We start from the raw sequence: 46,370 nt of genomic DNA, 5'->3' as shown, positions 1-46,370 counted from the left end.
TCTTTCGGGTCCGGTTCGATACCGCGGCGATGAGCTGTTCACGCCACTTACCGGCTGCGCGCTTGACGAGTTTCGCTTCCTTCAACTCGCTCGAGGGCTTCGATGCGCTCTCTCAGTAGCTCTTCCACAGACGCCTCCCGCTTCTCGCGCTTCTTGTCTGACCGGCCGATGAGGTAACGGATGCCGCCACCGAGGACGGCCAGCAGTGCACCCACTGCGGTGAGTGTCGGTCCCCAGGACTCACACGCTCCTACTCCCTCTCTGATGGTTGTCGGTGGGGAGGGTCACGGGACCTCCTGGATGCCGACGAGCAGTGCGGTGATCTGCTTGACGATGCTGGTGGCGATGTCGTCAGGGATGTCGCCGTTGAGGTCGATGCGCTTGCCTTCGAGAGTGATGGAGACCATTGCTTGGGCCATGATGTGGATCCTTAGCGTTTGTAGGTGTACGAGATGGTGAACAGTGCGCCGGATGCGAGGGTGAAGTTCGCCCGACTGCGCGGATAGAAGCGGCCCCGGTAGCTAGGTTCACGAACGCGATGGCCTGGTTGTTCAAGCCGGCCCCGACGACTGAGTGAGAAGTAGGGGGAGTCCGCGGTAGAGCTCATCGCGCCGATGGCAGCACGGTTCCCATCGACGTGTACGCGGTGGTGGTGATGGTTACGTTCGCGCCCGTGTACTTCGGCACCAGCGCGATCGTGATCTTCGTTTCGCCAGCGAGTGGCTCGACGAAAATGGACCGCCAACGTTCCATCCCGCAGGCTGAGCGCGCTAACGATCGACTCGGTGCCGAGCCGTTGAGTTTCGCCTTGTCCGCCGCTGACATCGCACCCGGCGCGCTCGTGGTCGCTGCCGGGATGTCCGTGCCGGCGAGCACGACGTCACCGGTCCTACCGGCCACATCGTCACGGCCCGCCACGGGTGAGCCGTTGACAGTGAAGGTCCCACCACGTGACGCTGTTGCTGCCCTTCAGGGTCAGCACGCCGTCACCAGTGTGGATGACGTCTACCTTGTTGGCACCCTTCTCACTGTGGAGGGTCATCAGGCCGTCTTTGTCGAACTTGAACAGGCCCTTGTTGATGTAGGTGCCGTTGTAGTCGCTCTGCTCGTACCGGATCTGGAGACCGTCCGGTGGGCCCATCTGCCGCCCCAGGGGCGCATGCTGAGCGCTGTGTTGGTGTGGATGACCGCTGGGTCGTCCGGTGCTGCGTTGCGCACGTAGGTTGCCACGGACAGTGCAGAATCCAGGCTGACCGACAGGCCTCCGGATTGGGACGTTCCCCGGTGGAGGGGCTTGCCGGGTCGCCGTCTTGACGGCTCCAGTACAGGCTCGCTCCTGCCGGGTCGATGTTCGCCGCTGAACGCCAACGCCTACCTTCGCTGTCGGTGTAGTTCAGGGACTGGATTTCGATGTTGTCGCCGTAGCGTGACGTCAAAGATGCCATGTTGGCGGGGTCGGTCTGGTAGGAAGTATTCGCTAGCCAGATCCGGGCCGCAGCACCGGCAGGCCGTCCAGGGTTCGATCACTTCCCGGTTGCCCAGACTGGTGCTGACCTTGATTGGCTGGTTGGTATAGCGGTCGATGCCGTCGGCGGTGGTGGAGATGTTGCCGCCCCCGGTCACGCTGATCTGCCCGCCGGGGACGAGGACGCCGCCTTCGACGCGGAGTGTGCCACCTGGCGGGATGGTGGATGAGCTGTTCCGGTTGGCCCCGTCAAGGGCCTGCTGCTTCCGTGCCAGCTCATCGACCCGGTTCCGCGCATCGGTGACACCGAAGGGCGGGGATGAAGCTGTTATCCACTGGCACCAATGTCACCTCCTGTCAGGTCGGCAAGGGTCGGCTTCCAGGTCTTCATGTCCTGGTCAGGGAGTACCCGATGACAGGCCAGACAGCATCAAGCTCGATGGCGAACTCGTCCAGGTCGACGGGGTCTTGCCCGACGCGGACGTTGACTGTGCGGTATCGCCCAGGTCAGGTCCGCCGGCCCGGTGTAGTAGTCCCGTCGCCGGGGATCTTCGCTTCAAGAGTCACGAGGGTCTGGCCGCCGAAGAACGCTTGCTTCATGCGGGCCATGTGGGCGGCGATGGTTTCTTCGCTGTCCACGCCGGAGAAGTTGCGGCGTTCTTCCAGGCGTGGCCATCCAGCGGCTTCCCGGATGGTGTCGATCCCGGGTGCGGAGATCAGCCGGATTCGCCTTCACCGTCGCCGACTGCGGTGACGAGGGTCGCGGCGTCTCCCTGGCCCACCGGGTCTCTGGGGTGGCGTCGGTGATGTTCACCCGGAGATGAACGCGTGCTCCGGGTGGTGGTGCGGTTGCCCATGGTGGGCGCATCCGTGCGATCTTCCGCACCCGCGACTGGGCGGCGTCGGCCCATTGGATATCAATCATCCAGTCGAAGCCGGGGAAGCGTTGGACAGTTCCGTGAGACGGTCCCGATCCTGGTGTTCTCCGCGTCCTGATAGAGGCGTTCCAAGATCACCCCGTCAGTGGGCGTCCACCTCGAGGCCGATGCCGTTGACGTTCGCGGCGTTGATCATGGCGGCGAAGATGTTGGCCTGGTCGACGTCAAGGAACTCGGCGGTGGGCATGTACCGGCGCAGAAGGTATTCCTCCACGGTCCTGCAGGGGATTTCCTGACCGTTGATACCTGGTGTGGCGGTGCTGTTGGGGATCCCGTGCCAGATGATCCGGCCATCCTCGTCGGTGACGAGGATGAGGGACTTCCACGGAACGATCAGCTTCTCCCAGTACCGGTTCTTGTAGAGGCGGCCTTCCCCGTCGAAGAACGGGGCGAAGAACTTGCCCTCGCCCACGCCCTTGAGCTGGCGGGTCAGGTCCTCCGCGATGACCAGGGGCGCTTCGTCTAGGACGGTGCCGGTGATCAGGTCACAGATGATGAACCTCACGGCACCTCCTAGGCTTCGTCAGCGGGGCATTCCTCAACCCAGAACTTCGTGATCTTCGGATCCACGGACACGCCCGTGAAGACGTTGCCGGTGACCTTGTCCACCCAGAAGCGCGGGATGGGCAGGGAGTTTGCCGGGACGATGATCTCTTCGGTTTCGATGTAGCTGCTCATCAGGTAGTTGCCGGGGGCTGTCCAGCACAGCGGGGAGCGGGTCTGGGCGTTGGATGCCTGGGACTGCATGAGGGATGCGCACACATCCCACCGGCTGATCCCGGAGGCGATGGCACCCGAGTTCACGCTGGTCTGGACGAAGACCTTCATGCGCCGGTCGTAGGCTTCCGCGTTCATCGACATGGTCGCCACGGCACGGGAGCCGGTGCCATCACTGGCCGAGGTGGGGATGTTCGTGGAATTGACGGTGAAGGTGGTGCGCTTCCACGGTCCGACATGGGTCCAGACGGTGCCGTTGTAGACCTGCGTGGGGAACCCGGGAAGGTCCATGCGGAGCCTCTGCAGGCCGCGCACCTTGGGCAGGGCGCGGGCCTCGGCCAGGCTGTTGACCGGGATCGGTGCTCCCGCTGCTGCGGTGATTGGCCGCTGATCGGTTACCACGGGGGAGCCGCTTCCGGCCTTGGGGACGTCGATGAACGCCAGAGTCAGGGCCAGACCTGGTTCGGGCTTCACCCCGCCGCCCGTGGTGGCGAGCGGGTCCGGGTCCCCGGTGAGTATCCGGACGACACCCTTACGGTTCGTCCCGCCGCTGGTGCCGTCATTCTGCGGGTTGCTGGGGTCCCAGACCTGAAGGATCACCCGGTCACGGCGGGGGTTGTTCGCATCCGCTGCGACCAGGGGGTCAACGGTGGCTGAAGTGGCCAGTCCGGTGAGGTACGCTCCCGTACTGGACGCGACCGCTGCCGGCCCTGCCGTTGCCAGGACATTGTTGCCCGAGAGGGTGATCGCCAGGGCGCGGGCGTCAAGGACACCGCTGCGGCTGGTCCCCACCGCGGCACCGGGGGCCAGGAGCCCGCCGATGTCACGGCGCAGGGACTCTCCCGTGTAGAGGGGAGGGCCAGCGGGGGAGGGCGCGTTGATGAAGCTGGGGTCGATTGCGTCAAGAGGCACAGTAGGCCCTCCTAATTCCAGGTGTCAGTCCAGGCCACGGTGGCGGTGGCCTGGTTGGTGGAGAGGAACCCCTCAGCGTTGAAGGTGAGGGTCATGCCCGGGCGGGGGTTGATCCACGATCCTCGTAGGGCGGTGCGCCGTGAGGCGGTGCCGTTCAGCAGGATCGTTTTCTTGTCCAGGTCGATCACGAGGAACTGCCCCACGGTCAGGACGAGGTTGAACGTCATGCGGTTGCCGAGGTCATCGGTGATCTGAGGGTTGGTCAGATGCGTGTTCACGGCGGCGATGGTCACCACGACCCGGGGAGTCCCGGTGCCGGAGGATCCGACCGTGACGGCGTTGTTCGTCACGGTCGCGGTGATCGCGAACGGCACGGTCAAACCGGCGAGCTGAACCTTCTCCGAGGTGCTCTTTCCCGCTGTGGACGTGTACCGGAACGTGTACCCGCCGGAGGGTGCGGAGCCGCCATCGAAGTAGTCCCCGGCAAAGGCGACCGCAGCGGACTGGGTAGCAGCGGCGCTGATCTTGACGGCGTCGAAGTCCAGCTTCACGCCGGAGGGGATGACGGTTCCGCCGTTGTACAGGTAGGGCACTGGCTGGGCGTAGATTGTGCCTGCCGGGGCCTGTGCCGAGTGGGTGACCCTGCCCCCGGTGTTGTTGGTGGGGGCGCTCATGGACTCGCTGATTCGGGTGTTGGTGGAGTCGTAGAAGCGGATCCCGATCTGGCTGGTGTAGCCGGAGTCGTTGGCCATCAGCATCGACACCGCTGCCCAGTCTCCGGGGGAGAGGTTCACTCGCTGGTCCGTGGATGAGGCGGCCAGGACGCCGGGCCGGGTTGCCCCGGAACCGGTGGTGAGCCTGCCCCAGGCCGTGCCGACGATCCACGCCGGAGGGGACGCGGTCTCTCGCGTCAGGGCTCCGCCGACACCGACCCAGCCAGAGGTGTCTACCTCGAAGGACGGGTTGTTGGACCAGTTGGTGTCCGCGACAGTGGTGGGCGGGATGACCAGGCCCCCATCGGTGATGGGGAGCTTGGCGACCCCGGAGCCGCTGATGTCGTTCGGGCCGGTACCGGCGAATCGCCGGTGGTCCGTGGCGACGAACTGCACGTTCACGCTGATCGTCTCAACCCCGTCCCACACCACCTCCGGCGTTCCCACGACCCGGACCATCGCGTACCGGGTCAGTTCCGCTTCAGCGACGATCAGAGGCTTGAAAACCTTCATGGGCAGGGCGGCGACGAACTGGTCCCGAACGAGCGCCCCACGGGCGAACGACGGGACCACGAGGACACCCCGGAGGACGTAGTTCGCACCGTCGTAGTAGGCAGGGTCAGACCAGGCCCCGTCCCGGTCGGGCCACGGGTTCACGTCCCCGCGCGTTCCCGGGTTGCCCCATCCTTCGATGGGTGCTGTGAGGACGCCGCCGACGGTGTCCGCCGGGTCAAGGTAGAGCCCTGACCCGGCGAACGTTCGCCCGCCGATGGTGGCCGTTACGATGTCGGTCACTGGCCCTCCAATCGACGCGCCACCGCCATAGCGGTAGCGCTCGGGTTTACTGCTTCGTGGACATGAATCTGGATTGGCGGCTTGCCGTCTGCCCACCGTCCGTGACTGCCGGGGGCGGGCACGTAGGAGGCTGGCCGGTAGGGCTGGGAAGCGACGGCGTTGGGGATCTGCACCAGGGAGTCCACGGCACGGGAAACCAGCCCCGTACCGTCCCGGACACCAAGCGCCAGGCCAGCAGGGACCTGCCGCCCGACCTCATACCGGAACACCCGAGAGGGTGAGTGGATCCCGAGGTTCTTCTTCACCTGCGAGGTCATCCGGTCGGTGACCTTCTTGATCGCCGCGTCCACGGCCTTGAGGTTCCCGGACAGCCCGTTCACAAGACCCTGCTGCGCGGCGATCCCCGCCCCGTACATCCCGTTTGCCAGGGACATGCCCGCAGACTGGGACACCGAACCAAGCTGCTTCCACTGCCCGTTGAGCTGCCCGACAAGGCCCTTGCCCCCGGCGATGAGGGACTTAGCGATGGAGCCACCCTTACCGGTGCCAAGCTCACCGATCTGCGCCAGCAGGCCAGCATCAAGACCCATGGAGCGCAGCTTGTCGAGCTGCCCCTTGAACCCTTGGACGTTGCCCACGGTCTTCTTCGCAGCCGCCACAATGCCCTGAGCGCTACGCCCGGCAAGATCGCCCAGGTTGAACTCGTCCCGGAACTTCTCAGCCGCGTCACTGGCCGCCTTGTCCCGAGTCTTGACCGCATCCGAAAGGCTCTTCTGCGCTGTCTTCAGACGGGACGCGATGCTGGCACGCTGGGTGGTGAGTTTGGAGATCTGCGCGTTGCTGGCGCTGATCATCCGCGACGTCGCATCCAACGTCCGCCCCAGAGACGTTTCCCGGTTGGCCTCGGCAAGCTTCTGCCGGCCCTGAGCGATCAGGCTCGCGACCTGCTTGTTCCGCTTGGCGATGGCCGCGTAGTAGGCGGTCATCTTTTTCGCGTTGGCCTTCGCGTCCTTCCCCAGGGCCGGGGCCTTCACCCCCGACACCTGAGCGGCACGGCTCATCAAAGATGACGCGGCCTTGCGGAGCTGGTCAGCCTTCGTGAAGTGCTTCGTGGCCTCAGAGGTGACCTTCCGAGCCACAGCGGTAATGGCTGCCGTGGCCTGCGGCCCAGCCTTCTTCACCCCACCGGCGAGGCCCTGAACGATGAACTCACCGAACTGCCGGAACACTCGCGACGGGCTGTGGATCCCGAGAGCTGCTTTGAACGGTCCGACGATCCAGCCGGGGAGCTGGTTGAGGAAGAAGCTGCCAATGCTAGACAGGAGGCTTCCTGCCCCGTTGAGAAGACCCTGGATCATGTCTCGACCGATCTGGACGAGGGAGCCCGTCAGACCGGAGAGCGCGCCGAGGATCTTGCCCGGGAGGTCCCGGAAGAACGAGACCACATTGTTGATCCCGGACGAGATCGCACCCGTGATGTTCGACCAGAGACCGGTGAAGAACGACTTGATGCCGTTCCACGCCGAAGACCACAACGAACCAATCAACGAGAGCGCTCCGCTGATTGTGGAGGACACTACCGCGATAGCGCCTGAAACAATGGCCTTGATCGCGTTCCAGATCCCACCGAAGATGTTCTGTATGCCTTCCCACACCTGGGACCAGTTGCCGGAGATGACGCCGGTCACGACTTGAATCACGCCCTGCACGATCTGCATCACCGACTTGATGATGTCTGCAACAGCGTTGAATACTGTGGTGACCACAGGTAGAAGTGCCTGAATCGCGGGTACCAGAATCGCCAAAATGATGTCAACGAGCGGACCAATCGCCGAGATGATTCCAGTGAAAATTGTGACCACCGGTGGAAGAATCGTGGTTACCAGGTTCACGATGATCGGCACAAGTGAACTAACAATTGCCGTGATCAGCGGCGCGATTGCTCCCACGACCTTCGCGAAAACAGGGGCTAGGTCTTGCAATGCTCCACCGATTGCGCCGGCCGCGCTGGCCAGAACAGGAGCGATCTCTTTGAAGGCTCCTGAGATGACTCCGGAGATCGTGCCAACGGTGTCACTAATGGTGGGAAGGACGCCGGCTATGGCTCCTGCAAATGCGCCGATGACACCCGCTACGGTACCGATGAGATCGGGCATCACGTCCGCCAGGCCGCTAAAGATTGTTGCAATTGGTGAGGCGGCTGTGACAATCCCAGCTATTTGTCCAATGATGGACCCGAAGATCGGCATCAGCGGCCCGAATGAATCCCCAATCGCGTCAAAGATCCCTTTGATCTTTGATCCGAAATCACTCATGAATCCGGCAAATCCGGATTTGCTGAAGTCCTGTGTGCCAGTTTGAAATGCCTTGAAGAATGCGTCTACGCCATCTTTCCCGGCACGGAGACTAATCCCAATACGTTCAAGGACTCCTGCGAAACCGGAACTGGTGACATCGGAGCCGCCGTCTTCGTAAGCGGCCTTCATGGCCTTGATCCCGCCCTTGACTTCTCGGGAGGCTTTCCCCGCTGCTGCGCCTACTGCCGCGAAGGTGGTGAGAATTGGGTTGGCGAACTTCGGGGCTTCACCATCGTCGAAGGACTTTTTCATCTCCTGGTAGCCCTTGCCGATGTCCTGAAAGATCGGCTTTAGCTTCTTGTTGAGCCCGTCGATAACCGGGATGAGGCCGTTTGCCCCGTCCTTCATTGCGGCGAGGAAAGGGAGCATGACGGTTTCGCCGACGCGTCCGAGGGCTGCCTTGAGGTTAGCCATCGAGCCCCGGAACGTTTCGCCGGACTTCAGCGCTGCACCGCCGAGGCCCTTTTCCATGGCGTTCTGGAAGGTCGCGAAGTCGATCTTGCCTTTGGACGCGAGGTCGTAGACCTCGTCGGAGGTCTTACCCAGTTCCTTGCCCAAGAGCTGGACAATCGGAATGCCAGCGTCGTTCAGCTGGGCGATGACATCGCCCTGGATCTTGTTCGACGCGGCGACCTTGTTGAAGATCGCTCCCATCTCACCCATGCCGACACCCGCAATGGTGGCCGAGTCGCCCACGAGCTTCAGGGTCCGTTCAAGGTCTTGGCCGGGTTTCACCCCAGCAGCGACCACGCCAGCAGCCACGGTGGCCGCGTCACCCATGCCGAACGCCGTGCCCTTCACTGCGGCCATGGCATTGTTCATGATCTTCGTTACCGACTGGGTGGAGTGGCCCAGCCCGGTGAGTTTGGCCTGTGCGTCCTCGATGTTCAGTGCTCGAGAGATCCCGCCTTTGACTGCCAGCCCTGCAACCATTGCAGGTCCAGCGACGGCGAGGACCTTGCCGGCGATACCGGCGAATGCAGCGCCGAACGAGCTTCCGCCGCGCTTGCCAGCGGCCGCGCTGCCCGCGTCTGCTGCCCCAGTTAGGTCGTTGACGATGCTCTTGCCAAGGCCCTTGGAGGAGGCGACGATGTTGACATACGCGGTCGCCAGTTCAGACATGGGGCCTCCTGGAATGCGGCTAGCCCCCGCACCAGGACGGTGCAGGGGCTAGCGGTTTCTGTTGTAATAGGCGACTTGTCGTTCGGTGACGAACTTGACCACGCCGGCCTTGGTGGTGTGAGCAACCTTCCCCGGTGGGGGTTGCGGTGCACGCCGAGCCTGTTTCCACTTCTCGGCCTGTTCGAGGCTCATGGGTTTGCCCTTGAACGTCGTGGTGGTCTTGTCCTCGAACCCTGGGCGCGGAATGGGCTTGGGTGGGCGTTTGCCCTTCTGCCCGTCAGCGGTCTTCTGCCATGCCAGGACTGCCAAGCGGTCTGCTATCAAGGCAGTAAGTTGTTCGAGAAGCGTCCAGCCTTGTCCGAGCGCCCGCTTGGTCGCCGAATCGTCAGGGAGATGTTCAGCGAAATCGGCAACCTCCCAGAGGTGGAAGCCGGGAACCCTGCCGGTGCGGGTGAGACGGAGCCCGTAGTATCGCAAGAAGTCGGCCCGCAACTGCCCGCCGAACTCCCGAAGGAGAGCGGCGAGCGTTAGGAGTTTGGGGCCAGTTCCTTGATGAGGTCCTGGACCAGTTCACTGCCAGCTTCCACGGAGACCCGCCCCGTCTCGGGGTCCCTAACCGATTCGAGCGCCGTTTTGAATGACTCCTTGCCAAGCAGCCGGCGCAGGATCCGGGGGAGCCGCTGCACCTCACCCTCATCGAGGGAGTCCAGGTCGTCGAGAAGTTCGAAGTCATCGAGTGCGTCGGCCGCGATGGTGTACTCCTGACCATGCACAGTGACGGTCTTTGTGCCGTCCTTGTTGACCCTGGGCTTGCGATCCTGGGGCTTCTTGACACCTTCCGGGATGGTGGTGGTGTCGTCGGTGATCTTGATTTCAGACATGGGTGCCTCCTGCGGGCAGAGAACTTGGTAGGGGTTGCGGGACTGGTGGTGACCTGTGGGGCGCGGTCCCGCAACACGCGCCCCACAGGGGTTGGGATCAGGCCATGTAGATGTAGGCCTTGGTGCCGGTGGAGTCCGGGTAGGCGGTCAGGGTGACGTCGTAGCCGATGGCCTCGTCACCCTTGAGGGAGACGTCGCCGCGTTCGGTGACCTGTGCGTCCGGGAGGCAGATGCGGATGGTCTTGGCACCATCACGGACCTCGATGACCCAGACCAGGTGATCGGTCTGAGTGCCCTTGATCTTGATCGCCGAAGCGGTGGCCGTGGGGTCCGCGTAGTAGACCTTCAGGACCTCTGCGGACGTCTCGATCATGGTGAACTGGTAGGTCAGGTCGTGGCTGGTCTGGATCTTCCGGACCACGTCACCGTTCTGCCAGGCCTTGATGTCGGTCTGGTCGGTGCTGATCGCCTGGGTGATGCCGTCCTCGGAGGCATAGCCGAGATCCTTGAGGGCGGCGTTCAGGGCGGTCGTGGTGTCAGTGGGGAGTGCGGTTCCGAGCGGGCCGGACGAGATCGTTCCGGTGACCGCGACGCGCACATTGCCGGCAGTGAGTGCCATGTTGTCCCTCCTGGGGGCATGAAAAAAGCCCCGCCAGGTGGCAGGGCTTGCAAGGGTTGGATGGGGTTAGATCGGCGTCCCACGAACAGCGAGTTCGAAGTTCTGCCGGTAGCGCGGGATCTTGGCGTCCGGGTCAGGAATATCCACGAGCCCACCCATGGGGTGGGCCCAGTAGATGACGACATCCATTGCTTGGGAATCGGCACTGGCCGGGACAGTGATGGTGTCATTGCTCAGGGCCGACAGGTGCGCCCGGACGAGCTGCGCCTTGGCCTTAGCAACGTTCTTCGTCGGCCCCCACGTATCGACCATGAGGAACGCCTTCTCATGGATCGGCGAGAACTGCCGGCCACCAGCATCACTGATGAGAACGAACTGGTCCGGACGAGGATTCGGTTCAGTACCGACGACGGTCAGGCCAGGGATCCTCGCGATCAGCCATAGCCGGGCCGCTGCCATGGCATTGCCGAACAGGACAACTTGGTTAGCCACTACCCACCGCCTTCGACAGCGCACCGTACTTCGCCTCAGCCCGGTACGCCTCTTCGGTGTCGGGGTAGATGGCAACACGAGCACGGGCACCACCTGTATGGGTGTCGGTCTCGAACCCTGGGCCGGCTGCATTCGCGACGCGTTCCGCCTGGGACTCGAGGAAAGCGACTACAGGTGGTGCGTTGCGAAGTTCGCGGAACCCTCGCTGGTTGAGCTTCACCCTGATTGCCATCAGCCCTCCACCCGCTTGAGGTTGATCCGGTAACCCGGTGCCCATCGCCAAGGCCCGTGGTTGTAGTCCTCGGGCCACCCGACAGCGAAGAACTCAACGCCGTCGATGATGACCTTGTCCTGGGGCTTCGTGAACCCGGTGGGGCTATAGAGGTCCAGATCCCGGTCGACTCCGGAGCCTGTGGGGCGGATCTCCACGTCTGAACCGGGTGTTGCCCAGCCCATGACCTTCTGATCAGGGCGGTCCTCCCAGTGCTCCGGGAGCGGATCACCCATAGGATCCTCGCCCCCCGCAATGCGCTCCTGGTGACCGACCGTGTAGGGGGAGGGGAATTTCATGGTGTCCCGCCTTCGTAGATCGGTTCCCCGGCGATGTCTGTCCCGCAGGAGCAGTACATTGCCCCGAAGTTCAGACTGCACCAGGGCAGATGGCGTCCTTCCGGGCGGAATGCGATCTGCACCCCGAAAGCCTTGGACTTCCCGCAGCCGAGCGCGATCTTCTCCTGCTTGTTCAGGTAGTAGTTACCGTCAGGGTTCGAGATCTTCCAGGTCTGCTGGAATGGCCCTGCCCCCTGAGTCATAGACTCCATGCCCTCGCCGCCGTCGGGGGTGCCCATTGCGCGGCGAACGACGGAGCAGACGACCCGGCGACGGGTCGAAGCGCTGGCGTTGGCGGCCCCTGAGCAGACGTCCAAGATGAATTGGGACGCATCCTCAAGGGCAACCGTCGCCGCTGCTTCACCCCCGGTAGGGAAGTCGGGCCACCGCTGCTTCAGTTCCTCCACAGTGGCGAACGGAAACGGTGTCACATCAGCCATGGCCCGACCTCCTTACTCGTCCTCGGACTTCTCGCCCTCGCCATGGCCTTCGGGTTCCTTGGCCTTGGCGGCTCGCCCGGTCGCAGCCTTCCGGGCTGCCGGCTTGCGCCCCGCCGGGGCCTCGTACTCGTCCTCCGGGACGTACTGGGAACCCAGGGACTCGGCCAGCTCGTCGTCAACGACGACGGTGGATCCGGTGTAGGTGTCGATCATCCGGCGGCTCACGGGGTCACCTTGTCTTCCACGACGGCGAAGCGGTCCGTGAAGACGTACCAGCCGTAGACGATCTCGAGGCGGAGAGCGATCTGGTTGTTTCGCATGAGGTCGCCCTGGCCGTCCGGGTCGCCGTAACGGATCAGCTCGACCGGGAGTTCACGCTGAACGCCCCAGCGGATGCCGTTCTGGAAGTCGCCAACGATGGCGCGCAGCTTCGTGTCGGCCGCTTCCGGGGTGCCGGAGACGGTGTTGCCCGTCGCTGCCGGGACGCCGAGGAAGTCGGTGACGTTGGTGCCGAAGCCGAGGTTCGGGTAACGCTGCACACCTGAGGGGGAGCCGTCGGCGTTCTTGCTCTGCAAGTTCGCCAGGGCCCAGGCCATCTTCGGGTCGAGGGCGATGCCGTTGACACCCCAGTTAGTCGGGGAGTTCACCAGCAGACCGACAGCGGCACGAATGTCCTGATCTGCCTCCGAGGACGCGGTGATCTCCACGCGCTTCGTGGTGGCGTTCAGGTAGTTCGACCAGCTCGAGATCACGGTGCCCGTGAGCGGGTTGATGCGGTGGTACAGGCCCAGATCAAGACCTCGGGACAGTGCCTTACTGCCCGCAGTGGCCAGCTCGGACAGGATGCCAAGCTGGTAATCCTCGTCTGCCCACTGGACTTCCTGATTGAAACGGAGAGTGACCTGCGCCTTCTTCGGGGTGGATTTCACGGAGGTGAAGCCGCCCGTGGTGGAACCCTTCTGGGCTCCCTCCTCCACGAACTCCGCCTTCGGGAAGTCGTTGAAGATGATGTACTCCGTCTCGCCGAACCGCTGAGGTTCGCGGGCGGAGAGCTGGCCAACGGTCGAGCCCGTACGGGCTTCCGTGACAATGCCGTCAGCGATGTTCTTGGGGAGCATCACCTTGGCGTCGGTGGTCGTGAAAACGGCCATGATTTACCTCCAGGTGGGGTTAGTTGTTGCCGAAGAGCTTCCGAGCCGTCTCCCGGGTCGGGTCGTCGGTGATCTTGGATGGGGTCTTCCCCTGGGCGGGGACGACAGGTGCGGTCTGCTTGGTCCCACGGAAGGCCAGAAGCGCGTCAGCGGCGGCTTCAATCTCTTCCCTGGTTCCACCGCTCAGAAGGTTCTCCGGGACGCCCTTAGCGGCTGCCACAGAGGCGCGCAGTGCGGTCGCCTGAAGAGTGGCGTTCTCCTTGGCGAGCTGTTCAGCCCGCTCGGTAGCCTTCTGCAGTTCGGTCTTGTTCGCTTCCTCGAGCTTCGTGAACTGTTCAGCCTTGGCCTTCAGTTCCTCGTAGTCCGCGTACTTGTCGCGTTCACGAGCCAGACGCTGGCCCACGATCCGGTCAAGGTCCTCCTGCGTGGCAGGCGGGACGAATGCCTTCGGCTCGGGCTGGGGCAGGGGCTCGGTGGATTCTCCCGCTGGTGCGGTGTTGTTCGTGTCGCCCAAGGCGGCACCTCACTTTCCGTTTAGGCCCCGTACGGGCATAGAGGGTGAAAACCGCGCAGACGGGCGCGTACCGCTTCACGGGAGAACCGTGGAAGTCACTTCACGCCGAGTTCGGCGCGCATGTACTGAAGGACCTGGCTGGTCCGGTCCTTGGGAGAGGACTTCTCACCAATGGGGGTTTCCCAGTGGCCGGTGCCGGAACGGGAGCCGTCCTGTGTACGTTGGGCAGGGACCCAGATCTTGCCGTCCTGGGCCTGCTCGTAGCCCTTGCGGTAGGTATCCAGGTAGCGGTCCGCGTCGGCCTGCATCTGCACCGCGTTCTGAGGTGTGACCGCGACGACGGCGCAGCGGCAGTGGTCGTGGAAGGACTCGCCCAGGCGACGGGAGCCCCGGGGGTTGATGCCCCTGCCCTGCCCGCCACGGCGGCCCTTGGTCTTCTCCAACGGCACGCCACGGCCCACCACAGTCCCGGCAGAGTCCCGGGAGGTGTAGGCGGCACCGCGGGAGGCGAGCATCCCGCAGAACGCGCAGCAACCCGGCTTGGGGACGCGCTGGTAACCCATGCCGCCCTGCGCCTCGGCGTTGCCGATCATCGTGTCAGCCGCCATCGACGTAAGAATCCGTGTCAGCCCACCGGACAGGAGCGAGAACATCAACGCGTTACCGCCCTGCTCGAACACAGCAGGGCGGGAAGCCCAACCAGCCAACGAACTCCACCGGTCACTACCCGCGCCGGCGAGGCTCTGCGCGTCCACAGGGTTACGGACCTCAAGGACCTGTTGCAGCTCCGTGAAGAATTGCGCCGAGATCAGCGACGTCATCCCCGCGTACTGGTCACCCAGCACCGGCAACAGGTCCCGCATGGTCCGCTGCTTCACCTCAGGCGACGCGTCAAGGACCGGGCCGATAGTGCGCTGCAGGTCAACAAGAGCCCGGGTCGAAAGCTCACTAAGGAGCAACGAGTAGCCATTGACCATGGCGAGAGGAATCACAAGAGCCCTCCTCGAAGATGTCAGGTACCCGGCTCACGAATCGTGATCGGGGAACCTGGCATGAACTGCACATCGGGTAGCCCCGCAAGGGAGGCAGCAGACGATGCCTCAACACCGGCGCGACGCAGAACACCGAGTGCGTCAGCCTTTGCCTTCAGCACCTGGGCGTCCTCTAGTGCACTACTTGCCCCCCCCTGAAATAGATGCTCTGCCTTGCTGGTTGTCGGCCCCCTTGGCGACCTCAGCGGCAACCTCAGGAGTAACCGCGCTTTGACCGGCCACGCGGTTGATGAAGTCTGAGACCATTCCCTTCTGGGCCTCCTGGCGCAGGCTGTCCACCTCGTCATCGGTGAAGACCCGGCCAGCAAGAGTCGGGTACTGGATGATCTGAGGAAGCACAGGGGCGAGCTTCGTGAGGGCATCAGCCTCAGCCGACATCGAGCGGAACTCCGGATTACGGAACCGTGCCGAGAGCTTCCAGAACTCGTCCGGGAGGCTCGTCTCGTCCTCCTTGACCATGTAAGCCAACCCGGCGATCTCTTCGACAGCAGGGGCAAGCACGTACTGGTTCTGCCACATGATGTCGATCAGTAGCTCATGCTCTGCCGCACGGATCGCCTCGGCGCTGGACGGCTGATCATGAAGCACGCCGAGAGAAGATGGTGACAAGCCAGTCTCGCCGCTGAACGCCATCGCAACTGTCCGGAGCATGTCGCTGTGAGGTGTCATCGTCGCCTGCTGCAGCTGTTTGAGCTGCGGGATATCCCCGTCCTCGTCCTTCGTCAGGGCAAGCAGACGGGCCATAGCGAGCTTGAATTTGGCCTCTTCCACCGAACCGCTGAAGGCATCCTCCGCAATGCCCAAGATCGCGAGCTGCGGGGTCGAGTAGAACTCGGCGTTGCCTTCCATACGAACGAACGCACGAACTGCCATGTCGTTCAGGGCCATCACGGAATTCGTCAGGCGGGATCGACCGAACGGTGCATTGCCTTGCGGATCGTTACGGATGGCAACGGCAAGGACGCGCCCAATCGAATGTTTTTCCTTGTTCGACTTCCACTTGCCATCATCAAGCTTGCACGTGATCACTGAGTCTTCGAGCCACAGGACGAACTCGGTAGGGTTGCTGAGCTGATCGACGTCAGTGATGGTCAGGAGCGCCGACATTCGACGCTTACGCCTGTCCCAGATGCCAGCAGCAGACTCTGCGGAATGCCCAATGATCTGGGCAGGCGCTTCACCATCAGTACCCTTAGCAACGGTCATGAACGACACCGAATGCTTATTCGCGCCGGTCACGGCCTGCTGGAACTCGAGCCCGAAGTTGTTGGCCTTCAACACCTCGCCAAGATCGAACGGGTCCTCAGAACCAGGAAGATGAAGGCCATCAAACTGCACCCGCAGGGAAGGCCTACGAACCGCCATGGCTGCCCAGGACAGATAGAACTTCGCGTTCCGAAGCTGAGGCGGCAGAGCGATGCCGAGGTCCTTGAACGGGTTCTCAGCATCCGCGTACTGGGACCGGCGCAGCGTCTTCGGCAGGCGGGCCGCCCACGTAGCAAACAGCTTCCGGGCGATCCTCAGCTCATCATCGCCGAGCCCTTCGACCGTCAGTTTGGAAAGATCCTGGTAGCCCCAACTCATAGGAACCCTCCCTTCCGGCCAGGCCGTCGTTTCGTGGTCTTTGCGCCCCAGTACGCCAGGGTGGCGGCGTCCAGTAGGGCGACGCTGGTCCCGTCGGCGGGGGAGTCCCAGCCGAAGCCGCCAGCTTTGCCGATCTTGCGCTTGATGGCCGCCTCAGCCTGTGTGGTCAGTTCACTCTCGCCAGAGTGCTCGAGGCCGCCTTCGATCACGCCACGTTCGAACATGGAGTGCGCGGCGATGACTTCCTCGGTGTTCGGGGTCAGGATGGCCTTGGCCGGCACTTTCTCCTGGCGAAGCGCGTTCACGAGGAACCCGACCCCGGAGCGACCGTCGATGACGATCTGCGCGGCCTCGTCCTTCCGCTCGACCAGGAAGTCAACGAGCCAGGCAGTGGACTCAGACGCCGACATGGACTTGATCGCCTCCACGAAAATCGGCGCGTCCGGGTCGTCCGGACGCAGAGCACCGGAGAGAGCCACGGTCGCGCCGTCCGGGGAGAACTTCACCCCGAAGACCTTCCGGCCACCCTCAGGCTTAGTGCCCTTGCACTTGGCCCACAGGCCCGGAGAGAAGGCCGTCTTGACCGTCGTCCGCTCATCCCAGATACCAAGGCCCTCACGGAGGAACGATTCGACGTTCCCCAAGAGCTTCCGCATCCGCAGGATCGCGGCACGCTTCACACGGTGAGGGAAGGATGGGTTGGCTTTCGCCCACTGGGATTCGTCGTCCGGGTTGGCGTGCGGGTCAGCGGAGAACTCGACATAGAGGGTGTCGGGGTCGTCGTCGTGCAGCTTGGCGGAACGGCGGCCGCTGAACACCTCGCCCGGGTCAATCGGACGCGGCGGGGTGCCGATCAGGATGACCAGACCGTTCGCGGCGGCGTTCGTCGCCGGCACCATGTCTTCCATCGCCTTCTCGGTGAGAATCTGAGCCTCATCCAGGACGATGATGTCCACCTCCGCGAAGCCACGCCCGAAGCCAGCCTCACGGGCACCGAACAGGATCCGCGACCCGTTGGTGAACTCGATCTCCTGCTCACCATTGGTCTTGCGGATCGCCTTGATGAACGGGGCGATCCGCTTACGCTTCGCCATGGACTCCATGGCCTTGAAGGTCTCGTTGTGAGTCCTGGTTCGGTGAGCTGTCCAGAGAACAAGAGTCCCAGGGTCTCTCTGACAGAGAGCGAAGATCAGGGCACCGATGGTGAACGTCTTGCCGACCTGCCGGGGGATGGAGATGATCGCCCCACCGATACCGCATGCATACAGGCCATCCTCGCGCTGCGCGGTAATCGCCTTGCTCAAGCCGACCTGCCAGGTATCCATGTCGATACCCATCCGGTCCAGCTCCGGCGCGATCTCCGGCCAACGGTGCGTCATGATGCCCTCTGGCATCAGCAGGTGGCGGGCTACCTCAGATAGCAGTCGGTCCTTCCCACCTGTTGCCACCAGCCTTCACCCCTGCCTCTGCCCGGGAACGCTCTTCCTCGTCCTCCTGGGCTTCCTTCGCCTCAAGGGCCTCGATCTCCTTGGCGAGATCCACCAACCTCTTCGACAGCGCAGCAAGATCCCGAGGCGGAACGCCGTTGTCAATGTCCATCGAGATCTTGTCTCGTAACGCCCTTCGCAGGTAGAGTGGTGATAGCTTCGAGGCTTCAAAAACTGACATCGGCTCAGCGCTTCTCGCAGCCTCAACGGCCTCATCTTCAGGCCCCGCGACTCGGAGTGTCTTCTTCGACGTCAAACGAATCACCTCTTCTGAAACATCAACTAATTCCGCAATGCGGAAAAACCGCCTTTCCCTCTATGTGGAAAAAGGAACGGGGAGAGATCGCTATGCCGCGAGAGCGACTTGGGCGGGGTGGGGGACCGGGTTCCCCCTGGGGTCACCAGTTGACTGTTGTCACTGGGTCCGCGATGGCTGGCTTCGGTCGGCCTTTGCGGCGTTTGTTTCCGAGTTGTTGGTTGCAGAGGCGGCATAGCGTCTGGGAGTTGGCGAGGGTGTCTGGTCCGCCGAGGGAGTGGGGGGTGATGTGGTCTACTTCGGCGCTGTTGGGGAGTCGGCCTTGTTCCCAGTTGAGCCATACGCCGCAGTGTGGGCACCGTGTGAGGCCGCGTTCTTGGTCGATGCGTCTGCGTTCGCGTACGACGCGTTTCCATTGGCCTGTGCCTGTGCGGCTGGTGACCATTGGTTACTCGGGGATGACGCGGACACGCTCGGCCAGGAGTGTGATGGTGACCTGCTGTATGCCGCTCCTGGGCTCGTAAAGGCTCACGTGGATACCTTCGTCGGCGGACAGGTACCACGGGAAGGGCTGGCCGTCGATGAGGAGCGGCACGGCTCCTTTCGTGTGGTCCACGGTCACGAGGTCAGGGAGCTTGGTGACCTCGTGGATGCTCAGCTTCCGAATGTCGTTTGCCATGGGCCCTCCTTGCGTGGGGCGGGGGTTTGTTTCACCGGAGTTCCTTGATGGCGTCGGTGTCGTAGGCTTTGGCCCAGCCGTCTTGGAGTGTGAGGCCGTCGGTGTCTTTGCTGTGGTGCCAGCAGAGGTAGAGGGGGCCGGCTGGTGTGTCGAGGCGCATGATTGAGCGGGCTACTCGGCATTGGTCGCAGGGTGGCATGTGGGCCTCCTTGGTGCCAGGCTCCCGGCTCGTTCCCGGGTGGGCCGGGGATCCAGCGGTGCGGTCGTCGTGACCCAGCGACCGCGCTGGGAGTGAACATGGTCATGGAGTAGGCGCGTAGCGTCGCCTCGTTCTTAGGCCGCCGCTAAGCTCGGTCCTCTGCCAACGCTGAGCGTTGACGTCACCCGGCTTACCGTTCGCCAGCACGTTTAGGGAACTTGTCCTAGTACCTAGCAGCGGTCTCCATGACCACGAGAGCGATAGCTGGGAGTTGAACCCAGGCTCCCGACTTGGAAGGACGGCGCTCTACCAACTGAGCTACTATCGCGTGCACTCAGCCCGTGGGCTGAGGCGGTGCATCTCCCCGTGATGGGGCAACGCGGGCCAGCCATTCCCGGGGGAAGGCTGGCAGTTATGGCGCAGGTCGATTGTGGATCGCTCTCGCTGCGTCGGGTGCCATCTTTCGCTGATGGCGCGTGGGTGATCAACCCAGTGGACAGGCCTGGTGTTGCACCAGGCTGAGGACCCTACAGGGGGCGTGTGGTCCTGTTCGCTACGATCCTGCCCTTGGTGTGTACCCGCCCATTGCTGGGCGGGCTCCCGTCACCATCCGGAAGGAGGGCATGAAAAAAGCCGGTTGCTGTGCGATCCGGCTGTTTTGAGAGTTCTGCCCTCAACATGAACCACTTTAACACGGGCGTGTTAGTGGTTCAAGGTCATGTGAGGCGTGTTGCGGCTACGAACCATTTGAGGTTGTCGCCGTCCCATGTTGCCCCGCATCCGTCGCACCCTGCGGTCCATTCTCCGGGTTTGGCCATGGTGTCGTTGTCGTGGTCCCAGACATCGACCCAGAGGCATTGGTCGCGTTCTTCGCCGTGGAAGCGTTGGCCGCATGAGGGGCAGGGGATTGACGGGCGCATGGGTGGTTTGCGTTGGGTGAAGAGCGCGTTGATGCTGGTGACCCAGTCGGCGGTGATGTTTTCGAGGAAGGCTTCCCATTCGGGGTCGTCGAGGTCTGCCCAGATTTTGAGCACTTCGGGTGTCGGCGTTGAGCAGCGTTCGCCGGTTCGTTCTTCTTGGTGGATGACGAGGTCTTTGCGGATCTCGATGTCGAGGTCTACTGCGGCGGCGTTGATGGGTATCCGGCCTGCAGTGCCGCGTCCGTTGCCGCTGGTGCCGAGGTCGCTGCTGCAAGCCTCCTTGAGCTGTTCGAGTAGGGGCCTGTTGGTGGTGTAGCCGCCGTATCCGTCGCTGACGACGTGTTCGTTGATGAGCTGGTGGATGTTCTGGGCGAGGGTCACGGGGGTCCTTTCAGTTGGTCAGGTCGATGATGAACAGGACGCATGAGAGCGCAGATAGGCTCATGAGCGACCAGAATCGCCAGCCGATTGCGTACTTTGGTGGTTTTCGGATGCCGTGGCCGTGTTCGGCGCAGGCGTCGAGGCCTTTGCCGAACCATTCGGAGCGTTGGTGGGTGAGCCAGTGGTCGAAGTCTTCGGGTTTGCCGCCGCAGTCTCGCCAGGCGGTGCGGATGTGCTCTGGGCTGATCGCCATGTCAGCAGCACCCCGAATCGGGGAAGGCTGCAATGCAGTCAGGCTCAGCGTCGGGCACTTCAATGGACCTGGTCGGGGCGGGAAGGTTTGGCCGCGCAGACCGGGGGTACTCTGCGGTGTCCTGGACGAGATCCAGGTACCTGACGTAGGCGGCTTGCGGGTTCCCTGATGTGATGATTACCAGCCCGCCGCCTGGGTGGTACCGGCCGGATACGATCTCGACATCCTCGTAGAGGTAGAGCTTCTTGGACATGTCACGTGTCCTTTCCGTGGTGGGTGATGGTGAGTGTGATGGCGTTGGGGCCGGGGTGTCCTCGTCGGTGGTCGGGGCCTTCGAGTTCGCGCCAGGAGTCGTCGGGGATGAGCCCGGCGTCTACGAGGCCGTCAACGATGGCTTTGGTGGTGGGGGCGAGATTATTCGGATCCCACCTGCCGCCTCGGGTCTTGTGGATTCGGGCTTCGATGTGGACTGGGGTTTTGAGTTGGAGGCCGGGTGCGACTCGTTGGCATTCGGTCATTGCTGCTGTGCGCCATGCTTTGGTGAGGTGGGCTTTGGCGAGTGGGTGGAGTCGGTGGTTGCTGTTGATCCAGTCGCAGGGGGCTTCGATGGTGAAGATGAGGATGCGGGTCATCGCACGTTCCCCCTGTTGCGGGCCTGTTCGTCGTCAAGGATGCGTTGAGTCTCTTTGAGCGCCTGGCTAGTTTTCTTCGCGGTTCGCAAGGTCCATATGACGAATAAGAAAGTGGCGAGCGAGATCAGGATTGAGGCGGCCGACATGATGCTCATCGCACACCCCACATGCGGGCGAGGATGATGAGGATGCCGATGGCGAGGCCTACGGCGATTGCGGTGAGGATTCCGGTGTCAGGGTGCTTCATGGCTGCGTGCCTTTCTGGGGCGTGAAAATAGCCGCGCCCTTGTTCTGGGTGCGGCTTGAGGGTTTGGGGCGGTTGTAGGGGCGGTGGAGGGTTAATCAGGCGGGCTCTGGTCCGTCGAGGGGTTCGTAGTGTTGGCGGTGGTGGGTTTCTGGTCGCATGCCGGTGATGATTTCGGAGCGGCAGCCGGGGCACCATTTGCGGTCCGGTCTGTCGTCGGGGTGGATGGGGCATCGGGCGCCTGCGGGTTTGTCCGCGGCTGCGCGGGGCCAGAAGCGGGGGTCTTGGAAGGCGAGGCCTGGGGTGTTGGTTTTGTCGTCTCTCGCGGCTGTGCAGAGTGCGTGTGCGATGTCCGGGAAGGGTGCTGGGTGGTCGTGTGGTTCTGACAGTCTGATCGGAGCCCACCGTGACGGCTTGATTGGTACCCACTTCGCCGACATGCCGGGTGTGATGGCGGCTTGAACGGTACCCACCTGTGAGCGTGGTTCCCATCATGTAGGGAACGGCGTTCGGGAGGGCTGGATGGAGTCCAAGGTGGAGTTGTTCGCGCAGATCAGACGAGATGCCCGGGTTGAGGGTGCCTCAATTCGTGAGCTCGCGCGACGGTATCAAGTGGCCCGGAAGACCGTGCGGAAAGCGTTGGCTTCTCCGGTTCCACCGCCACGGAAGACCCCCGAGCGGGTTTCGCCTCGTTTGGAGCCGTTCAAGGCTGCGATCGATGCGATGCTCCTGGAGGATACGAGGGCTCCGCGGAAGCAGCGTCACACGGCTCGACGGATCCTGGCCCGGCTCATCGAGGAACATGCCGCGGAGGCGTTGTCGTATTCCACGGTCCGGGATTACGTGCGTGTCCGGCGGGCGCAGATCGATCTGCAGGCTGGTCGGCGGGTGGAGGTATTTGTCCCTCAGGAGCATGCCCCGGGCGCGGAGGCCGAGGTTGATTTCGGTGAGGTCTGGGTGATCCTGGCCGGGGTGAAGACGAAGTGCCACATGTTCGTTTACCGGCTCTCGCACTCGGGAAAAGCGATCCACCGGGTCTATCCGACCCAGGCGCAGGAAGCGTTCCTGGAGGGCCACATCGAAGCGTTCACCGTACTGGGTGGTGTCCCGACCCGTCATATCCGCTATGACAACCTCACCGCAGCGGTGACCTCCGTGCTGTTCGGTGAACGACGGGCCAGGGTCGAGAACGAGCGCTGGGTGCTGTTCCGCTCTCACTATGGTTTCGACGCGTTCTACTGCCAGCCCGGGATCACCGGTGCTCACGAAAAGGGCGGGGTCGAAGGTGAGGTGGGGTGGTTCCGCCGTAACCATCTCTCACCCATGCCAGTCGTGGATTCCTTGGACGAGCTCAATGCCAGAATCCGGGTCTGGGAAGAACAGGACGAGGGGCGGCGGATCGGGGACCGGTTCCGCACCATCGGGGAAGACTACGCCGCGGAACGATCGTTGCTGGCCCCGGTGCCGGCAGAGGGTTTTGACCCTGGACTGGTGTTGACCCCGAGAGTGGATCGCTCGGCGATGGTGACGGTGCGGATGGTGAAGTACTCCGTCCCGGCACGGTTCATCGGCCGGAAACTCCGGGTTTCCCTGCGGGCCTCAGAGCTTGTGGTCTTCGATGGGCGCACTATCGTGGCCCGTCACGAACGCATCGCCGCCCGGACCGGACAATCCGTCCAGCTGGACCATTATTTGGAAGTGCTCAGGATAAAACCGGGAGCGTTCCCCGGATCCACCGCCCTGGCCAGGGCCCGGGAACAAGGCGTGTTCACCAACGCGCATGAAGCGTTCTGGGCCGAGTCCCGGAAAGTCAACGGTGACGCTGAGGGCACGAGGGAACTGATCGATGTGCTGCTCCTGCATCGGGTCCTGGACCCGGGCGATGTTCAGTCCGGGATCCTGGCCGCGCTCACCGTCGGGGCGGTCAGCGCCGACGTTGTCGCGGTCGAGGCCCGACGGCATGCCGCCGAGAACGGCCAGGGTGGGTCCAGTTCGGACCGTCATCCCGCTGCGCATACCAAACCTGTCGAGCACCGAGTTGTCAGCCTGACACAACGCCGGCTCACGGACCCGGCAGCGGTGATCGCTGGCCTGCCACCAGATAAGCGGCCCCTACCCACCGTGGGCGCCTATGACGAGCTCCTGGCCAAACGAGCCACCGCATCTAGTCCTGACCCCCTGTCAAAGGAGAACATCTCATGAGCCCCACCCCACCAGCGACACCCGTGACTACGACGCTGCGCCGGCGGCGCGGGATGAGTGAGCAAGCCGCGATCGCGGCCGTTGACCAGGCCTGCCGCCGGCTGCGCCTGCCCACGATCCGAGCCGTTCTGGACGAAGCCCTGGCCGTGGCCGGCAAGGAACAGCTCTCCTACCAGGGCTTCCTCGCCGAGCTGCTCCTGGCCGAATGCGATGACCGCGACCGACGCTCATCCATCCGGCGAGTCAAAGCCGCCGGGTTCCCCCGGGATAAATGGCTCGGTGACTTCGACTTCGAGGCGAACCCGAACATCAACCCCGCCACGATCCACACCCTGGCCACCGGCGACTGGATCCGCAAAGGCCAGCCCCTCTGCCTCATCGGAGACTCCGGAACCGGCAAATCCCACCTGCTCATCGGCCTTGGCACCGCGGCCGCGGAGAAAGGCTTCCGAGTCCGCTACACCCTGGCCACCCGCCTGGTGAACGAACTCGTCGAAGCCGCCGACGAGAAACAACTCGCCAAGACCATCGCCCGCTACGGCCGCGTCGACCTACTCCTCATCGACGAACTCGGCTACATGGAACTAGACCGACGAGGAGCCGAACTTCTCTTCCAAGTCCTCACCGAACGCGAAGAGAAGAACTCCATCGCGATCGCCTCCAACCAATCCTTCTCCGGCTGGACCCGCACCTTCACCGACCCACGCCTCTGCGCTGCCATCGTGGACCGACTCACCTTCCACGGCACCATCATCGAAACAGGAACCGACTCCTACCGACTCGCCCAAACCCTCGCCAACCAAACCACCTAACCCACACCCGGCGAATTCTGGTGGTCGTCGCAACACGGCGACTTGACCGCGTTGCGTCGACGTCGCTTACACGGCTTGGACCATGCATATCAGATGGTCCCGGTCGTCCCATGTCGAGGTCTCGATGTACCCGGTCTTCTTGTAGAGGGCGATCGCGCCTGCGCGCCAGTCCCATACCGAGAGTCGGATCGTTTCAGCTTCGGTGCGCGCCGCGTGATCGCGCGCGGCTTCGAGCAAGGACGTGGCAACGTGTCGGCCCCGATACTTCGGATCTGTCCACAGGCGTTTGATCTCGATCTGTCGGTTGGCTGGCGTCGTGAGTACGAGACAGCCTGCGGCATGACCTGCGTGGCGCGCGATCAAGACTTCGTCTGACGCAAACGCTGTTTGAGGATCAGTTACTTCCGCAAAGTACTTCTCTGGGAGGGCGTCGACGGATCTGAGTGGGACTCCCTTCTCGGCTTCTGTCTGCAGGTGGTAGTCCGTCAACAAGGCCGTCAGCTCTGTGGATTCTCTTAGGCTGTTCCGGTTCCACCGTACGATTACGACGCTGCGCTGATCGGTCATGACGCCCATCGTCTCACGAGGTCATGCTGCTGCGGCGATGAGCTTAGAGAGGCGTTCGGCTGGGGTGTCCCAGTCGAGCGTCTTGCGGGGCCGGGTATTGAGTTCGTGGGCGACGCGCTCGAGCTCGGTGGCATCGTGTTGGGCGAGGTCGGTGCCCTTGGGGAAGTACTGGCGGAGGAGGCCGTTGGTGTTCTCGTTCGAGCCGCGCTGCCAAGGGGACGCGGGATCGCAGAAGTAGACCGGGACGTCGGTCGTGACGGTGAATGCTTTGTGTTGTCCCATTTCTGACCCTTGGTCCCAGGTGAGGGATCTCATCAGGCGGGCCGGGAGGTGCGCGATCGTCGCGGTAAGCGCGTCGCGCATGGCTTCGGCGCCATGGCCGCCGGGCAGGTGGACGAGCATCACGTAGCGGGTGGAGCGCTCAACGAGCGTGCCGATCGCGGAGCGCTGGTTTCGCCCGATGATGAGGTCGCCCTCCCAGTGTCCAGGGATGGCGCGTTCTTCGATCTCCGCGGGCCGGTCGCTGATCATGACCATAGGGTCGCGGTAGCGGGGCTGGCGCTGTTGGGCCTGCCGGCGCGGCTTACGACGTGCTCTCCCGGTGCGCAGAGCTTTGTGGAGCTCACGGCGCAGTTCTCCGCATCCTCGGATATAGAGAGCGAGGTAGATCGTCTCGTGCGTCACGTGCATCTCCTCCCTGCCGGGGAACTCGACCCGTAGCGTCTTCGAGATCTGCTCTGGACTCCACCGCCGATCCAGCTTCTCCTGAATGTACGCGCGCAGCTCCGGCATCTGGGCGATCTTCCCGGTCTTCGGACGCGGGAGACGACCCACAGCCCGCGCCTGCGCAGCATGAGGCCGATAATCGCCGGAGCGGGGATGGCTGTTGCGGCGAAGCTCCCTGCTGATCGGTGACGGCGATCTCTCCAGCTCTGCGGCGATCTGTCGCACGCCCCACCCCATCCGTCGCCGGTCGGCGATCACGATCCGCTCCTCTTCTGAGAGGAACCGGGACGACCGAACAGCCCCCACGATCACCCGGTGCGGTGATCGTGGGGGCTGCTTCTTGTTTCGCTTCGAGGGACCGTTGCGCCACTCGCGACCGGTCTTGATGTTGATGCCAACCGCACGGCACGCGGCCCTGCTGGAGTATCCCTGCTGCATCAGCTCAAAGTAGCGCTGACGCTCAGCCACCAACTTCTTCCGACCCTGCGGCGACCGCACAGCACGAATCTCGAAATTCATCTGCAACTCCCGAATAGATCAGGTGTTGCAACGACCGATAGAACTCAGGCCCAGACGGGCACCGTTCAAGCCGTCATCGTGGGCTCCAGTCAGGTTGACATAGTCAGTCGTGGTGCTTTTCCATGAGGGACATGAGTGATGGGACTGTCCAGGCTTGGCGGAGGTCGTGGAGGTGGTTGGCGAGGTTCACTGCCTGCCGCCGCGTGATCGGCATCATTAGCCCTCGTTCGCCTGGCGGCCAACTACCTCTGTCAGCCACGCTTCAACGTCGGCCTTCCTGTATCGAACGGCCCGAGTGCCGACTCGAATGAACGCCGGCCCGACGCCTCGGTATCGATCCTGCGCGAGCGACTGCACGCTCTTCCCCAACCAACTCGCTATCTCCTCGGCGGTCAGAAGTTCATCAAGCCCGCCAGTCTGAGTCGTGTGGCGCTTTACCTGGTTGCTGCCAAGCTCGGAGCGGAGCTCTTCGAGTTCTGCAATGAGCGCATCGATGCGGGCGACGATGTCGGAGTGGATCTTCGTGGTCATGGCTTGTCCTTTCGGATGATGGTTTCGGTCAGTCAGGGCGTCGCGGTCTCGCGCGTCACTATGGTGACGATCTGACTGAAAGTGATTGATCTCTTCTTTAGAACTTGAGTGGAGACTTAGGTGAGTTTCGCTACTTACGTAAGTAAGTACTCTTAACTCTGCGAGCTGTTTGCGACGGTTTTGCGACGGTTTTTGCTCGCAAACGGATCGCAAGTGCGATCGCATTTGCGAGGATTTTGCGACGGTTTGCGAGGCTACTTCGGTACCGTTTCGGGGTGCGTGACCCACTGTTCGCCCTTGTCAGCGGCGGTTTTGCAGTGGGTGCAGGCCCCGTCGAAGACGCGTTTGTTCTCGTGGTGTCTGACGTGGTTCCCGCGAGCCCCTGCGGAGGCCCTATTTTCGGTGAGGTTTTCGGGCTCCGTTTGGTGCTTCTCGTAGTCGTGGATTGCCCACTTCTGAGGGCCCTTCCTGTCGAGGAGGCCAGCGTCAACCAGCTCCTTGAACGGGGCCGCGCCACGCACTTTGCATGCCCGCTCAGCGAGCATCCCGCCACGCCCCTGCGCCTTCGCTTTCAGGATCAACTGGAGGTGGAGGAGCTGTGCCGAGTCGGTCAGGAACTCGATCTTCGGGTTGTCGAAGTAGTCAACGGAGACCTTCGCCCACAGCCGCTTGTCTGGGGCTGACATCCGCTCCTCCTTCCTGTTCTTGTCGTGCTGCCATGCGGTGGAGGGCTTCGAGTGCTTGTTGGGTGACGACGCCGTTGCCGCAGGCTTTGATCTGGTCGTTGGCGCTGATGTCCACGGCGGTGATCCAGCCGGCGGGTTGGCCCATCATCCACTCGGTGAAGGCGGGGTTGAGGCGATGCTTGCCGCGGCTGTTCGGTACGGTGGGCGGCGGCGAGGGCGTGCGCATGACGTTCTCCCACCGACGGATCGCGGGTGCGCGTTTGAGCCGATGGATGGTTTGAACGGCCTGGGCGAGTCGGGCGCGGGGGTCCATGCCGTCATGTGCGGGGGTTGCGGGGGGTTTGTTTCCGCGGTACTGGTACATGGTTCCTCCTTTCGCGGTCGACGTTGGCTGCTGCGAGGTCACCGACTGGGTCTGGGTGGTCGCGGGTTGCGCGGTGGTCGAGGTCTTCTTGCGCCTCGTACTCTTTGTGGTGGTCGCATTGGAAGCGGGTGAGGCAGACGCCGGTGTGGGAGCGGCAGAGGTGGCAGCAGCGATCCGTCATGCGGCGTCCTCGCGACCGGTGATGTGCTTCGCGATAAGGTCGGGACGGAACCCATACCAGTGCAGGTCTTCCTCAGGGGTGGATACGTAGAGGACGGGGGCCGCCATGTAGCCGAGGTTCTTGACGAAAAGGAATGCATAGGGATCTTCCGTGATGTCAACTCGTCCGTATACGACGCCAGCTTCGTCGAGGCGCTTTTTGGACAGGGTGCACTGCGAGCACTCGGGCTTCTCATAGATCACCACGGCGACACCGTCGCGGTCTTGAATTGTTCGAGGATCGTGAGTCATTTGTGAGTCCTGTGAGTTTGGGCGGGTGCTGTGCCGTTTGGGGTACAGCACCCGCTTTTGGGCATGAAAAAAGCCAGTCAGTGGGTGACTGGCTCAGAAGGGAGGTGCGGCGTCCCAGCCTTGGGGTTCGGTTGGTGGCTGGTTGGTGGACCGGTTCTGGCGGTTGTACTGGACGGCGTCGAACTCCTGCGATTCGGTCCCGCGCGGTTGCGCGTGGAAGACGAGATTCTTGCCGATGGCGATGACCCTGAGTTCGTCTACGGTCCGTTTCTCGCCTTCTTTGGTGGTGTAAGAGCGGGTCTCGATCTCGGCTTGCACGATGACGTTTGCTCCCTTGCGGAGGGTGTTGGCGACGTTCTCGGCGAGGGTTAGTTTGCCCTGGTTCCAGGCTGCACAACGCCAGAACTTCGTTTCGGAGTCTCGCCACTCGTTGCTGTTGCGGTCGAACTTGCGGGCAGTGACGGCGACCTTGAAGTTCGCGACGGCTGATCCGGAGGGGGTGAACCTGAGTTCCGGATCGTTGGTCAGGTTCCCGGTAACGGTGATGTTGGTTTCATTCGCCACGTGTTGCTACCTCCTTGATGTGTTCGAGTTCTTCGGGTGTTGCCCCTGCTGCTTGTGCGCGGGTCCAGAGGATGCGGAGTTCGTCGGGGTCGCCTGCGAGTTTGTCGGCCTCGGTAGCCCAGTCGGTTCGGGGCGCTTCGGTGAGGGGCTGGACTGTGAAGCTCTTGCGCTTTCCTCGGGTGACCGTCAGTGGGACGTGGACGGGCTTGTCGATGTGGGAGAGATGGCTGATTTCGATCCCTCTGACCGTGTCGCGTCCGAACTTGATGTCCGGGTTTCGGAAGAGGGTGATGCGCCGGCCGGGGAAGTCTGCGGTGTCTTTGCTCCATGCGAACGCCAGGACTCGCCGCATGCTCTTGGACGGTTTGTAGGGGCGGCCAGGTGCTTCGACGAGTTCGACGTTGACGGGTTGTTCAGCGTTGCCCTCGGTGACGGCGTGGATGGTGTACGTTCGTGGGCCGGCCATGAGGTCGTCGGCGTTGAGTTGGTCGGAGCGTGGTTCGATGCTCTTGGTGAGGTCCATGGTTAGATCTCCAGGTCTGCGAAGTGGTCGATTCGTGCGGTGGGCGGCATGTTCTTGGTTGCCTCGGTGTAGGTGGCGATGAGGGCTTCGGCGTTCTTCTCGAAGGTGAGTGCAGCCGCGATGATCGCGCTGAACCATTTCTCACTGGGGTAGACGCGCTTCACGAAAAGGGGCATGCCGCTGCAGAAGCTCACGTAGTCGCACCAGGAGCGGCGGGAGACGAGGAGCCCCGTCTGGATTTGGGCCATGTTCTCCGTGGGAACCTCACCGTTGGTGATGGTCTGGAGGTGCTTCTTCTGGCGGCGCGACTTTATCTCTATGAGCCCGTCTTCGCCTACGAGGCCGTCGGGTGAGAAGCCGAGCCGGATTCCCCAGTTGTCTAGGACCATGAATCCGACCTGTTCGACTGTGGTTGCTGACCACTGGGCGTATGAGTCTCGGGCGTACGGTTCGTCGAGCGTTCCCCTTTCCATGTCTGCTGTGACGTGGACGGGCTCTACGTAGCCGGTGATTCGTTCGGCGGCGAGGGTCGCTGTGAGTGCTCGCGCTGTGTCGTTGTTCGCGACTTTCACGCTGGTGGGTGTGATGAGTTGGCCGATGACTGAGGCGGTGAGGATGCCGCAGCGTGCTTGGAGCCATTCTTCGGAGCCTTGCTCGAGGTTGTTGTAGACGGTGAGGGTCATGGGGTGTCCTTGTCGAGTCCGAGCATTTGAAGGAGGTCGTCTGCGCCGTGTGCGATGCAGATCGCGGCCGCAGCAGCTTTCTCGTCGTCGGTGTTGTCGGCGGTGATGATGGTGCGGTCCTGGTAACCGACCGCGATGCCCTTGATGGGTGACGGGTTGATGGTGTGGTCGTAGCCCGCGTACTTCCGGGTCATGGCTTCACCCGCCCACGAGCAACATCCAGGGCGTGGATGGCTTCCCGATGTGTGTGAGCCAGGTGGACAGATTCTGGGTAGTTGAACTCCTTGTTCCAGAAGATGCGCTGAAGATCTGCTGCCAGCACGAACCAGTAGCCGCTCTTCTTGACGACACGGTCACGGTTGAGCCGCAGCCCAACCGGCCTGGGGTCCTTGCTCATTCGCCTTTCCTCCTGTCGGTTCCGTTGTGAGTAAAGAGTTGGTTCCGCATCTCGGTTGCGGCACGTGCGGCGGAGGCTATGTCGATGAATGCGCCGCAGTAGTAGACCTTGCCCCGGTGCTTCACCTGGGCTACAAATCGATTTCCTTTTGGGCTCACCCCCCGAACCCCCGTTCGAGAGTTGGCCTGTGCGCCTGCCCTGTTTTCCCCGTTCTGTTTGTTGGTCACTTCCCGAAGGTGGTCTGGGCGCACGCATGATGGGTTATGGCATACATGGTCGATCGCGAGGCCTGATGAGATGGGGCCGTAAAAAAGTTCGTAGGCAACTCGATGGGCGAGTTTCATACCTCCGTTGAAACGGAATTGTCCGTATCCGTGCTCGTTTCTGAATGCATTCCAGACCCAGCAGCTTTCGCTCTTGTCGACTTTCGACCAGAATCTGGCCTCATCCTGGGTCATGACTTGTCCTTTCTCATCTCGTCGGCGCGGTCGTTGTATCTGGTGTCCGCTTCGGCTTCCTCGGCGTCGCGGTCCCGGTCGTCGGGTTCGTCGTAGTAGCCCATTCGGTTCTCCTTCCGGGCATGAAAAAAGCACCCAGGAAGGGTGCTTGGTATGTTTTGGGGATGGTTGCTGATGTTCCTGAGCCGTGGTCGGGGTTGATGATGTCGGCAGGTTTTCGTTCGATGCGGGCGTTGGCTGTTGCTGCGGGCCTGTCGGGGCCGACGGTTGCCAGGTTGGTGAACGGGACGGGCACGTCATCGGCGGAGACGGTCAATGCTGTGGCGTCGGCGTTGGGTGTCCCGGTGCAGGATCTTCCCGGGGTTGGGGTGCGGGATGATTTCGGGGCTTACGTTCCGCCTGCTGAGTCGTCACGTTTGACGTTGCAGCAACGCCAGCTGATTGATGCGCTGATCAGGAACATGACCGCCTAGACGGCTTGGTCGTGGGTGGCGAAGCGGCGGATGGTCTGTGCGCGTTTGCTGTACGCCTCTGCGTCGCGGCTCCATCCGCCGTCTTCGAAGGCCGTGTGGGATGCGAGGAAGCACCAGGAGAAGTGCTCTGCCGCGAGTTCGGCGTCGGTGAGGTGCTTGGCCTTGCGCATCCCGTCAGCCCAGAGGAAGTGGACCGCGCGGGTAGTCGGCCAGGAGGCGGGGTGCGTGTAGACGTTGGCGATGTCGTCGCGCTTCCAGATGGTCACGGGCTCAATCATCATCGTTCCTGTAGGGGTGATGATGTTGTGATGGTTCTACCTCCACGGTTGCCGTCCTCATAGGTTGTGATCAGGTAGCGGTTGGTGTTGATGCAGTCGAGTTCTTCGCGGGTGAAGTGAACGGTTCCGCCAAGTTTGTCGAGCAGCGCCCACCCGAATTTGTTGGCCTCGGCGAGCCCAGCCCTCGCTTCCCTGAGTTGTCGTACGAGTTCTTTCACGACGTCGGGGCCGGTCCCCGCGATGAACATGGCGTCGGCTTCGGTGAGTCTGGGCCGCCCGTTCATGAGGGTGTTTGGCCCCCACCACTTCACGCCAGTATCGGCGGCGTTGCAGAGGGCTTCGATCCGGTCAAGATCAAGCACGGTCATGATGGTTCTCCATCTCCTTGCGTAGGCGGGCTTGGACCAACAGGAAGAGCGGGTCATTCCAAAGGATCTCCTGAACGATGTACCCGGACTGTTCAAGTTCGGCGAGAAGTTCATCCCGCCGTTCTCGGGTGAACCCATCGAACTTGAAGTACATATCCGGGCGAGTCGAGTCCCGGTAGATCGCCCTGACTGGAATCCAGTTGCCCATCATTCGCCCCCTTCCCAGGCGACGGTGACGCCGTTCGGGTTGAACTGCGCCAGGGTCTCGCTGGTGTAGTCACGTTCGTAGCCGATTCCCTGCCACCAGTCCTGCGCCTTCTTCTTGACGGGATCACCGAACCGGTCCAGCACCACGGATCGCACGGGCAGTTTGTCGAGTTCGTCGGCGTTCTCGATCACCCGGGGCCGACGTGCTTCGGCTCTCACGGATTCGAGCCATGCGTCGAACCGGGCTTGTTCCTCTTCGACCTCGGCGAAGTCCGCGTAGGCCAGCTCCGATGCCTCGGCCGACGTGAACATCGAGTCCACGAAGCGATCCCGCACGTAGTCGGTGGTCAGTTCGTCCCGCTCGTCAGTCATTCTTCTCGGCCTCCTTCAACTTCTCGGTGAGCCACGAGTACGCACCCCAGGCGTCGTCGCATGCCTCCTCGTAAACCTCTTCGGCTTCGTTGGCGAGTTCCTGGATGATGGCCCGGCGCACGGTGGGGTCCTGCGCGAAGTGCTTGGCCAGGTGCGGGATGGCGCGGTTGATTGCGGTGCGTGCTTCGTCCATGTCGCACCCGTAGTACTCGGCGACGTTGTCAACGGCGGCTTCGAGGTGGTCAGTCATCGGAGGCCTCCTCGTAGGTCTTGGCGAAGATGTCGGGCTTGCAGGGGTAGAACTCGTCGTTGACGCCCTTGACGATGAAGTCGCCCTTGCTGACCGTCATGTCGCCTTCGAGCGTGCTGATGACGAGGTGGTTGTCGCTGGGGCGGATGTATGCCGTTGGGCACCACTCGGTCACCTTCTTGGCGGTCGGCGTGTCGAGCGTGTGGACTTCGAAAGCTTCAACGACGAGTGGCTTCTTGCGGAACTTCTTGGGGGTGTTCATTGCGTTGTTCTCCTTGGTGTGTTTGTTGTCGGTCCCTGGTGGGATGGTGGTGTGGTGAGTGAGGATGTTGGGTTCCGGGACCCGAAGCCGTGGCGGTTGCCGGTTGTGGTGCCGGATGAGCTGGTGGATGAGCGGCTGGTGTACCGGCCTGTGCATGGTGTCGCGGTGTGGGCGACGTTGACGTTCGACGGTGGTGAGCCGGACAGGATCGTTGAGGGTTTCGCGGTCGCATGGACCCGGCAGTTCGTGCTCGTGCAGACCCGGTGGCAGCAGTCGTACTTCCTCGGGTCCCGGGAGTTCTGGCTGAACGCCGCCCAGGTGAAGCGCCGCGCCATCATCCCCAGCCGCCCCAACCGTGCACCCGAACAAGTCCACAACCGGCCTCAGAGAGGATGGCGACGGGTGGAGTAGACCTACTCACCCTCTCGATACGCCCGGAAGTTCATGGGGTCCCTGAGCTCGTCGATATAGAAGTCCACGCGCTCGCCCTCGCCGACCTTCACCAACCGGATGGCCTCCGCCTTGGAACTCGCCTCGACGGCCTCAGTGACGACGGCGACCTCGTTGAAGTTGACGTAGTAGAGCCTGCGCTCAGCCATGGTCGCGCGCCTCCTCCACGAGTTCTTCGACGGACCGAAGGCGCACCACCTGGGCGATGATCGTCGCGCCATCCGGGTCGGCCTCGGTCCACGCACCCGCATCGTTGATCTTCTTCGCCGCCGCGCCCGCCCGCTGGCGAGAGCGGAAGGGGCCGCAGGCGTCGACCACGAGACTGAGGTCCAGAAGGACAGCCACGATGTACTGCTCGCTCACGCCTTCACCTCCTGCCACGGAAGAACCAGGCGGGCGACGGCGACATCAACGAACCCGTGGTCAGCGCCTTGCCTCACGAACTCGCGGGACGTTGACTCGTGGCCCGTCATGTCCACTTCGGACGAGCCTTCCCATCGCACGCCCCATTCGGTGGTGGTGTGCTGGGCGATGGTCTCCATGACCACAGCGGCCTGATGCTTGCGGAGCCACGCCTTTGCAGTTGTTCGGAGGGGTGAGCCGCTATCTTCCTTGCAGCCAGTGCATCGATAGGTTGCCGCGTGACGCAGCGCTGCGACCACGGATTGGTGCCGTTCCAGTGCCTCGGTGATGGCGGTTTCCAGGGCGGGCGGGAAACCAGGGGTGGGGGTGGGAGCGGTCATCAGAAGTCGTCCTCTCCGAAAGCCATGTAGTCGTCATGGATGATGCCCCGCTCCTCAGCGGACTTGGGCCCGACGTTGTACTGGTCGTAGTAGCCAGTCTTGTTTCGGCGGCGGGCCTTGGCCTTCCCAGCTGCTGATCGGATGGGCCACTTCGCGATCCTGTGGCCGGTAGCCTCGTGCTCGCGGGCGGCGGGTTCTCCGATGAGTACCGGGTTGCATCCGACGACGGTGCACCGCCAGCGGTTTCGCTGGTTTCGCTCAGCCATGTTGGGTTTCCTTGTTGGTGTGGAGCCGGCGGACCTCACGCACGGCCTCGGCGGCGTTGAGGGCCTTTGCCTGGCTGTATTCGCCCCAGTGCTGCCACTCATCGGTGGCGCAGTCGGGGTCCATGGCGTTGAGGATCGCCAGCGCTTCTGCCTGGAGTTCGGCGGCCTCCGCCTCAGCGGCAGCCTGGGCATCGAGCATCCTGAAGTGATCGGTCAAGCGTTTAGCGGCCTCTTCCAGGTCACTACCAAATGCGACGGCCTCTACCTTCCCGGGGCCGGTGAGGATCGCCAGGGCGACACGGTGCGCCTGCTCAGGGGACTTGGGCGTGAAGGTCAGCTCTTCGCGGCCCTGGTTCAACTTGATCCTCAGCGCACCGCCTCCCACACGGAGGAAGCGGTCGCCGTCGCGGTTCTCGAACTCGGTGGGCTGGGTGGTGGTCATTGGTGGGTCTCCTTGGATACGACTGAGGCCCCGGTGTTCGGGGCCTCAGAGTCCTTCATTGCTGGTCCGATTTCTTGCACTGTTCCGCACATGGCGTTCAAAGTCCTCCACAGACATCGGCGATCCGGTGAAGTGAACCTCAGACCGTGAGGACTTTCGGTTCTTCATCTGCTCTGCGTGGTCGATCTGGCCTTTGATGTAGCCACGACCGAAGGCTTTCCGCTCGAGCTGCCACGCGAACACCGCCCAAAACACTGTCAGGCTGATGTACACGGCCGTCTCGCGCTCGCCACGGATCAATGCCATGACAGCGTAGATAGTCAGGATCAGAGCGGTGAGTAGGGCTGGCCAGTAAGTGTTGCTGAGCCAGCGGAATGCTCGTGCGAAGTTCATTTGTTCTCCTCAGTGTCGAATGGGTCAGTGGGTTCGGTGTACGGCCAGTGTTTCGGCGGCGGGAAGAGGAATGCTCCTGTGAACGCGCACCCGACGAGCAGGAACAGGGTGAGCAAGGAGTTGTAGGCGTTCATCGTGCATCACGCTCCCGAATCGCAGAACGAGTTAGCCGCCACTGCATCTCACGCCGCTTCTCACCACGCACCGAACCGGCAGGCTCGACCACACCCCGACGCACCAACTCCGCACACCGCGAACGAATCGACTGATCAGCCGGAAACGACTTCGACGGAACGCCACGCTCCACACACAGCCCACGCACCCTGAGAACCAGCTCACGATGCGTCACAGGACGATTCCGGGCCGTATACAACGCATCAGCAACCAACGACTCACACCAGCCGGTACGCACCCCAGCAGCCGCCTCATGCGACGTCGGAAGGTCACTCGTGCGGGAATACGCGGTCATCACACCACCGCCTCACGCTCGATGTTCCGGATCGCCAACTTCGGCGTCGGATCCGAATGCATGAACACCCGCTCCAACGTCTCGTCCGACAACCGATCCATCCGCTTCGACAACCGCAACGCCAAACGCTGCACCTTGCCCCGACTGATCGTGATCTCATGCTCAACGGCATACGCCGCAATCCGGTTCTCAAACCCGGTAGTAGACATAGCTGTCCCCTAAATCTCATCGTCCGTGGCGAACCTCGGAGCGGGAATAGTGATAGGTGATGCCCAGAGAGTGGGCGAGAAGGTGCGCCGGCTAGGCGTCTGTGAGGGTTTCGTACCAGGCTTCAAGATTGGTGTGCGAGATGCTGAGCTGCTTCCCCACGCGCTTCGCGGCGAGGTCTGATTTGGCGATGGCGTTGCGGATCTGCCATGCCGAGACTGCGAATTCCTCGGCCGCTTCCTCAACGGTGTAAGCGGTCTTCGCCATCAGGCACACTCCTTGCGCAGCCGCTCCTGGCGGTCGTTGTACTTCTCCTGCAGGGTCGGCAGAGCGTTTCGCAGGGAGCCATGCTCTGATGCCAAGCGCTCCACGAACTCGGTGATGGCCGCTGCCCCTGCGGGCGTGATCGTCAGGGTGAAGGCCACGCTGCCCTTGAAGAGGGGTGCATTCTCGTGAGCGGCCTTCCGGAAGAAGAAGGGCTTCTTCGTCGCGTACTCGCACCACTGGTACTCGGTGATGACCTTTCCCTTGGAGTTTCTGCGCCGCTGCTCCTGGCGATAGATCCAGCCAGCGAACTTCAGCGCGGCTCGAAGGTCGCCCTCCGAGACTTCCAGGTTCGATGCGACAGTCCTGAAGAGGTGGGTGTCGTTGTCGGCAACGAAACTGTCCACATACAGCACCTTCGGGGCGTCCTCGGCAACCTTGGCTTCCAGCGCCGAAGTCTTCGCTTCAGCCTCGAGAACCCACTTCGCAAGGTCGGCACGCGAAGGGAGGTTCCGCTGTGCGAGCTGCTGCGCCATGTCGAAGAACGCCTTCACCAGGGCTACCTTGAATTCGACGACTCGGCCAAGGTTTCGGCTGAGGGTCATGAGAAGTGTTGCCTGCGGTTCGTTCAGCATCGCGATCCGAACCGGTGCGTTGTTGTAGCCAGGTCGCGTTTCAAACGCGAGCTGCCCGAACTCTTCGAGCGCGGCCCTGTGTGTCTCGATGAGTTCCAGGACGTTCTTGTGCTGGACGCCTGTTCCCTCGGCGATCGTGGTGGATTCGACCCTAAGGCCGTCAGGGGTGTTGGTGATCTGGATGGGGGTGGTAATCTCGTTCATGAGATTCCTCTCTCTAGGTTTTCTCTAAGCCCTCAGCAATGGCAGTTGCTGGGGGCTAGTTCTTTGTCTGGAAGTCGGGGTAGCTGATGGCTTCCAGCGGGACTCGGAGGGCATCGGCGATCTTGCGCAGGGTTGCCGCAGACACGTCCCGGCTTCCGCTCTCAACATGCGTGAGCGATCCCCTGCTGATCCCGGCGCGCGCTGCGAGGTCCATGTGTCGGATGCCCGCCAGATCACGGATCACCCGTACCGCAGTGCCGTTGATCCGGCGTTTCATAGTGATGGGTTCCATGTATGCAACTGTAGGCGCATTCTTGTGCAACACGCAAGATACGCAACTGAAATTTTTCCCAACCTATGTAATTACTGGGCTCTAGCGTTGCGCAGTTGCGTCGAGTTGCCTAGACTGGATGCATGGAGATCACCTCAGAGCTACTGCGCTCAGCACGACACATCGCTGACTTGACTCAAGCCGAGCTTGCGAAGAGGGTCGGCATCTCACTGCGGACTGTCTCAAATTGGGAACGCGGGGAGGTCGCCATTCCGGACAGGAGCAAGGCAAAACTTGGGCAAGTGCTTGGGGATGCCTTGCGAAAGGCCGCGGGCGAAGATCCTGCGCCGAGACGTCGGACGTTCCAGAACCCAGAGCAGGAGATGGAGTACCGATCCATCCTGGACCGCCTCATGAGCATCGAACACGCAATCCACTTCGTGAACGAGCAGGCCGACGAGAAGGAGCGGATCGAGCCCGAACGCGGCAAGTCCGGATTCGCCCGAAAGACCGCGATCCTGCGCCTATTCACCGAGCGTGATCTAGCGCTCGAGCTTGTTCGAAGATCGTCCGAACGCGGCGAGCAGGCCACAAACTGGTCAACCGGCTACCTCGAGAGGAACGAGGAACGGCTTGCGGAGCTTCGATTGGTCGCAGAGGACCTGTATGGGCTCACGCTTCCGGATGGGCCGGATCCCGACTACGCAATTATGTCGGAGGAGGAGGCTATGAATTATGGCCTGGCCGCACACAAGGGGGACCCGAACATTGGACCAGAGGACCTTCCGGAAGAGCCCTAGCGATCTGGCGTGGGAGATGGGCGTACGTGTTCGCACTGCGCCTGTCCCGCCTCGCTGGTGGGGCGCATACGATCATGCTCGTCGCCTAATAACGCTCCGTCCTGGTCTGAGCCCCATCCAGAAGACCTGCACGCTCATGCACGAACTCGGGCACGCCCACTACGGGCACCAGGGCATCACCCCCAAGCAAGAGCTGCTAGCGAACCGATGGGCCGCCTACCGGCTAATCCAGTACGACGACCTGCGAGCGCTCGCCGGGTCGGGAATGCCCCTGCCCGAGGTCGCCGCGCACCTCGGGGTCATGCCAGAGGTCCTGCGGGTTTACCTGACGACTCTGAACTTCGCCGAGTTGGAAGGGCTGAAGCGCTCGGCGTGACGGGCTTAGTTCAGCTCGAGCAGGTCGCCCACCCGGGTAACCGCTTCCAGCTTCAACGTGTCCGATTCTCTCGTCCTGTAGGCCCGGGACTGGGCTCGTGTCGAATGGCCCACGATGTCCATGATCAGCGACTCGGGCACGTTCGCCTCGAAGAGCAGATCGATGAAGGTGTGGCGGGTGCCGTGCAGCTTCACGTCCTCCGGCAGGCCGGCGTCCCGCAGGAGCCGTTTCCATGCCTTGTAGGCAGTGTCTGGACGCCAAGGGTTCCCTGTGGTTGGGTGCAGGAAAACGAAGCCCTCTTTGCGATCACCGATGGCCAGGTTGATCAGTGCTTCGAGGACGGGCATCATCGGGACAGTTCGCCAGCCGGACGCTGTCTTCGGGCGAGTGAGATAGAGGTTTCCGCGAACGTGCCGGTGTTCCCAGTCGGCGGGTACCTCTGTGATGTGCGGAACGTCTTGGAGCTGCCACGAGAAGTCCATCGTGGACTTGAGGGCCCGGTCGATCTCGAGGCCGATGACTTCGCCTCGGCGAGCTCCACTCAGCAGGTAAGTTGCCCAGAGCGCTGCTTCTGCGTCAGTGAGTCCGTTGAGGTGGTTGAGAAGCTTGATCGCCTCAGCGGGTTCCAACGCCCGCTCAACGGTCTTTTTGATCTTGGGCCGGTCGGTGTCGTTGCAGGGGTTCCGGAAGATTCGGCGGCGCGTCACGGCCTCGCCGAGCGCCCCTGAGAGGACGTTGAACATGCCGCGCACGTAGGACTTGGAGTAGCGGGCGCAATCGTCGGGAAGCTCGGAAGCCTTCAGTCCTTGGAGCTTCGGATCCTTTGGGGCCTTCTCGACCATGCGAACGAGCTTGTGCACGTCGTCAGGTGTGATCTTGTCGAGCTTCTTCCGGCCAAGAACCGGCGTGATCCACTTTTCGTTGTACCGCTTGTAGTCGGCGAGGACGTTGGGTCGGACTCGGCTGGGCATGATTTCGTCCAGGTAGTAGGTCATCCATGCGGCGAGGGTGTCGGTTGCGGTCTGTACGGTTCCGTGGGCGCGGATCTCGGCTTGGAGGTCGCGGAGTTTCTCGATGACCTTGGCCTTGCTCTTGCTTGTCAGGGTCTTGCGCGGGCGGGTTCCGATGCCGTTGGGAACCTCGACGGTGACGCACCATAGGCCGTCGCTTGCTCGCTGGTAGATGCTTCCTTCGCCCTTGCCTCGCCGCGCCATGGGGCCTCCTTGTTTACTGTAGCCATTAACTGTAGCCAATGTATCGTTTTTGATGGCTAATGGTCACTCTTGGCCCACCATAGTCCCCTTGTTTTCCGGGGATTCTGAGCCATTCTATAGGCTACTCCGCCTGTCTTGTAAACAGGGGGTCGCCGGTTCGAATCCGGCAGGGGGCTCCACGTGAAGGCCCCCGGAATCCGCGCGATTCCGGGGGCCTTTGTTATGCGCTGAGTCCGCTGTCCAGGTGGTGAATCCGCTACATCTGATAGCTGATTCACCACCTGGACAGCGGACTCGGCGGGTGGGGCGGGACCAGCGTGGTCCGGCGCCTTGTCAGTGATCTCACAGTCGCCGGGAATTGCCATTCCCGGCGGACCGGCTTAGCCTGAAAAGGCAGCGCTTCGTTAGGCGAGGTTCCTGCACGAATACAGGCCACTGATCTGACGACGTCGAGAGACGCCCAAGGTTAGGACAGGTCCTCCCGGATTAAGGGTTGACTCAAAGTGGCTTCCGGTTGCCGAGGGCAGCGGATACGTCGTGCAGTGCCAAAGCTCTTACGTGGAGGCGACAACGGCACCACTGGAACATCCATGGCACGCGCCATGACCCTGTCCGGTCACGCCGGTCCACCAGCCCGGGACCACAGCGCCCGGGACCTCCCCGTTCGTGAGGCGCGCACGAGCATCACAGGAGGTGAGTCCCATGTCAGCGGACAGTTGCAGTCAACCCCGTCATATCCAGGGGACCGCCTCCGCGCGCCGCCTCCGCTCCTGAACCACTCCTGCCCACGGCAGCCCCGTCCACCGCACCGGTGACGGCGGGCGCCTGCCCGTGGCCCGCCGTCGTGCGCTTCAGGACGGGCACACCAGGAGCGGCCGAGCGCCGAGCCGGATCCCCTTGCCCCGCCGCCCGTCGGTCACCGTCCGGCCGTGCGGCAGCCAAGGAGTACCTCATGCTGACCTTCCTCACCCGCGGCGCCGAGCGCACCGCGTTCTCCGAGACCACCCGGCAGGCCACCGCCCGCCGCTCCACCGCACTGCTGGACGTCGCCCGGATGACCCCGGACGCGGCCCTGCGCCACCTGGGCAGCGCCCCCGAAGGCCTGACCGCCCACGACGTCCGCGAGCTGACGCAGCGCTTCGGCCCCAACGACATCCGTCACGACCGTCCGGCCCCGGCCGTGGTCCAGTTCGTGAAGGCGTTCGGGAACCCGTTTGTGCTAATCCTGCTGTTCCTGGCGGGCGTCCTGTTCATCACCGACGTCGTGATGGCGGATCCGGCCGACGGCCCCGACTACAAGGGCGTGCTGACCGTCTCCGTCATGGCGACCATCAGCGCCGTCCTCCGCTTCTGGCAGGAGTACCGTGCCGGGAACGCCGCCGAGAAGCTCCGCGCCATGGTGACCACCACCGCGGCCGTGACTCGGTGCGTGAGCGGCAAGCCGGTGAGCGGCGAGCGCGACATCCAGGGGATCGTCCCCGGGGACATCCTGACCCTGGCCGCGGGGGACATGCTCCCCGCGGATGTGCGCTTCCTCCGGACCAAGGACCTTCAGCTCAACCAGTCCATGCTGACGGGCGAGGCCATGCCCGTCGAGAAGAGCGCAGAGCCTCTGCCGCCGGCCGTGGCCGGGGCGGACGGTGACGCGTCCGACGACGTCGACCCTCTGAACGCCGACAACCTCGGCTTCATGGGCACGTCGGTGGTGTCCGGGTCGGGGACCGCCGTGGTCGTCGCCACCGGGAACCGCACCGCGTTCGGCTCCCTCGCCGCCTCCCTGTCCGGTACCCGCCCCGAGACCTCGTTCGACGTCGGCATCCGGAAGGTCAGCAGCACGCTGATCCGGTTCATGCTGATCATGGTGCCCACCGTGTTCGTCATCAACGGGCTGACCAAGGACTGGACCAGCGCGTTCCTGTTCGGCGTCACGACGGCCGTGGGCCTGACGCCGGAGATGCTGCCGCTGGTGGTGACCGCGAACCTCGCCAAGGGCGCGAATCTCATGGCGAAGCACCGGGTGATCGTCCGGCGCCTGAACTCCATCCAGAACCTGGGCGCCATGGACGTGCTCGCCACGGACAAGACCGGCACGCTGACCGAGGACCGGATCGTCCTGGAGCAGCACCTCGACAGCACGGGCCGCCCGAGCGAGCGGACCCTGCTCTCGGCCGCCGTCAACGCCCACTTCCAGACCGGCCTCCGCGGCCTGCTGGACCGGGCCATCCTCGACGCGGCCGGAGACGAGCTGCCCCGCCTCACGGGGGCGTTCACCCTCGTGGACGAGATGCCGTTCGACTTCGCCCGCCGCCGGCTCTCCGTGGTGGTCGAGGACCTGGACGGCCACACCGTGGTCACGAAAGGCGCGGTCGAAGAGGTCCTCTCGCTGTGCACCCACGAACTCGTGGGCCGGATGCCCGGGGGACGTGCGGCGCCGCTCGCCGAGGACCGCCGCCGGGAGATCGAAGAGCTGGTGGCCGCCCAGAACGCCCTCGGGCTGCGGGTCCTGGCCGTCGCGGTCCGGGAGATCCCCTTTGCCGCGGACGGGCCGCGGGCGGAGGAGGATCTGCCGCGGACCGAGTACACCGTGGATGACGAGCGGGACATGACGCTGCTCGGATTCCTCACCTTCCTGGACCCGCCGAAGGCGAGCGCCGGGCCCGCCCTGGCGAGCCTGGCCCGCAACGGCGTGGCCGTGAAGGTGATCACGGGTGACGGCGCGCTCGTGGCGCAGAAGGTCTGCGCCGACGTCGGGCTCGACACCGGCCACGTGGTCCTCGGCCAGGAGACCGAGGCCCTGGACCTGAAGCAGCTGGGTGAACTGGCGGAGCGCACCACGCTCTTCGCCAAGGTCAACCCCGCCCAGAAGGCCCGCATCCTCGAGGCCATGCGCGAGCACGGCCACACGGTCGGGTACCTGGGCGACGGCGTGAACGACGCCCCGGCGCTCCGCACCGCGGACGTCGGGATCTCGGTCGACACCGCGGTGGACATCGCCAAGGAGTCCGCGGACATCATCCTGCTCGATAAGGATCTGACGGTCCTGGAAGCCGGAGTGATCGAGGGCCGCAGGACATTCGTGAACACGATGAAGTACATCAAGATGACCGCGTCCAGCAATTTCGGCAACATGTTCAGCGTGCTCGTGGCCTCGGCCATGCTGCCGTTCCTGCCAATGATCCCCGTGGTGGCGCTCATCCAGGGGCTGGCCTACGACGTGTCCATGCTGACGCTCCCGTGGGACCGTGTGGACCGTCGGGAACTGAGCCGTCCCCGGGTCTGGGAGGCCGAGAGCCTGTCCCGGTTCATGACCCGCATCGGGCCGCTGTCCTCGATCTTCGACATCAGCACCTACGCCCTCATGTGGTTCGTGTTCGCGGCCAACACCCCCGAGCACGCCGCACTCTTCCAGTCCGGCTGGTTCGTGGAGTCGATCATCTCGCAGACCCTGATCGTGCATTTCCTGCGGACCCGGAGGGCGCCGTTCCTGCGCTCGCGGGCGAGCCTGCCCGTCCTGATCGCGACCCTGGCGGTCTGTGTGTTCGGACTGGTCCTGCCGTTCACCGGCTTCGGCGCGGGCCTCGGCCTGGTGCCGCTGCCGTGGACGTACTTCCCCTGGCTCGTGCTCACCCTGGCCGCGTACTGCGGCGTGGTCCAGCTGGCGAAGCGGCTCTTCATCCGCCGCTTCGGCGCCTGGATCTGAGCCCTCGCCACCCTCTCCGGAACGCACGACGACGGCGGCCGGCAGCGCGCCGAGCCGCCGGCCGCCGTCGTCGTGCGCTCCGCCGTCCCGCGGCCCCGCGCCGCATCGCCACCGAAGACTGGGAGGAACCCCATGGACGCCCTCGACCTCACCCTGCGCATGGTGGCCGGGCTGGGCCTCGGAGCCGCGATCGGCTTCGAACGCCAGCTCCGGTCCCGCACCGCCGGCCTGCGCACCAACGCCCTCGTCAGCCTGGGGGCCGCCCTGTTCGTGATCATGGGCGCCTTCAGTTTCACGGGGGAACGCGCGGACCCCACCCGCGTGGCCGCGCAGATCGTCTCCGGCATCGGCTTCCTGGGCGCCGGCGTGATCATGAAGCAGGGCGCCTCGATCTCGGGACTCAACACTGCGGCCACGCTGTGGGCCTCGGCCGCGGTCGGGGCCCTCGCCGGGGGCGGGATGCTGCTGCCGGCGCTCGGCGGGACCCTCGCCGTCGTGCTGTCCAATCTGCTGCTGCGGCCCCTGGGACGTCTGCTGGACCGCCGCGGAGGTCCGGCCGCCCGGGAGACCGTGGCCACGGAGTACCACTTCGTGGTCCGGTCCAGCACCCTGGCGGAGGTCGCTGTCCGGTCCGCCGTGGTGGAGGCCGTGCAGCGCCCCGAGTTCACGGTGCACTCGGTGGAGGCCCGGGACATCCAGGAGGGGCAGACCGAGCTCACCGTGGTCCTCAGCGCGGCCGAACGGAGCGACGCCGCCCTGGAGAAGGCCATCGCCACCGTGGTGCCGATCCCCGAGGTGACCGCCGTCCGCTGGCATGCGCTGGAGCTCGGCGGGGATGACTGACCCCGCCCGGATCACTGTTCGGACTCGGCCTTCCCGGTCGTTTAACGATCCGGTGCTCATCGCGGCTCCGGCAGGATCCCGCGGACCGTGACCGGCGTAGCGTGGGCCTATCAGCGTTCATTCTGCGGAGGAGCGGTCATGAAAAAGATCCGTGCGCTGCTGATGGCACTTCTCCTGCTGGCCGGACTCGGTCTGATCGCCCCCGCAGGGGCGCAGGCCAGCCCGTACTGCGGCATCACCTGGGGGTCGCTGGCGAAGAGCGCCGGCGGCATGTCCACGGCACCCGTGACGAACGTCCGGACAGGCCAGCAGACCTGTTACGACCGCCTCGTGGTGGACCTTCAGGGCAAGGCCAAAGGATTCACCGTCAGCTATGTCACTCAGGTGCGGCAGATCGCCAGCGGGCAAGTGGTTCCGCTGCGCGGCGGGGCGTTCCTGAACATCGTGGTCAACGACCCGGCCTACCGGGCGGACGGGACCGCGAGCTACATCCCGGCCAATCCCCGGGAACTGTCCAACGTCTCCGGCTACTCGGCCTTCCGCCAGGTGGCGTTCGCCGGCTCCTTCGAGGGCAAGACGTCGATCGGCCTGGGTGTGAGGGCCCGGCTGCCGTTCCGGGCGTTCATCCTGGACGGACCGGGGGGAGGATCCCGCCTGGTGGTGGATGTGGCGCATTACTGGTGAGAGCAGTGTGTGAGTGGACGAGGGGACGGCTTCAGGCCGTCCCCTTTTCCGTGTCCGGAAGCCGGGTCACGGAGCGACTTTCTCTGTCACGAATCTCCGCCATCGGGCGGCGCGGGGTGCGGCCGGCATCGCGCAATGCGCCGTGATCCGGCTTCACACGGCGTGATCGTGCGCCACGGAGCGTCACACCGGGCCCGCCGGTGCGCCTCCTCCGAGTGCGGCGCGCCGCGCCGAAGCTCACGGGGCGACGCCGGGCGTCATCCGCCGTCGCACGCCCGGCCGGCGCGCAATGTTGAGCCGCCTTTCCTCCCGTGAACGGACCCGCGAATTTCCGTTCCGCTTCTGCTCAGATGGTTCCCACACGGCGGGCCACCGGGTCCGCCAGAGCAATCGAGGAGAAGCCCCGTGGGCCAGCGCACCAGCAAGAGAACCGTGAGCAGGACTGTGATCGCAGCCGCGATCATGAGTGCCACCGCACTCGTGCTGAGCGCCTGCGGCGGGGCCGCCACGGCCCAGAGCGCGAAGGACCAGGTCAAGACGCTCCGCTACGAAGGCAGCGCCAACAGCGTCACGCTGCCCGAGCTGGCGGCGGATCTCGGCTACCTGGGAGACCTGAAGCTCGACTGGGTGGGCAACACCATCAGCGGCCCGGCCAGCATCCAGAATGCGGCCACGGGCAACACGGAGTTCGGCGGAGCGTTTGCCGGGGCCGTGGTGAAGCTCCAGGAGGCGGGCGCCCCGGTCAAGGCCGTGATCAACTATTACGGCTCCGACGCGAAGTCCTTCTACGGGTTCTATGTGAAGGCGGACAGCCCGATCAAGACCGCGAAGGACCTGATCGGCCGGAAGATCGCCGTCAACACCCTGGGCGCCCACGCGGACGCCGTGATCACCACGTATCTGCAGAAGAACGGCCTCAGCAAGGACGAGATCAAGCAGGTCCAGCTCGTGGTGGTCGCGCCGAACGACACCGAACAGGCGATCCGCCATGGACAGGTCGACGCCGGCGCACTCAGCGGCGTGCTCCAGGACAACGCGGTGGCCACGGGCGGGCTGCGGTCCCTCTTCAGCGACTACGGGCTGTTCGGGGCGTTCGCCGGAGGCCAGTACGTCTTCCGGAACGACTTCATCGCGAAGAACCCGGACACGGTGCGCACCTTCACCACCGGCGTGGCCAAGGCGATCCAGTGGGCGAGCACCACGCCCCGTGCCACCGTCATCCAGCGGTTCACCGACATCATCACCAAGCGGCACCGCAACGAGAGCACCGCGACCCTCAAGTAC

Annotated in this window: 69 protein-coding genes, 2 tRNA genes and 1 riboswitch (1 of these 72 only partly in view); of the genes, 11 read left to right on the top strand and 60 right to left on the bottom strand. The window is 63.5% G+C overall.

Annotated elements, in window-relative coordinates:
- Positions 1–47: 47 nt before the first annotated feature.
- The 31 genes from BLV63_RS18690 to BLV63_RS15505 form a co-directional block, all read right to left on the bottom strand.
- Positions 48–215: a hypothetical protein gene (locus BLV63_RS18690; RefSeq protein ID WP_175533609.1), complete on the bottom strand. Its 168-nt coding sequence runs from the start codon at positions 213–215 to the stop codon at positions 48–50.
- A gap of 69 nt (positions 216–284) precedes the next feature.
- Positions 285–419, bottom strand: a complete 135-nt coding sequence (locus BLV63_RS19065) for a hypothetical protein (protein WP_255218052.1) — start codon at positions 417–419, stop codon at positions 285–287.
- Between the two features lie 184 nt (positions 420–603).
- Entirely contained in the window at positions 604–918 is a 315-nt protein-coding gene (locus BLV63_RS15635) for a hypothetical protein (protein WP_074784394.1), read from the bottom strand.
- Positions 905–1,141: a hypothetical protein gene (locus BLV63_RS15630; protein ID WP_074784391.1), complete on the bottom strand. Its 237-nt coding sequence runs from the start codon at positions 1,139–1,141 to the stop codon at positions 905–907. Before BLV63_RS15630 ends, BLV63_RS15635 begins: the two co-directional genes overlap by 14 nt.
- Before the next feature lie 831 nt (positions 1,142–1,972).
- Entirely contained in the window at positions 1,973–2,104 is a 132-nt protein-coding gene (locus BLV63_RS19060; RefSeq protein ID WP_302846648.1) for a hypothetical protein, read from the bottom strand.
- Positions 2,105–2,485: 381 nt separating this feature from the next.
- On the bottom strand, positions 2,486–2,908 hold the full coding sequence (locus BLV63_RS15625) for a hypothetical protein (protein ID WP_074784388.1): 423 nt from the start codon (positions 2,906–2,908) through the stop codon (positions 2,486–2,488).
- 8 nt (positions 2,909–2,916) lie between these two features.
- Positions 2,917–4,032, bottom strand: coding sequence for a hypothetical protein (locus BLV63_RS15620; RefSeq protein ID WP_066217497.1), 1,116 nt, complete (start codon positions 4,030–4,032; stop codon positions 2,917–2,919).
- Positions 4,033–4,043: 11 nt separating this feature from the next.
- Entirely contained in the window at positions 4,044–5,540 is a 1,497-nt protein-coding gene (locus BLV63_RS15615; protein WP_074784385.1) for a phage distal tail protein, read from the bottom strand.
- On the bottom strand, positions 5,537–9,019 hold the full coding sequence (locus BLV63_RS15610; protein WP_074784382.1) for a phage tail protein: 3,483 nt from the start codon (positions 9,017–9,019) through the stop codon (positions 5,537–5,539). The genes BLV63_RS15615 and BLV63_RS15610 overlap by 4 nt, the downstream gene beginning before the upstream one ends.
- A gap of 48 nt (positions 9,020–9,067) precedes the next feature.
- Positions 9,068–9,496 (bottom strand): DUF5361 domain-containing protein, encoded by a 429-nt coding sequence (locus BLV63_RS15605; protein WP_139244576.1) that lies wholly within the window; start codon positions 9,494–9,496, stop codon positions 9,068–9,070.
- A gap of 50 nt (positions 9,497–9,546) precedes the next feature.
- Positions 9,547–9,900, bottom strand: a complete 354-nt coding sequence (locus BLV63_RS15600) for a hypothetical protein (protein WP_066217451.1) — start codon at positions 9,898–9,900, stop codon at positions 9,547–9,549.
- 97 nt (positions 9,901–9,997) lie between these two features.
- Complete coding sequence (locus tag BLV63_RS15595) at positions 9,998–10,519, bottom strand: phage tail tube protein (protein ID WP_066217449.1); 522 nt, start codon at positions 10,517–10,519, stop codon at positions 9,998–10,000.
- Positions 10,520–10,585: 66 nt separating this feature from the next.
- Positions 10,586–11,011 (bottom strand): hypothetical protein, encoded by a 426-nt coding sequence (locus tag BLV63_RS15590; protein WP_066217447.1) that lies wholly within the window; start codon positions 11,009–11,011, stop codon positions 10,586–10,588.
- Entirely contained in the window at positions 11,004–11,243 is a 240-nt protein-coding gene (locus tag BLV63_RS15585; protein WP_066217445.1) for a hypothetical protein, read from the bottom strand. Before BLV63_RS15585 ends, BLV63_RS15590 begins: the two co-directional genes overlap by 8 nt.
- On the bottom strand, positions 11,243–11,581 hold the full coding sequence (locus BLV63_RS15580; protein WP_139244717.1) for a hypothetical protein: 339 nt from the start codon (positions 11,579–11,581) through the stop codon (positions 11,243–11,245). Before BLV63_RS15580 ends, BLV63_RS15585 begins: the two co-directional genes overlap by 1 nt.
- Positions 11,578–12,060 (bottom strand): hypothetical protein, encoded by a 483-nt coding sequence (locus BLV63_RS15575; protein WP_066217441.1) that lies wholly within the window; start codon positions 12,058–12,060, stop codon positions 11,578–11,580. Before BLV63_RS15575 ends, BLV63_RS15580 begins: the two co-directional genes overlap by 4 nt.
- Positions 12,061–12,072: 12 nt before the next feature.
- Positions 12,073–12,285 (bottom strand): DUF7302 family protein, encoded by a 213-nt coding sequence (locus BLV63_RS15570; RefSeq protein WP_139244716.1) that lies wholly within the window; start codon positions 12,283–12,285, stop codon positions 12,073–12,075.
- Entirely contained in the window at positions 12,282–13,211 is a 930-nt protein-coding gene (locus BLV63_RS15565; protein WP_066217437.1) for a phage major capsid family protein, read from the bottom strand. Before BLV63_RS15565 ends, BLV63_RS15570 begins: the two co-directional genes overlap by 4 nt.
- A gap of 19 nt (positions 13,212–13,230) precedes the next feature.
- Positions 13,231–13,725 carry a capsid assembly scaffolding protein Gp46 family protein gene (locus BLV63_RS15560; RefSeq protein WP_066217435.1) on the bottom strand — a complete coding sequence of 165 codons (495 nt, stop codon included), beginning with the start codon at positions 13,723–13,725 and terminating at the stop codon, positions 13,231–13,233.
- A 95-nt stretch (positions 13,726–13,820) separates the two neighbouring features.
- Positions 13,821–14,717, bottom strand: a complete 897-nt coding sequence (locus tag BLV63_RS15555) for a VG15 protein (protein WP_066217434.1) — start codon at positions 14,715–14,717, stop codon at positions 13,821–13,823.
- Between the two features lie 180 nt (positions 14,718–14,897).
- Positions 14,898–16,361, bottom strand: coding sequence for a phage portal protein (locus BLV63_RS15550; protein ID WP_066217433.1), 1,464 nt, complete (start codon positions 16,359–16,361; stop codon positions 14,898–14,900).
- The gene (locus BLV63_RS15545; RefSeq protein WP_217640457.1) at positions 16,358–17,740 is read right to left on the bottom strand and encodes a terminase large subunit domain-containing protein; all 1,383 of its coding nucleotides are present in this window, start codon (positions 17,738–17,740) and stop codon (positions 16,358–16,360) included. The genes BLV63_RS15550 and BLV63_RS15545 overlap by 4 nt, the downstream gene beginning before the upstream one ends.
- 34 nt (positions 17,741–17,774) lie before the next feature.
- Complete coding sequence (locus BLV63_RS18415; RefSeq protein WP_139244715.1) at positions 17,775–18,104, bottom strand: hypothetical protein; 330 nt, start codon at positions 18,102–18,104, stop codon at positions 17,775–17,777.
- 142 nt (positions 18,105–18,246) lie between these two features.
- A complete protein-coding gene (locus BLV63_RS19135) occupies positions 18,247–18,549 on the bottom strand; it encodes an HNH endonuclease (RefSeq protein ID WP_074784373.1) in 303 nt (100 codons plus the stop codon).
- 3 nt (positions 18,550–18,552) lie between these two features.
- The gene (locus tag BLV63_RS15530; protein ID WP_066217431.1) at positions 18,553–18,783 is read right to left on the bottom strand and encodes a hypothetical protein; all 231 of its coding nucleotides are present in this window, start codon (positions 18,781–18,783) and stop codon (positions 18,553–18,555) included.
- Positions 18,784–18,814: 31 nt separating this feature from the next.
- Positions 18,815–18,943, bottom strand: a complete 129-nt coding sequence (locus BLV63_RS19055; RefSeq protein WP_255218051.1) for a hypothetical protein — start codon at positions 18,941–18,943, stop codon at positions 18,815–18,817.
- A 295-nt stretch (positions 18,944–19,238) separates the two neighbouring features.
- Positions 19,239–19,310: transfer RNA gene (locus tag BLV63_RS15525), tRNA-Gly, on the bottom strand.
- 388 nt (positions 19,311–19,698) lie between these two features.
- Entirely contained in the window at positions 19,699–20,283 is a 585-nt protein-coding gene (locus BLV63_RS15520) for a DUF7341 domain-containing protein (protein ID WP_066217429.1), read from the bottom strand.
- Between the two features lie 10 nt (positions 20,284–20,293).
- Positions 20,294–20,536, bottom strand: coding sequence for a hypothetical protein (locus BLV63_RS15515; protein WP_066217427.1), 243 nt, complete (start codon positions 20,534–20,536; stop codon positions 20,294–20,296).
- A gap of 1 nt (position 20,537) precedes the next feature.
- Entirely contained in the window at positions 20,538–20,789 is a 252-nt protein-coding gene (locus BLV63_RS15510) for a hypothetical protein (protein ID WP_066217425.1), read from the bottom strand.
- 1 nt (position 20,790) lies between these two features.
- The gene (locus BLV63_RS15505; RefSeq protein WP_066217423.1) at positions 20,791–21,168 is read right to left on the bottom strand and encodes a RusA family crossover junction endodeoxyribonuclease; all 378 of its coding nucleotides are present in this window, start codon (positions 21,166–21,168) and stop codon (positions 20,791–20,793) included.
- Between the two features lie 766 nt (positions 21,169–21,934).
- On the opposite strand from BLV63_RS15505, the gene istA reads away from it, so the two are divergent.
- Both istA and istB read left to right on the top strand, forming a co-directional pair.
- Positions 21,935–23,614: an IS21 family transposase gene (gene istA, locus BLV63_RS15500; protein ID WP_066217509.1), complete on the top strand. Its 1,680-nt coding sequence runs from the start codon at positions 21,935–21,937 to the stop codon at positions 23,612–23,614.
- Complete coding sequence (istB, locus tag BLV63_RS15495; protein WP_066217511.1) at positions 23,611–24,426, top strand: IS21-like element helper ATPase IstB; 816 nt, start codon at positions 23,611–23,613, stop codon at positions 24,424–24,426. Before istA ends, istB begins: the two co-directional genes overlap by 4 nt.
- A gap of 66 nt (positions 24,427–24,492) precedes the next feature.
- Here istB and BLV63_RS15490 read toward each other — a convergent pair whose 3' ends face one another.
- The 12 genes from BLV63_RS15490 to BLV63_RS18685 all read right to left on the bottom strand — a co-directional run bounded on the left by BLV63_RS15490 (position 24,493) and on the right by BLV63_RS18685 (position 30,915).
- A complete protein-coding gene (locus tag BLV63_RS15490; protein WP_066217514.1) occupies positions 24,493–24,993 on the bottom strand; it encodes a GNAT family N-acetyltransferase in 501 nt (166 codons plus the stop codon).
- Between the two features lie 21 nt (positions 24,994–25,014).
- Positions 25,015–26,238: an IS30 family transposase gene (locus BLV63_RS15485; RefSeq protein ID WP_066217512.1), complete on the bottom strand. Its 1,224-nt coding sequence runs from the start codon at positions 26,236–26,238 to the stop codon at positions 25,015–25,017.
- Between the two features lie 216 nt (positions 26,239–26,454).
- Positions 26,455–26,769 (bottom strand): helix-turn-helix transcriptional regulator, encoded by a 315-nt coding sequence (locus tag BLV63_RS18975; RefSeq protein ID WP_254780576.1) that lies wholly within the window; start codon positions 26,767–26,769, stop codon positions 26,455–26,457.
- A gap of 254 nt (positions 26,770–27,023) precedes the next feature.
- Positions 27,024–27,455: a hypothetical protein gene (locus BLV63_RS15475; RefSeq protein WP_066217600.1), complete on the bottom strand. Its 432-nt coding sequence runs from the start codon at positions 27,453–27,455 to the stop codon at positions 27,024–27,026.
- Positions 27,412–27,819: a hypothetical protein gene (locus BLV63_RS18410; protein WP_139244714.1), complete on the bottom strand. Its 408-nt coding sequence runs from the start codon at positions 27,817–27,819 to the stop codon at positions 27,412–27,414. The genes BLV63_RS15475 and BLV63_RS18410 overlap by 44 nt, the downstream gene beginning before the upstream one ends.
- 177 nt (positions 27,820–27,996) lie before the next feature.
- A complete protein-coding gene (locus BLV63_RS15465) occupies positions 27,997–28,290 on the bottom strand; it encodes a glutaredoxin domain-containing protein (RefSeq protein WP_066217597.1) in 294 nt (97 codons plus the stop codon).
- Between the two features lie 93 nt (positions 28,291–28,383).
- Positions 28,384–28,854 (bottom strand): single-stranded DNA-binding protein, encoded by a 471-nt coding sequence (ssb, locus tag BLV63_RS15460; protein WP_066217594.1) that lies wholly within the window; start codon positions 28,852–28,854, stop codon positions 28,384–28,386.
- Entirely contained in the window at positions 28,844–29,377 is a 534-nt protein-coding gene (locus tag BLV63_RS15455) for a hypothetical protein (protein WP_066217589.1), read from the bottom strand. The genes ssb and BLV63_RS15455 overlap by 11 nt, the downstream gene beginning before the upstream one ends.
- Positions 29,378–29,379: 2 nt before the next feature.
- Positions 29,380–30,060, bottom strand: a complete 681-nt coding sequence (locus BLV63_RS15450) for a lambda exonuclease family protein (protein WP_066217586.1) — start codon at positions 30,058–30,060, stop codon at positions 29,380–29,382.
- Positions 30,057–30,254 (bottom strand): hypothetical protein, encoded by a 198-nt coding sequence (locus tag BLV63_RS15445; protein WP_066217583.1) that lies wholly within the window; start codon positions 30,252–30,254, stop codon positions 30,057–30,059. Before BLV63_RS15445 ends, BLV63_RS15450 begins: the two co-directional genes overlap by 4 nt.
- Complete coding sequence (locus tag BLV63_RS15440; protein WP_074783851.1) at positions 30,251–30,457, bottom strand: hypothetical protein; 207 nt, start codon at positions 30,455–30,457, stop codon at positions 30,251–30,253. Before BLV63_RS15440 ends, BLV63_RS15445 begins: the two co-directional genes overlap by 4 nt.
- A complete protein-coding gene (locus tag BLV63_RS18685) occupies positions 30,454–30,915 on the bottom strand; it encodes an HNH endonuclease signature motif containing protein (RefSeq protein WP_074783849.1) in 462 nt (153 codons plus the stop codon). The genes BLV63_RS15440 and BLV63_RS18685 overlap by 4 nt, the downstream gene beginning before the upstream one ends.
- Positions 30,916–31,037: 122 nt before the next feature.
- On the opposite strand from BLV63_RS18685, the gene BLV63_RS18405 reads away from it, so the two are divergent.
- On the top strand, positions 31,038–31,388 hold the full coding sequence (locus tag BLV63_RS18405) for a helix-turn-helix domain-containing protein (RefSeq protein WP_139244583.1): 351 nt from the start codon (positions 31,038–31,040) through the stop codon (positions 31,386–31,388).
- Here the strand turns inward: BLV63_RS18405 and BLV63_RS15425 are convergent.
- Genes BLV63_RS15425 through BLV63_RS15400 form a run of 6 tightly spaced genes read right to left on the bottom strand, consistent with a single transcriptional unit; the run spans position 31,385 to position 33,125 of the window.
- Entirely contained in the window at positions 31,385–31,669 is a 285-nt protein-coding gene (locus BLV63_RS15425; protein WP_139244582.1) for a hypothetical protein, read from the bottom strand. The two genes, BLV63_RS18405 and BLV63_RS15425, sit on opposite strands and share 4 nt — an antisense overlap.
- A complete protein-coding gene (locus BLV63_RS15420) occupies positions 31,666–32,034 on the bottom strand; it encodes a hypothetical protein (RefSeq protein WP_066217371.1) in 369 nt (122 codons plus the stop codon). The genes BLV63_RS15425 and BLV63_RS15420 overlap by 4 nt, the downstream gene beginning before the upstream one ends.
- Positions 32,021–32,245 carry a hypothetical protein gene (locus BLV63_RS15415; RefSeq protein ID WP_066217375.1) on the bottom strand — a complete coding sequence of 75 codons (225 nt, stop codon included), beginning with the start codon at positions 32,243–32,245 and terminating at the stop codon, positions 32,021–32,023. Before BLV63_RS15415 ends, BLV63_RS15420 begins: the two co-directional genes overlap by 14 nt.
- Entirely contained in the window at positions 32,242–32,613 is a 372-nt protein-coding gene (locus BLV63_RS15410) for a hypothetical protein (RefSeq protein WP_066217377.1), read from the bottom strand. The genes BLV63_RS15415 and BLV63_RS15410 overlap by 4 nt, the downstream gene beginning before the upstream one ends.
- On the bottom strand, positions 32,606–32,863 hold the full coding sequence (locus tag BLV63_RS15405; protein ID WP_066217379.1) for a hypothetical protein: 258 nt from the start codon (positions 32,861–32,863) through the stop codon (positions 32,606–32,608). The genes BLV63_RS15410 and BLV63_RS15405 overlap by 8 nt, the downstream gene beginning before the upstream one ends.
- A complete protein-coding gene (locus tag BLV63_RS15400; protein WP_066217381.1) occupies positions 32,856–33,125 on the bottom strand; it encodes a hypothetical protein in 270 nt (89 codons plus the stop codon). The genes BLV63_RS15405 and BLV63_RS15400 overlap by 8 nt, the downstream gene beginning before the upstream one ends.
- Before the next feature lie 54 nt (positions 33,126–33,179).
- Here BLV63_RS15400 and BLV63_RS15395 point away from each other — a divergent pair, with 54 nt between their 5' ends.
- On the top strand, positions 33,180–33,536 hold the full coding sequence (locus BLV63_RS15395; RefSeq protein ID WP_139244581.1) for a hypothetical protein: 357 nt from the start codon (positions 33,180–33,182) through the stop codon (positions 33,534–33,536).
- A gap of 2 nt (positions 33,537–33,538) precedes the next feature.
- Here BLV63_RS15395 and BLV63_RS15390 read toward each other — a convergent pair whose 3' ends face one another.
- The 10 genes from BLV63_RS15390 to BLV63_RS15350 form a co-directional block, all read right to left on the bottom strand.
- Positions 33,539–33,724 (bottom strand): hypothetical protein, encoded by a 186-nt coding sequence (locus BLV63_RS15390; RefSeq protein WP_066217385.1) that lies wholly within the window; start codon positions 33,722–33,724, stop codon positions 33,539–33,541.
- On the bottom strand, positions 33,717–33,938 hold the full coding sequence (locus BLV63_RS15385; RefSeq protein ID WP_066217387.1) for a hypothetical protein: 222 nt from the start codon (positions 33,936–33,938) through the stop codon (positions 33,717–33,719). The genes BLV63_RS15390 and BLV63_RS15385 overlap by 8 nt, the downstream gene beginning before the upstream one ends.
- Positions 33,935–34,318: a hypothetical protein gene (locus BLV63_RS15380; RefSeq protein ID WP_066217388.1), complete on the bottom strand. Its 384-nt coding sequence runs from the start codon at positions 34,316–34,318 to the stop codon at positions 33,935–33,937. Before BLV63_RS15380 ends, BLV63_RS15385 begins: the two co-directional genes overlap by 4 nt.
- Entirely contained in the window at positions 34,318–34,584 is a 267-nt protein-coding gene (locus tag BLV63_RS15375; protein ID WP_066217389.1) for a hypothetical protein, read from the bottom strand. The genes BLV63_RS15380 and BLV63_RS15375 overlap by 1 nt, the downstream gene beginning before the upstream one ends.
- Positions 34,577–35,026, bottom strand: coding sequence for a hypothetical protein (locus tag BLV63_RS15370; RefSeq protein ID WP_066217391.1), 450 nt, complete (start codon positions 35,024–35,026; stop codon positions 34,577–34,579). The genes BLV63_RS15375 and BLV63_RS15370 overlap by 8 nt, the downstream gene beginning before the upstream one ends.
- A gap of 45 nt (positions 35,027–35,071) precedes the next feature.
- Entirely contained in the window at positions 35,072–35,419 is a 348-nt protein-coding gene (locus BLV63_RS15365; RefSeq protein ID WP_066217393.1) for a hypothetical protein, read from the bottom strand.
- A gap of 468 nt (positions 35,420–35,887) precedes the next feature.
- Positions 35,888–36,097 (bottom strand): hypothetical protein, encoded by a 210-nt coding sequence (locus tag BLV63_RS15360; RefSeq protein WP_066217395.1) that lies wholly within the window; start codon positions 36,095–36,097, stop codon positions 35,888–35,890.
- 91 nt (positions 36,098–36,188) lie between these two features.
- Positions 36,189–36,362: a helix-turn-helix domain-containing protein gene (locus BLV63_RS18400; protein WP_139244580.1), complete on the bottom strand. Its 174-nt coding sequence runs from the start codon at positions 36,360–36,362 to the stop codon at positions 36,189–36,191.
- Positions 36,362–37,198: a Rha family transcriptional regulator gene (locus tag BLV63_RS15355; protein WP_066217397.1), complete on the bottom strand. Its 837-nt coding sequence runs from the start codon at positions 37,196–37,198 to the stop codon at positions 36,362–36,364. The genes BLV63_RS18400 and BLV63_RS15355 overlap by 1 nt, the downstream gene beginning before the upstream one ends.
- Before the next feature lie 55 nt (positions 37,199–37,253).
- Positions 37,254–37,490: a helix-turn-helix domain-containing protein gene (locus BLV63_RS15350; protein WP_082724328.1), complete on the bottom strand. Its 237-nt coding sequence runs from the start codon at positions 37,488–37,490 to the stop codon at positions 37,254–37,256.
- A gap of 122 nt (positions 37,491–37,612) precedes the next feature.
- On the opposite strand from BLV63_RS15350, the gene BLV63_RS15345 reads away from it, so the two are divergent.
- Both BLV63_RS15345 and BLV63_RS15340 read left to right on the top strand, forming a co-directional pair.
- Positions 37,613–38,269 (top strand): helix-turn-helix transcriptional regulator, encoded by a 657-nt coding sequence (locus BLV63_RS15345; protein WP_066217400.1) that lies wholly within the window; start codon positions 37,613–37,615, stop codon positions 38,267–38,269.
- Entirely contained in the window at positions 38,205–38,645 is a 441-nt protein-coding gene (locus tag BLV63_RS15340) for an ImmA/IrrE family metallo-endopeptidase (protein WP_082724329.1), read from the top strand. Before BLV63_RS15345 ends, BLV63_RS15340 begins: the two co-directional genes overlap by 65 nt.
- Before the next feature lie 5 nt (positions 38,646–38,650).
- Here BLV63_RS15340 and BLV63_RS15335 read toward each other — a convergent pair whose 3' ends face one another.
- Positions 38,651–39,859: a tyrosine-type recombinase/integrase gene (locus BLV63_RS15335; protein WP_066217402.1), complete on the bottom strand. Its 1,209-nt coding sequence runs from the start codon at positions 39,857–39,859 to the stop codon at positions 38,651–38,653.
- A gap of 82 nt (positions 39,860–39,941) precedes the next feature.
- Between BLV63_RS15335 and BLV63_RS15330 the strand changes: the two genes are divergently transcribed.
- The 5 genes from BLV63_RS15330 to BLV63_RS15310 form a co-directional block, all read left to right on the top strand.
- Positions 39,942–40,038, top strand: a tRNA-OTHER gene (locus tag BLV63_RS15330).
- A gap of 214 nt (positions 40,039–40,252) precedes the next feature.
- Positions 40,253–40,430, top strand: a riboswitch (M-box (ykoK) riboswitch).
- A 381-nt stretch (positions 40,431–40,811) separates the two neighbouring features.
- Positions 40,812–43,559 carry a magnesium-translocating P-type ATPase gene (gene mgtA, locus BLV63_RS15325; RefSeq protein WP_074784370.1) on the top strand — a complete coding sequence of 916 codons (2,748 nt, stop codon included), beginning with the start codon at positions 40,812–40,814 and terminating at the stop codon, positions 43,557–43,559.
- Between the two features lie 132 nt (positions 43,560–43,691).
- Positions 43,692–44,402, top strand: coding sequence for an MgtC/SapB family protein (locus BLV63_RS15320; protein ID WP_066217404.1), 711 nt, complete (start codon positions 43,692–43,694; stop codon positions 44,400–44,402).
- Between the two features lie 138 nt (positions 44,403–44,540).
- A complete protein-coding gene (locus BLV63_RS15315) occupies positions 44,541–45,086 on the top strand; it encodes an AMIN-like domain-containing (lipo)protein (RefSeq protein WP_066217406.1) in 546 nt (181 codons plus the stop codon).
- Between the two features lie 405 nt (positions 45,087–45,491).
- Positions 45,492–46,370 carry the 5' portion of an ABC transporter substrate-binding protein gene (locus BLV63_RS15310; RefSeq protein WP_254780575.1) on the top strand. 171 nt of this gene lie beyond the right edge of the window, so only the first 879 of its 1,050 coding nucleotides appear in the window; the start codon lies at positions 45,492–45,494; the stop codon falls past the right edge of the window.

Origin of the sequence: Arthrobacter woluwensis (genome assembly GCF_900105345.1) — a bacterium.
Taxonomy (GTDB): domain Bacteria; phylum Actinomycetota; class Actinomycetes; order Actinomycetales; family Micrococcaceae; genus Arthrobacter_E; species Arthrobacter_E woluwensis.
Note: the sequence above shows the minus strand (reverse complement) of the source record. Positions and strands in the feature narration are given on the sequence as shown.

Excerpts from the sequence above, each read along its gene's own strand:
- BLV63_RS15530 (WP_066217431.1), bottom strand. The coding sequence starts at position 18,783 with ATGGCAAACGACATTCGGAAGCTGAGCATCCACGAGGTCACCAAGCTC.
- BLV63_RS15565 (WP_066217437.1), bottom strand. The coding sequence starts at position 13,211 with ATGGCCGTTTTCACGACCACCGACGCCAAGGTGATGCTCCCCAAGAAC.
- BLV63_RS19065 (WP_255218052.1), bottom strand. The coding sequence starts at position 419 with ATGGCCCAAGCAATGGTCTCCATCACTCTCGAAGGCAAGCGCATCGAC.
- BLV63_RS15420 (WP_066217371.1), bottom strand. The coding sequence starts at position 32,034 with ATGACCGTGCTTGATCTTGACCGGATCGAAGCCCTCTGCAACGCCGCC.
- BLV63_RS19055 (WP_255218051.1), bottom strand. The coding sequence starts at position 18,943 with ATGCGCCTCGACACACCAGCCGGCCCCCTCTACCTCTGCTGGCACCAC.
- BLV63_RS18975 (WP_254780576.1), bottom strand. The coding sequence starts at position 26,769 with ATGACCACGAAGATCCACTCCGACATCGTCGCCCGCATCGATGCGCTC.
- BLV63_RS15400 (WP_066217381.1), bottom strand. The coding sequence starts at position 33,125 with ATGAACACCCCCAAGAAGTTCCGCAAGAAGCCACTCGTCGTTGAAGCT.
- BLV63_RS15455 (WP_066217589.1), bottom strand. The coding sequence starts at position 29,377 with ATGGACCTCACCAAGAGCATCGAACCACGCTCCGACCAACTCAACGCC.
- BLV63_RS15545 (WP_217640457.1), bottom strand. The coding sequence starts at position 17,740 with ATGACGCACCGTTGGCCGGAGATCGCGCCGGAGCTGGACCGGATGGGT.
- BLV63_RS15600 (WP_066217451.1), bottom strand. The coding sequence starts at position 9,900 with ATGTCTGAAATCAAGATCACCGACGACACCACCACCATCCCGGAAGGT.
- BLV63_RS15610 (WP_074784382.1), bottom strand. The coding sequence starts at position 9,019 with ATGTCTGAACTGGCGACCGCGTATGTCAACATCGTCGCCTCCTCCAAG.
- BLV63_RS15365 (WP_066217393.1), bottom strand. The coding sequence starts at position 35,419 with ATGAACTTCGCACGAGCATTCCGCTGGCTCAGCAACACTTACTGGCCA.
- BLV63_RS15335 (WP_066217402.1), bottom strand. The coding sequence starts at position 39,859 with ATGGCGCGGCGAGGCAAGGGCGAAGGAAGCATCTACCAGCGAGCAAGC.
- BLV63_RS15475 (WP_066217600.1), bottom strand. The coding sequence starts at position 27,455 with ATGTCAGCCCCAGACAAGCGGCTGTGGGCGAAGGTCTCCGTTGACTAC.
- BLV63_RS15345 (WP_066217400.1), top strand. The coding sequence starts at position 37,613 with ATGGAGATCACCTCAGAGCTACTGCGCTCAGCACGACACATCGCTGAC.
- BLV63_RS15315 (WP_066217406.1), top strand. The coding sequence starts at position 44,541 with ATGAAAAAGATCCGTGCGCTGCTGATGGCACTTCTCCTGCTGGCCGGA.
- BLV63_RS15550 (WP_066217433.1), bottom strand. The coding sequence starts at position 16,361 with ATGAGTTGGGGCTACCAGGATCTTTCCAAACTGACGGTCGAAGGGCTC.
- BLV63_RS18400 (WP_139244580.1), bottom strand. The coding sequence starts at position 36,362 with ATGGCGAAGACCGCTTACACCGTTGAGGAAGCGGCCGAGGAATTCGCA.
- BLV63_RS15405 (WP_066217379.1), bottom strand. The coding sequence starts at position 32,863 with ATGACTGACCACCTCGAAGCCGCCGTTGACAACGTCGCCGAGTACTAC.
- BLV63_RS15355 (WP_066217397.1), bottom strand. The coding sequence starts at position 37,198 with ATGAACGAGATTACCACCCCCATCCAGATCACCAACACCCCTGACGGC.
- mgtA (WP_074784370.1), top strand. The coding sequence starts at position 40,812 with ATGCTGACCTTCCTCACCCGCGGCGCCGAGCGCACCGCGTTCTCCGAG.
- BLV63_RS15425 (WP_139244582.1), bottom strand. The coding sequence starts at position 31,669 with ATGATGATTGAGCCCGTGACCATCTGGAAGCGCGACGACATCGCCAAC.
- BLV63_RS15415 (WP_066217375.1), bottom strand. The coding sequence starts at position 32,245 with ATGATGGGCAACTGGATTCCAGTCAGGGCGATCTACCGGGACTCGACT.
- BLV63_RS15350 (WP_082724328.1), bottom strand. The coding sequence starts at position 37,490 with ATGGAACCCATCACTATGAAACGCCGGATCAACGGCACTGCGGTACGG.
- BLV63_RS15445 (WP_066217583.1), bottom strand. The coding sequence starts at position 30,254 with ATGACCCGGAAGTACGCGGGCTACGACCACACCATCAACCCGTCACCC.
- BLV63_RS15380 (WP_066217388.1), bottom strand. The coding sequence starts at position 34,318 with ATGACCGCTCCCACCCCCACCCCTGGTTTCCCGCCCGCCCTGGAAACC.
- BLV63_RS15490 (WP_066217514.1), bottom strand. The coding sequence starts at position 24,993 with ATGACCGATCAGCGCAGCGTCGTAATCGTACGGTGGAACCGGAACAGC.
- BLV63_RS19135 (WP_074784373.1), bottom strand. The coding sequence starts at position 18,549 with ATGGTCACCAGCCGCACAGGCACAGGCCAATGGAAACGCGTCGTACGC.
- BLV63_RS15450 (WP_066217586.1), bottom strand. The coding sequence starts at position 30,060 with ATGACCCTCACCGTCTACAACAACCTCGAGCAAGGCTCCGAAGAATGG.
- istA (WP_066217509.1), top strand. The coding sequence starts at position 21,935 with ATGGAGTCCAAGGTGGAGTTGTTCGCGCAGATCAGACGAGATGCCCGG.
- BLV63_RS18410 (WP_139244714.1), bottom strand. The coding sequence starts at position 27,819 with ATGTACCAGTACCGCGGAAACAAACCCCCCGCAACCCCCGCACATGAC.
- BLV63_RS15515 (WP_066217427.1), bottom strand. The coding sequence starts at position 20,536 with ATGGCGATCAGCCCAGAGCACATCCGCACCGCCTGGCGAGACTGCGGC.
- BLV63_RS15510 (WP_066217425.1), bottom strand. The coding sequence starts at position 20,789 with ATGTCCAAGAAGCTCTACCTCTACGAGGATGTCGAGATCGTATCCGGC.
- BLV63_RS15595 (WP_066217449.1), bottom strand. The coding sequence starts at position 10,519 with ATGGCACTCACTGCCGGCAATGTGCGCGTCGCGGTCACCGGAACGATC.
- BLV63_RS15410 (WP_066217377.1), bottom strand. The coding sequence starts at position 32,613 with ATGACTGACGAGCGGGACGAACTGACCACCGACTACGTGCGGGATCGC.
- BLV63_RS15440 (WP_074783851.1), bottom strand. The coding sequence starts at position 30,457 with ATGAGCAAGGACCCCAGGCCGGTTGGGCTGCGGCTCAACCGTGACCGT.
- BLV63_RS15340 (WP_082724329.1), top strand. The coding sequence starts at position 38,205 with ATGGCCTGGCCGCACACAAGGGGGACCCGAACATTGGACCAGAGGACC.
- BLV63_RS18685 (WP_074783849.1), bottom strand. The coding sequence starts at position 30,915 with ATGACCCAGGATGAGGCCAGATTCTGGTCGAAAGTCGACAAGAGCGAA.
- BLV63_RS15465 (WP_066217597.1), bottom strand. The coding sequence starts at position 28,290 with ATGACTCACGATCCTCGAACAATTCAAGACCGCGACGGTGTCGCCGTG.
- BLV63_RS15585 (WP_066217445.1), bottom strand. The coding sequence starts at position 11,243 with ATGGCAATCAGGGTGAAGCTCAACCAGCGAGGGTTCCGCGAACTTCGC.
- BLV63_RS15375 (WP_066217389.1), bottom strand. The coding sequence starts at position 34,584 with ATGGCTGAGCGAAACCAGCGAAACCGCTGGCGGTGCACCGTCGTCGGA.
- istB (WP_066217511.1), top strand. The coding sequence starts at position 23,611 with ATGAGCCCCACCCCACCAGCGACACCCGTGACTACGACGCTGCGCCGG.
- BLV63_RS15485 (WP_066217512.1), bottom strand. The coding sequence starts at position 26,238 with ATGAATTTCGAGATTCGTGCTGTGCGGTCGCCGCAGGGTCGGAAGAAG.
- BLV63_RS15370 (WP_066217391.1), bottom strand. The coding sequence starts at position 35,026 with ATGACCACCACCCAGCCCACCGAGTTCGAGAACCGCGACGGCGACCGC.
- BLV63_RS15360 (WP_066217395.1), bottom strand. The coding sequence starts at position 36,097 with ATGTCTACTACCGGGTTTGAGAACCGGATTGCGGCGTATGCCGTTGAG.
- BLV63_RS15390 (WP_066217385.1), bottom strand. The coding sequence starts at position 33,724 with ATGGCTGAGCGCAGGCTCTACTACGTCAACTTCAACGAGGTCGCCGTC.
- BLV63_RS15630 (WP_074784391.1), bottom strand. The coding sequence starts at position 1,141 with ATGGGCCCACCGGACGGTCTCCAGATCCGGTACGAGCAGAGCGACTAC.
- BLV63_RS15580 (WP_139244717.1), bottom strand. The coding sequence starts at position 11,581 with ATGAAATTCCCCTCCCCCTACACGGTCGGTCACCAGGAGCGCATTGCG.
- BLV63_RS15320 (WP_066217404.1), top strand. The coding sequence starts at position 43,692 with ATGGACGCCCTCGACCTCACCCTGCGCATGGTGGCCGGGCTGGGCCTC.
- BLV63_RS15505 (WP_066217423.1), bottom strand. The coding sequence starts at position 21,168 with ATGACCCGCATCCTCATCTTCACCATCGAAGCCCCCTGCGACTGGATC.
- BLV63_RS15575 (WP_066217441.1), bottom strand. The coding sequence starts at position 12,060 with ATGGCTGATGTGACACCGTTTCCGTTCGCCACTGTGGAGGAACTGAAG.
- BLV63_RS18405 (WP_139244583.1), top strand. The coding sequence starts at position 31,038 with ATGAAAAAAGCACCCAGGAAGGGTGCTTGGTATGTTTTGGGGATGGTT.